The following is a 50,643-nucleotide window of genomic DNA, read 5'->3' as shown; positions in this document are numbered from 1 at the left end:
GGTATCGATCATTGCCAAGGCGATACCTTCATCTGCAATGATGGATCTGTCAGCGCCAGTAAGAGGTCGTGTCAGGCATATACCGGTCGTCTCAATGGTGCCGCAGGTCTTGCGGATTCAAATTCCGTGGAAATGACCCCCACTCCGTCTGGTGAATGCTCATGCAGAGCGGCCAAATATTGTGTCGGTCCGCGCGGCGGCCATTTCTGTATCACCGACAGTGGCAAGAAGAGTTACCTGCGTCGCGATTGAGAGACGGCGCTTCAGCTAATAGCTTCGCGTGGCTAAAAAGAGCGCCCCTAAACGTACCGGGAAGGGCAGAGCGGGTCATTCAGTGCTAAGTGGAATGTCCGACCTGAGAGAAAGGTGACGTTTTGTACCGGAGAGACGGGTAACACTTTTCGCTTTGCGGGAGGTGTTGATGCCGTGGAGAGAGACTTCGGTGATGGAGGAACGTCTGCGTTTTGTCGCCCGGCTCCTGGAGGGCGAAGGCATGAGTGCGGTGTGCCGAGACTTCGGCATATCGCGCAAGACCGGCTACAAGATCTTCAACCGCTACAAGGACGAAGGGCTTGAAGCCCTGACGGACCGGTCACGCCGGCCGGTGCGCTATGCCAACCAGTTGCCAGATCCTGTCGAAGCAATGATCGTGCGGCTCAAGAAGGAGAAGCCGCATTGGGGTGCACGCAAGATCCGGGAGCTTCTGGTGCGCAAGCTTGCGGGCGACGTGCGTCTTCCAGCCAGAAGCACGGTGCATGCGGTTCTGGATCGGCACGGCCTTGTGAGCCAGGCCCGCAAGAGGAACCGGGCGAACAAGGCCATGGGGACGACACTCTCGCAGGCGCTTGACCCGAACGACCTGTGGTGCGCCGACTTCAAGGGCGAATTCAAGCTGGGCAATGGCCGTTACTGCTACCCCCTGACGGTGACGGACCAAGCCTCGCGCTATCTGCTCGCCTGCGAGGCCTTCGAATCGACGCGGGAGCAGGCCGTGCTCGAAGCCTTCCGCCGGCTCTTTGCCGAGCATGGGCTGCCCAAGGCAATCCGCTCCGACAACGGCCTGCCCTTTGCTTCGCCAAACGGGCTCTACAATCTGTCGAAGCTGTCGGTCTTCTGGCTGAGGCTCGGCATTGCCATCGAGCGCATCAAGCCTGGGCATCCGCAGCAGAACGGCCGGCATGAGCGCATGCATCTGACACTCAAGAAGGAAGCGACCCGACCACCCGGACGGACGCTTCTTCAGCAACAGGTACGCTTCGATGAATTTGTCAGCGAATTCAATCGCGAGAGGCCACATGAGGCGATCGGCATGAAGGTGCCCGCCGATCTCTACAGCGCCTCTGCGCGGCCCTATCTCGGCCTGCCGGAGATCGACTATCCCTTCCATGACAGAGACGTGCTCGTCACCAACTGCGGACGGGTCTGCATCTATCGCAAGAAAATCAACATCTCGATCGTGCTCGCTGGACAGAAACTGGGACTGAAGGAGGTCGATGACGGTATTTGGCTCGTCAGCTTCATGCAGTATGATCTAGGATAGATCGACTTGGAACAGAGGACATTGCAAACCATCGACAACCCGTTCGGCACGAGGTTGTCACCTATGTCTTAGGAACGAAGTGTTACCTATGTCTCCGGGTCGGACAGAAAACAAATGGTGCCGCTTGCAGGACTCGAACCTGCGACCCCATCATTACGAATGATGTGCTCTACCACCTGAGCTAAAGCGGCATTCAAGGGGCGTTCGGTTCGGCCCCGCGATTTGCATGGCGCTGATACAGTCAATGCGATCAGATTTCAAGCGCTCAAATTGCCGATTGGCAAAAAATGCGGACGGCCTGTGAAAAGCCGGCCGCATTTGTGATGATCTCAGAGTGCCAGTCGGATGCGTGCCTGGCGGTATTCGGCCTCCAGCCTGTCGACGAGCGCTGCCACCGGTTCGACGGCCTTGACGGCGCCGATGCCCTGGCCGGAGCCCCAGATGTCCTTCCAGGCCTTGGCGCCGGTCGTTGCCGTTTCGAAATCCATTTTCGAGGGATCGGCCTCGGGCAGGTTGTCTGGGTCCATGCCGGCGGCGAGGATCGAGGGCTTCAGATAATTGCCGTGTATGCCGGTGAAAAAGTTGGAATAGACGATGTCGGCGGCGGCGCCTTCGACGATCGCCTGCTTATAGGCGTCCGCCGCGCGTGCCTCCTGAGTCGCGATGAAGGGCGAGCCGATATAGGCCATGTCAGCGCCCATCGCCTGCGCCGCGAGGATCGCACCGCCATTGGCGATGGCGCCGGCAAGCAGCAGCGGCCCGTCGAACCATTCGCGGATTTCCTGGACGAGTGCGAAGGGCGAGAGCTGGCCGGCATGGCCGCCGGCGCCGGTCGCCACCGCGATCAGCCCGTCCGCACCCTTGCGGATCGCCGAATTGGCATGGCGGTTGTTGATGATGTCATGCAGCACGACGCCGCCATAGGAATGCACGGCCGCATTGACCTCCGGCACCGCGCCAAGCGACGAGATGACGATCGGCACCTTGTATTTCACGCAGAGCATCAGATCGTGCTCCAGCCGCTTGTTCGACGTGTGGACGATCTGGTTGACCGCAAAAGGGGCGGATGGCCGCTCCGGATGGGCGGCGTCATGGGCGGCGAGATCCTCGGTGATCATCGCCAGCCATTCGTCGAGCTGGCTCTCCGGCCGCGCGTTCAACGCCGGAAACGCGCCGACGACACCGGCCTTGCATTGCGCCAGCGTCAGCGCCGGATGCGAGATGATGAAGAGGGGTGAGGCCACGACCGGCAGCCGCAGGCGCTCGGTCAGGATTGCAGGAAGAGCCATGAACATCATCCATCTTTGACGTTTACGAAAACGTCAAACAGATAACAGATGTCCGTTTGGAGGGAAAGATGCCGGGAGGCAGCGGGCAATAACGGGTGAACGCTTCCCCTCTACTGCCTACCGTCACCCCATTTGTGTCGTCTTTGCCATTTATCCCCGCCGGAGTGTCCGCGGGTGATTTGCAGAGACTTGCACATTGCCAAGCGGGGCGTTACCGATTCTGGTTAGCCAATGGTAAAGAGAATGGTCGTCTTGCCAGTAGAGTATGCGGGCGTATCGCGAGTGAGAGTAAAGGACCGGATGTGAGCGGACTAGAAGCGGCTATCAGAAACGCCTTGGAGCGATCCGATCGCGCCAATCCGGAAACTCGGGCCCGTGTCTATCAGTCGGCGCGACAGGCGCTGGAAGCCGGGCTTCGCAAGCAGGATGTTACTGACATCAACGTCATTTCGGCTCAGCGCCAGCGCCTGGAGGAGACGATCCGGGCGATCGAGAGCGAGGAGCGCGCCCACCCGCCGCAAACGCCGGCGCCGATCGAGCCGGAAGCACCCCACATCCCCTCAGTGACGTCGCCGCAGCATGCCCAGCAACAGCCGATGCAGCAGGAGCCTGCGATGAGCGTGCGTGGCGACACGCGCGATCATCATCCGGTTGCCGCGCCGGCCCCCGTTGCCGCTGAACCCCGCGCGCCCGAAGGCGATTTTGGTGACATGGGTGCCGGCCCCGCCGATCATCTCGGCGCCGACAGCGATGCGCGGCAGGCAGCACCCGCGCCTGCGACGACACGGTCGATGAATTTCAAGCCGGAGCGCGCAGCCGTTCGCCGCAAGCCGCGCAAGTTCTTCTCGCGCCTGCTGGTCTTCTGCATCCTGCTCGCCTGCCTCGGCGTCGGCGCCTGGTGGGTCAAGACCTCGGGCGTCTTCATGACGGCGGCGCAGCGCGATACCAGCGTCCGCAATCCGCCGGCACATGTCGATTCCCAGGATTTCGACGGCAGCAGCAATGACGAGGACGCGTCCAGCGACGATGACAATAGCGGCCCCGTCAATCCGGGCCTGGCGGTGATCGATCCGCAGAACAGCTTCTCCGAGGAGTGGATCGAGATCCTGAAGCCGACCGACGCGGCGAAAGTCGTCAGCGGCGCGCAGGCCAAGGCTGAGAACGTCTCGGAAAATGAAGGCCCGGCAGTGCGGCTGACCTCCGCGAGCAATGGCTCGGACGGTGATGTCACCGTCGAGGTGCCGGCCAGCGTGTTGCAGCAATTGGCTGGCAAGTCGTCGACCGTCGCGCTGACGCTGCAATCGACCTCCGACACGCCGACGCAGATCACCGTCGAATGCGACTTCGGCTCGCTCGGCAATTGCGGACGTCATCGCTTCAACGTCACCCGGCAGAAGACCGATGCCCTGTTCCAGGTTCGTTACGACCGGTCGCTGGCACCCACGGCATCAGGCCATCTGATCATCAACAGCGATCTCGACGGCAAGGCGCGCGGCGTCAACGTCTACGCAATCCGAGTCCTTCCGGGACAATAAGTGCCGCGATCCTCTATTTGAGGACCTGCGCGCCAGAGCCGAGGATCTTGCCGTCGATCTCGCCGATCGCCTTTGCGTCCTTGCCGTCATAGTCGAGCGTCAGCAGGATATGACGGATGAGGTTGAGGCGGGCACGGCGCTTGTCGTTGGCGCGGATGACCGTCCAGGGCGCGTAATCTGTATGCGTGTCCTTCAGCATGCGGTCGCGCTTTTCGCTGTAGTCTTTCCATTTCGTCAGGGCGGCGATGTCCATGGAGGAAAGCTTCCAGACCGCGCGCGGGTCGTGGCGCCGGTCGTGAAAGCGCTTGAGCTGCATTTCCCGGCCGATATCGAGATAGAATTTGAAGAACAGGATGCCGTCCTGAACGATCAGCCTCTCCATCCGCGGTGCCTGCTTCAGGAACTGCTCGTATTGCTTCGGCGTGCAGAAGCCCATAACCGGCTCTACCCCGGCACGGTTGTACCAGGAGCGGTCGAAGAGGACGAACTCGCCCGCCGTCGGGAACTGGGCGACATAGCGTTGGAAATACCATTGGCCCGCCTCGCGGTCGGTCGGTTTGGTCAGCGCCACGACGCGCGCAAGGCGAGGGTTCATATGCGCCGAGGTCGCCGCGATCGAGCCACCCTTGCCGGCAGCGTCGCGCCCCTCGAACAGCGCCATCACCCGCTTGCCGGTCGACTGTAGCCAGAATTGCACCTTGATGAGCTCTATCTGCAGCTTCTCAAGCTCTTCCAGATACTCTTCGTCCTTCAGCTTCTTCTTGTAGGGATAGCCGTCGGAGCCAAGCGCCTCGTCTTCGATCCAGGCTGGCAGGACGGGGTCGTCGACGTCGAAGATGCGCATCTTGCCGTGGACGTCCAATTCCACCGCGCGGCTTTCCACTTCCTCTGCCATGCGTTCCGCTCCTCCGCAATTGACATCGCCTGAGCCGTACTTGCCGGCACGGCAAAAAACCTCATGGCCAAGGTGGGGCATTTATCCAGCCTTTTCAAGCCTTTTGCCGATGGCCTCCTTCGCCGGCTACATTTATTATCGTAAGCTGCCGGCTTCTGTGGATAGAGCCGTAAACTTCTGTCATGAATCCCCGCTAAGACGCAGAGTCTTGGTTTCCATGATGGCAGGCAAAGGGACGGGTGCACTTGCAAGACGAATGGTCATTCCTCAGAAAGCTGGCGGCGCGGCTGCGGCAGGAGGCCGCCATCCTGATTTTGGCGACGCTGATCGCCAGTCTGGCACTCATCGAGGGCATCAACACCGCCGTCGTCTTTTGGATCTGGATGATTGCCGTGATCGTGGCGCTGACCCGCGCGCCGCTGATCGAGAAGATTGAACCGCAATCGCCTGCCGGGCCGGCGCCGACCGATCCGGATGCCCTGCTGAGCATGGTCTCCGCCGGTCTTTCCGCGCTCGACATGCCGGTGCTGATCGTCGACCGCGAGGCCTCCGTCGTGGCGCAGAATTCCGCCGCCGATAAGGCGTTCGGCGCCTTTCCGCTCAACGCCCATATCTCCGCCAAGCTGCGCTCCCCCGGCGTGCTCGACATGGTGCGCGAGACGATCGCTACCAATGCGCCGAACCAGATCGAACATTCCGAGCGGCTGCCGTCCGAACGCGTCTATATCGTCCGCATCGCCCCAATCGACCTGCCGGAGACCGAGATCGAGCCGGGCACGTTCTTCGTGTTGTCCTTCCGCGATATTTCGGAGCTTCGCCATATTGACCGCATGCGCTCTGACTTCGTCGCCAATGCCAGCCACGAGCTGCGCACGCCGCTCGCTTCGCTTCGCGGTTTCATCGAGACCATCCAGGGTCCGGCCAAGGCGGATCTGAAGGCGCAGCAGCGCTTCCTCGGCATCATGTTCGACCAGACGACGCGTATGAGCCGGCTGGTCGACGATCTCCTGTCTTTGTCGCGGCTGGAGCTGAAATCCCATATCGCGCCGGACCAGAAGGTTGATCTCGTGCCCTTGCTCGGCCATGTCCGCGATGCGCTGCTGCCGCTCGCCGGCGATCTCGACGTCACCATCAACCTGCATCTGCCGCCCGGCAAGGTGGAGGTGCTGGGCGATCGCGACGAGCTGGTGCAGGTCTTCGAAAACTTGATCGAGAACGCCTGCAAATACGGTCAGGAAGGCAAGATGGTCGAGGTCTCGCTCTTGAACGAGCCGGGCCAGGCCGTCGAGGTCATCGTCTCCGACAGGGGGCCGGGCATTCCGGCCGAACATGTGCCGCGCCTGACCGAGCGCTTCTATCGCGTCAATGTCGAGGACAGCCGCTCGAAAAAAGGCACCGGTCTCGGGCTTGCCATCGTCAAGCACATTCTGACCCGCCACCGCGCGCGGCTGATCGTCAAGTCCGAAGTCGGAAAAGGAACGGACTTTACGGTCCGCTTCTGAAAGCCTCTGTGAACCGACAATTTTGACCGCAGTATAACCCATAAATTTCAAGGGATTATACTGTCATAATTGTTTCACTCGCCTGACATAAAAGGGCGGTGCTTTGACAGCTAAAAAAGAGATGCTGAAACAGGCGGACGTTCCGTTCGCCGTCGCGCTCTTCAAAGTCCGTCAGGGAGGATTCACCATGAATGCGTTGAAATCGTCTATCGCAGCGTTGGTTGCTTCGGTCACCTTCGCCGGGGCCGCCATGGCCCGCGATCAGATTCAGATTTCCGGTTCTTCCACGATGTTCCCCTATGCCAAGATCGTTGCCGAGACCTTCGGCGAGACCTTTACGAACTACAAGACGCCCGTCGTCGAATCCGGCGGTTCCGGCGCCGGCCTGAAGGAGTTCTGCAAGGGCGTCGGTCCCGACTCCATCGACATTGCCAATTCCTCGCGCCCGATCAAGGGCAGCGAGGTCGACGCCTGCAAGGCGGCTGGCGTCGCCGATATCCAGCAGGTCAAGATCGGTTACGACGGTATCGTCTTCGCTTACGATAAGAGCAATCCCGACATCAGATTCGTGCCGACCGACCTCTACAAGGCGCTCGCCGCCGAAGTCGTCGTCAACGGCAAGCTGGTTGCCAATCCCTACAAGAAGTGGTCCGAGATCAATCCGGCCCTGCCGGATTTCGAGATCGCCGCATATATTCCGGGCGAGAAGCACGGCACACGCGAGGTCTTTGAAGAAAAGGTGCTCGCCGCCGGCTGTAAGGACTCCGGGGCGCTCGATGTCATCAAGGCGGCGGTGCCGGATGCCGGCAAGCAGGCTGAAAAATGCATCGCGGTGCGCAAGGATGGCGTCGCGGTCGATATCGATGGCGACTATCCTGAGACGCTCGCCCGCATCAATGCCAACAATCATGGCGTCGGCGTCTTCGGCCTCTATTTCTATCAGAATAATGCCGACAAGCTGAAGGTCGCGACCGTTGGTGGCATCGTGCCGTCGGGTCAGACCATTGCCGACGGCACCTATCCAGTGTCGCGGCCGCTGTTCTTCTACGTCAAGAAGGCGCATCTCGGCGTCATTCCAGGCCTGAAGGAATATGTCGACTTCTTCACCAGCGATCAGATGATCGGACCGGACAGCCCCTTGGCCGAATATGGCCTGGTGCCGGCGCCGGATGCCGAGCGCGACCAGATCCGCAAGGACGTCGCGAACGGGAAGATCATGTGATCGCATAAGGGACTGCCCGCCGGCGCGGTCACTCGCGCCGGCGTTTGTCGGGAAATAGGCCGGGAAATGGGCCAGGGAATGGGAATGAGTGTGTCACTGCTGCTGTCATGCCTGTCGATCATCGGCGCCTCCGCCTTCGTGCTGGGGCGGACGAGAGCGGCTGCGCTGTCGGGCGGCAGGTCCTCGGTCCTGCATTCGCGGCTCGGTTATCACGGTGCTTATGTCGCCATATGGGCGGTCTTGCCGGCGCTGGCGCTGATCTGCGCCTGGCTCGTCATCAGCCCGCAGGTGATCGACGACGTCGTGGTCAAATCCTTTCCCGAGGAAGTGAAAACCTTGCCGGAAGCCGAACTTAACCTCAGCTACGGTGTGGTGCGCAGCATCGCCCACGGCATGCGTCTGCTCGACAATCAGGAACTTGCCGCCGTCGCCGCCGGCGCAGTCGATCTCCAACTGATGCTGGCGCAGAAGGGCGTGCCGCTCGCGGTCCGGCCGACCGGCTACATGGTCGACGCCGCCAACAAATATAACGGCATGCGCCATGTGAGCCGTGTCGTCATGTCGGCCGCGGCCATCATCCTCTCTGTTCTGTGCGCCATTCATGGACTGCGCGCCATCGCGCCACGTTTTCGCGCCCGCAATCGGGTGGAGCAGGTCGTTCTCGGTGGCCTGATCGTCGCCTCGTCGATTGCCGTGCTGACGACGCTCGGCATCGCCGCCTCGATGCTGTCGGAGGCTGCCCGTTTCTTCAACATGGTGCCTGCCGCCGAATTCTTCTTCGGCACCGTCTGGGATCCGCGCTTTACCGGCGCCGGCGCGCAAACGTCTGGCACCTTTGGCCTTATCCCGCTATTGGCCGGCACGCTCTATATCAGCTTTGTCGCCATGCTTGTCGCGGTTCCCGTCGGGCTGTTCGCCGCCATCTACATGGCCGAATATGCCTCGGCCCGCGTGCGCTCCCTCGCCAAGCCGATGCTCGAAGTGCTGGCCGGCATTCCGACCATCGTCTACGGCTTCTTCGCGCTTGTGACCGTCGGGCCTTTTCTGCGTGACATCTCCGCTGATATAAACGGCCTGCTGACGGGCAATTATGCGAGCTTCATCGAGGCGCAGAGCGTCCTGACCGCCGGCTTCGTCATGGGCGTCATGCTGATCCCCTACGTCTCCTCGCTCTCCGACGACATCATCATGGCGGTGCCGCGCTCGCTGCGCGACGGCTCGCTCGGCCTTGGCGCGACGCGATCGGAAACGGTCAAGCGCGTCCTCTTGCCGGCAGCCCTTCCGGGCATTGTCGGTGCGCTGCTGATGACGGCTTCCCGGGCGCTCGGCGAGACGATGATCGTCGTGCTGGCCGCCGGCGTCGCCGCCCGCATGCAGTTCGATCCCTTCGAGCCGATGACGACGGTCACCGTGAAGATCGTCAACCAGTTGACCGGCGATCTCGAATTCACCTCGCCGCAGACATTGGTCGCCTTTGCGCTTGGCATCACGCTCTTCTGCTTGACGCTCTGCCTTAACGTCTACGCGCTCTACATCGTCCGTCGCTATAGGGAGCAATACGAATGAGCGATCTCGTATGCTCCGCAAAGCCGCCGATCCCGCGCGGGCTGACGCCCGGCGCACCGGCGCGGCGCGATATCGGCATCAAGCGCCGTTACGCCGCCGAGCGCCGGTTCCGCGCCTATGGCATCGCCGCCGTCACCTTCGGCCTTGTCTTCCTCATCGCTCTGGTCTCGTCGGTGGTGCGTCATGGCTATACCGCCTTCGTGCAGACCTCGATCACCCTGCCGATCGAGTTTGTCGAGAAGGTAATCGATCCCACTGGCAAGCGTGCCAGCGATCCGAAGGTGCTGATCGCGGCCAATTATCCTGTTCTCGTCCGCGATGCCCTGGTAAAGGCGCTGGGCATCGATCCCGCCGATCGCGCGCTTGTGCGTGAGGCGACGGCGATGGTCTCGGACAGTGCGCGAAGCATGCTGCGCGACAAGGTCATGGCCGACCCCTCCATCATCGGGAAAACGGTGAAGATCACGCTGCTTGCAGACGCCAATATCGATTCCGCCAACAAGGGGCAGATCGATCTGACGGCGAATGAGGCGGACCGCAAGGTCTCCGACCGACAGCTCGGCTGGATGAGGCAGCTTGCCGCCAGCGGCGCGCTCCACAAGGCGTTCAACAGCGGCCTGTTCCTGTCGGGCAATTCCAGCCGTCCGGAAGCCGCAGGCCTCGGCGTCGCGCTGATCGGTTCGCTTTATCTGATGCTGACCGTGCTGGTTCTGGCATTACCGGTCGGCGTCGCCGCCTCGATCTATCTCGAGGAATTCGCGCCGAAGAACCGGTTGACGGACCTGATCGAAGTCAACATCAACAATCTCGCCGCCGTGCCGTCGATCGTCTACGGCCTGCTTGGCCTCTCCGTCTTCATCAATGTCATGGGCCTGCCGCGCTCGGCCTCGCTGGTCGGCGGGCTGGTGCTCAGCCTGATGACGCTGCCGATGATCATCATCGCCACGCGCTCGGCGCTGCGGGCGGTGCCGCCGTCGATCCGAAGCGCTGCGCTTGGTCTTGGCGCCTCGCGGATGCAGGTGGTGTTCCACCATGTCCTGCCGCTCGCCATGCCGGGCATCCTGACCGGCACGATCCTCGGGCTGGCGCATGCGCTCGGCGAGACCGCGCCGCTGCTGTTGATCGGCATGGTCGCCTTCGTCGCCAATTATCCGACGTCGCCGCTCGATCCCGCGACCGCCCTGCCGGTGCAGATCTACATGTGGGCGAGCGAAGCCGAGCGTGCCTTTGTCGAGCGAACCTCCGGGGCCATTATCGTCCTGCTCTTCTTCCTTGTTGCGATGAACATCGGGGCCATCCTGCTGCGCCGTCGCTTCGAGCGGCGTTGGTAGAGGGAGAAGACGGAATGAACATGATGACGGAAGCCGCAGGCGAGAAGGCACTGGCCAGGAAGATGACGACGATCCCCTACAAGATGATCGGCCAGGACGTCTCGGTCTATTATGGTGACAAGCGCGCCCTGTTCGGTGTGGACCTGAACATCCGTGTCAATACGGTCACGGCGTTGATCGGTCCTTCAGGCTGTGGCAAGTCCACCTTTCTGCGCTGCCTCAACCGCATGAACGATACGATCGACACCTGCCGCGTCACCGGCAAGATCACGCTCGACGATAAGGATGTCTATGACAGCGCTATCGATGTCGTGGAGCTGCGTGCCCGCGTCGGCATGGTGTTCCAGAAGCCTAATCCCTTCCCGAAATCGATCTACGAGAACGTCGCCTATGGCCCGCGTATTCACGGGCTGCATCGCTCCAAGGCCGATCTCGACCATATTGTCGAAACCAGCCTACAGAAGGCCGGTCTCTGGGGCGAGGTGAAGGACCGGCTGCTGGAAGCCGGCACCAGCCTGTCGGGCGGCCAGCAGCAGCGCCTCTGCATCGCCCGCGCCGTTGCCGTCAGCCCGGAAGTCATTCTCATGGACGAGCCGTGCTCGGCGCTCGATCCCATCGCCACGGCCAAGGTCGAGGAACTGATTCATGAGCTGCGGGAAAACTTCACGATCGTCATCGTGACGCATTCCATGCAGCAGGCCGCCCGCGTTTCGCAACGCACCGCAATGTTTCATCTCGGCCATTTGGTCGAGGAGAACGATACCGATAAGATGTTCACCAATCCCGACGATTTCCGCACGCAGGATTACATCATGGGCCGTTTTGGTTGATGATATCCCGCGCGCGGCTCCCTTCACACGTTTCACCCTGAGGATAGAAAAATGGTCTCCACTCACATTCTCTCTGCCTATGACGAAGACCTGAAGTTCCTGACGCGCCGCATTGCTGAAATGGGCGGTCTGGCGGAGCAGATGGTCGGCGACAGCGTCCGTGCACTGGTGCACGGCGATGCCGCCCTTGCACAGAAGGTCATCTCCGACGACGTCGTTCTCGACCACGCCGAACGCGAAGTCGGCGACAAGGCGATCGTCACCATCGCGCGTCGCCAGCCGATGGCCGCCGACCTGCGCGAAATCATGGGTTCCATTCGCATCGCCGCCGATCTGGAGCGCGTTGGCGACCTCGGCAAGAACACTGCCAAGCGCGTCATCGCCGTGCAGGGCCACGGCGTTCCGCGCCGCCTGGCGCGCGGCATCGAGCATCTTTCCGAACTGGCGCTCAGCCAGCTCAAGGAAGTGCTCGACGTCTATACCACTCGTTCGCCCGACAAGGCCGTCTCGATCCGTGAGCGCGACGAGGAAATCGACGCGATGTACACCTCGCTCTTCCGCGAGATGCTGACCTACATGATGGAAGATCCGCGCAACATCACCACCTGCACGCATCTTCTCTTTTGCGCCAAGAACATCGAGCGCATCGGCGACCATGCCACCAACATCGCCGAGACGATCTATTACATGGCGACCGGTAGCCAGCCCGAAGGCGAGCGCCCGAAAGACGATACCGCCAACACAGTCGGTGCGGTGACGGAATAACGAAGACGCCAGGAAAAGGAGACCAGAGACGCATGGTTCCGAGAGTTGCTGTTGTAGAAGACGAAGAAGCGCTCAGCGTTCTGCTGCGCTATAATCTCGAGGCCGAAGGCTTCGAGGTCGACACCATTCTGAGAGGCGATGAAGCAGAGCTTCGCCTCCAGGAGCGCATTCCGGATCTTCTGATCCTCGATTGGATGCTCCCCGGCGTGTCCGGCATCGAACTCTGCCGCCGGCTGCGCATGCGGCCGGAGACCGAACGCCTGCCGATCATCATGCTCACCGCCCGCGGCGAGGAAAGCGAGCGCGTGCGCGGCCTTTCCACCGGTGCGGACGATTATGTCGTCAAGCCATTCTCGACGCCGGAGCTGATGGCTCGCGTCAAGGCGATGCTGCGCCGTGCCCGTCCGGAGGTTCTCTCCACCGTACTGCGCTGTGGCGACATCGAGCTGGACCGCGAGACCCATCGCGTTCACCGCAAGAGCCGTGAAGTGCGGTTGGGACCGACGGAATTCCGCCTGCTGGAATTCCTGATGGCTTCGCCGAGCCGCGTCTTCTCGCGGTCGCAGCTCCTCGACGGTGTCTGGGGACATGACATCTATGTCGACGAACGCACCGTCGACGTCCATGTCGGACGTCTGCGCAAGGCGCTGAACTTCTCCAATATGCAGGATGTCATCCGCACCGTTCGCGGCGCGGGTTATTCCATGGAAGCCTGATCGGAAAACCGGTCAGTCACCCAATATAGCGGCGGAAACAGAAAACGGGCCTTTCGGCCCGTTTCTTTTATCTCAGCTATGGGGACTCAGCCGCGCGGTTGAGCCGCCGGCCGGCGCCGTTCATGCACCGGCTGGTAGGCCAGGCGCTGATGGTAGCCGCAATAGGGCGATGCATCCGGGCTGTCATTGCCGCAGAAGTGGAAGTCATCCTTCAGCGGATCGCCGACCGGCCATTTGCAGGTGCGCTCGGTGAGTTCCGTCAGGCCGAGGCGACGCGAAATCGGAACGACCACATTGGCGGCCGGACGATATTCGATCTCGTTGACCGTATCGATCTCGACTTCTTCCTTGAGCATCGTCGCGCCCTGCTGACGGGTAACCGTGCGGGTTGCAACGCGCGAGGCGTAGTTCGGTGCGCGCGGCGCCGAAGTGTTGCGCTTCTGTGCTCGGGCGGCCGTCGCCGTGCCGCCGGCCTTCGCTCGGCCCGGCAGGCTCAAGCGATGCACCTTGCCGATGACGGCATTACGACTGACACCACCGAGCTGCGCCGCGATCTGGCTCGCGCTCAAACCCTCGGACCACAGCTTTTTCAGCTTCTCGACGCGTTCGTCTGTCCAATTCATGCCCTGTCTCCGCTGTCGCGTTTCCGATGGCAGAATCCTTCACCATTGCCTCGCATTAGGGCGAGGCGCGAAACGCTTAAAAATTGTGGTGACTAGTTCCGCCGCATGCAGTCTAGTAATTGAGGTTTAACCTAGTGTGAGGCTGACTCCGTGACAAGAGTCGCATGATTCCTGGGGAATCGATTTCGGGGTTTTCCCCAACTTGCTTGTCCAAGCGTGGCATTTTTGCAATATTAGCAGTTGAAGACATACCTCTCGTCGCGAGGCGCTCTGCCGCGCCTGCTAAATCGCCTGTTTTGTTGACATTGCGGTGCAAAACATCAATAGTGCCTCAGCCGCCGCAAGGCGGCATTTTTGATTTTTCCGGGCCCGTTTCACTTGAAGGAAACGATTGGCCCTAAAGGTTGTGATCGAGGAGATACGGGCCATGGCTGAAACCGCGCCGCTTTACGACACCTATATGCGTGCCCCGCTGCGGTTTGAGCGAGGAGAGGGCGTATGGCTGTTCACGGAGACAGGCGAGCGCTATCTCGATTTCGCCGCCGGTGTTGCAGTGAATTCGCTTGGCCATGCACATCCCCATCTGGTCGCGGAACTGAAGGCGCAGGCCGACAAGGTCTGGCACCTGTCGAACCTCTATGAGGTGCCGGGCCAGGAGAAGCTGTCGAAGCGCCTGACGGAAGCCACCTTTGCCGACAAGGTGTTCTTCACCAATTCCGGCGCTGAGGCACTGGAATGTGCGATCAAGACGGCGCGGCGCTACCAGTTCTCCAAGGGCCATCCCGAGAAGTTCCATATCATCACCTTTGAAGGCGCCTTCCACGGCCGCACGATCGCGACGATCGCCGCCGGCGGCCAGGAAAAGTATCTCGAAGGTTTCGGCCCGAAGGCGCCGGGCTTCGACCAGGTACCCTTCGGCGATCTCGATGTCGTGCGCGCCGCCGTTACCGATGCGACGGCCGGGATTCTCATCGAGCCCGTGCAGGGCGAGGGCGGCATTCGGCCTGCGACCAACGAGTTCCTGCGCGGCCTGCGCCAGATCTGCGACGAGCACGGCCTTCTTCTGATCCTTGACGAGGTCCAGTGCGGCGTCGGCCGTACCGGCAAGCTCTTTGCTCATGAATGGTCCGGCGTCACGCCCGACATCATGGCCGTGGCCAAGGGTATCGGCGGCGGCTTCCCGCTTGGCGCGTGCCTTGCGACGGCGGAAGCCGCTTCGGGCATGAAGGCCGGTACGCATGGCTCGACCTATGGCGGCAATCCGCTCGCCATGGCAGTCGGCAATGCCGTGCTCGATATCGTGCTGGCAGACGGCTTCCTCGATCATGTGCGCGACATCGCCCTGGTCTTCCGCCAGGGCCTTGCTTCGCTTCAGGATCGTTTCCCCGATATCATCGAGGATATTCGCGGCGAGGGCCTGATGCTCGGCATCAAGGCCGCCATTCCGCAGGCGGAGCTGTTGCAGGCGATCCGCGCCGAGTATCTTCTGGGCGTGCCGGCTGGCGACAACGTCATCCGTCTGCTGCCGCCGCTGGTGGTGACCGCCGAGGAAGCGCGCGAAGGTATTGCCCGCATCGAACGCGCCGCCGAAAGCGTGCGTGCGGCTCGCATCAAGAAGTCGGCTTGAATTCAGCGCCCGCTGTCAGGGCGGATTACTGCGCCGCGCGTCCGAAAGGACGCGCAAAGGACGCAGTAACACTTAGAATGGCGCATAACCCCTTAAATCGGGTCCGATTTAAGGGGTTATGCGCGCCCCACGCGGGCGTTATTGTTTTCTAGAGTACAGGTAGGAACATGGCTTCTCCGAAACACTTTCTCGATCTCTCGGCTGTTGCTGCTGCCGATCTGCGCAGCATCATCGACGACGCCATCGTGCGCAAGCGGGCGCTGAAGGCGGGTACGGCCGACAAGCCGCTTGCCGGCAAGATGCTGGCGATGATCTTCGAGAAGCCCTCCACCCGAACCCGCGTCTCCTTCGATGTCGGCATGCGCCAGCTCGGCGGCGAGACGCTGTTCCTGTCGGGCACCGAGATGCAGCTCGGCCGCGCCGAGACGATCGGCGATACGGCGAAAGTGCTGTCGCGCTATGTCGACGCCATCATGATCCGCACGACGGAGCATTCGCGCCTGCTGGAGCTCGCCGAACACGCGACCGTGCCGGTCATCAATGCGCTGACCGACGACACGCACCCTTGCCAGATCATGGCCGACATCATGACCTTCGAGGAGCATCGCGGCCCGATCAAGGGCAAGACGATTGCTTGGACCGGCGACGGCAACAATGTGCTGCATTCGCTGATCGAAGGGGCCGCACGCTTCGACTACCGCATGAACATGGCCGTACCCCTTGGTTCCGAGCCAAAGGATCACTATTTGAACTGGGCCCGTAATCAGGGCGCCGAAATCATGCTCTCGCATGATGCCGACCGTGCGGTCGCTGGCGTTGATTGCGTGGTAACCGATACCTGGGTTTCCATGAATCAGGAACACCGGGCCCGCGGTCACAACGTCTTTCAGCCCTATCAGGTCAATCAGGCTTTGATGGCACAGGCCGGCAAGGACGCCTTGTTCATGCATTGCCTGCCCGCCCATCGCGGGGAGGAAGTGACGGACGAAGTGATCGATGGTCCGCAATCCGTTGTTTTCGATGAGGCGGAAAACCGCCTTCATGCGCAAAAGTCGATTCTTGCTTGGTGCCTGGGCGCGATCTGAGGATATAGAACCGCGCGTTTGATGCCGCGGGCGCAGTAGGAGTAAAGCAATGGCGGAAAGTGCAGCCTCGCTGGGTCAATTCGATTTTGCCGGCGACGATCATGTCGTTCCCTTCCAGGTCGAAGGTCTTGATGTGCGCGGCCGCGCCGTGCAGCTCGGACCTCTGCTGGACACAATTCTCGCCCGGCACAATTATCCGGCCCCCGTTGCCCGGCTGTTGGCCGAAGCCGTGGTGCTGACCGTGTTGCTCGGCACCTCGCTGAAGTTCGAGGGCAAGTTCACCGTGCAGACCAAGGGCGACGGACCGGTCGATCTTCTGGTCGCCGATTTCGCGACGCCGGAAAATGTCCGCGCCTATGCCCGCTTCGATGAAGAGGCGCTGGCAAAGGCCGTGGCCGCCGGCGAGACCGAGCCGGAACAGTTGCTCGGCAAGGGCGTGCTCGCCTTCACCATCGATCAGGGTCGCTACAGCCAGCCCTATCAGGGTATCGTGGCGCTCGACGGTGCCTCGCTCGAAGAGATCGCGGGGACCTATTTCCGCCAGTCGGAGCAGATCCCGACCCGCGTTCGTCTGGGCGCTGCCGAACTGTTCGACCGCGACGAGGCCGGCAAGCCGCGCCATCGCTGGCGGGCGGGCGGGTTGATCGCACAGTTCCTGCCGGAAGCACTGGAGCGCATGCGCCAGCCGGATCTCCATGGCGGCGATGGCGATAGCAACCCGCGTCATCATGTCGAGGACGACGCCTGGGAGGAAGCCCGGTCACTGGTCGAGACGATCGATGCCGACGAGCTGACCGATCCGCAGGTCGGAACGGAACGTTTGCTGTTCCGTCTCTTCCACGAGCGTGGCGTGCGCGTCTATGAGCCGAAGGCAGTCTTCGACCGTTGCACCTGTTCGCGCGACAAGCTGAAGGGCGTATTGCAGGGCTTTTCCGCCGAGGAAATCGAGGTGAGCCAGGAGAATGGTGAAATCGCCGTCACCTGCGAGTTCTGCTCGACCACCTACCGCTTCGAAGTCTCCGAGGTAAGGGACGCCTGATCGGGCTCAGTTCAGCGTCCGCAGCAGATTGGGCGTATCGAGAGAAAAGGCGGGGATCTTGACGTGAAAGAGCTCCCCGTCGTCCGTCTCCATCTGATAATGGCCGAACATCATGCCCGATGGCGTATCGAGCGGGCAGCCTGACGAATATTCGTAGGTGTCGCCGGGGCCAAGCCGCGGCTGCTCGCCGACGACGCCAGGCCCGGTCACCTCGTCCACCAGCCCGTTCTGATCGGTGATGTGCCAATAGCGCGTCACCAGCCGGACATTGAGGGTGGAATGGTTGGAAATGATAATGCGATAACCCCAGACATAGCGGTCGTCATCCGGGTCGGATTGCTCCTCCAGATAAAAAGGTTCGACGACGACTTCGATATCCCGTGTTAGAGCGCGATACATGCCTGACACCTTGGTCATTACTCCGAAACGTCGTGCGTTCCAATAAACGCACACCGGACGCTCCAGCATTTTAAGTCTAGGGCATCTGCTCCGCTTTCCATGATCCCACGAAAGCGGGACATCTAGCGGTATCCTATACACAACCTGCCCCGTCAAGGAACGGATTGGTGAAAACCCCTATAGCGGGTAAATCATACGGCTTTTCAGGGACTAAGGCTAGTTCCAAGGGGCAATCGCCTTGGCTGAAGCTATCCGGCGCGCCTGTTGTCAAGGCGAGCCGTCCCGCCCGAACAAGATCCGGGCGGGTTTGCATGACAAAACTCAGGCCGAAACCTGCGCCAGCGCGCGGGCGAAATCCTCGACCAGATCGTCGCCATCCTCGATGCCGGCGGAGAAGCGCACGGTGCCCGGCGAAATGCCGAGTTCGGCGCGAGCCTCGTCGGTGAGGTTCTTGTGCGTGGTGGTGGCCGGATGGGTGATCAGGCTCTTCGAGTCGCCGAGATTGTTGGAAATCCTGACGATCTCCAGCGCGTTCTGCAGCTTGAAGGCCGCTTCCTTGCCGCCCTTCAGCTCGAAGGCCACCAGCGTCGAGCCGCCGGTCATCTGCTTTGCGATGATGTCGGCCTGCGGGTGGTCCTTGCGGCCGGGATAGATCACCTTGGCGACCTTGCCCTGCTCGGCGAGGAAATCGGCGATCTTGGCGGCGTTCGCCGTCTGCTGCGCGACCCGCAGCGGCAGCGTCTCGATGCCCTTCAACAACGTCCAGGCGGTAAACGGCGACATGGCCGGGCCGGTGTGACGGAAATAATCCTGCAGGTTCTCGTCGATCCACTGTTTGTCGGAGAGAATGACGCCACCGAGCGAGCGGCCCTGGCCGTCGATATGCTTAGTGGCGGAATAGACGACGATATGGGCGCCGAGTTCGAGAGGCTTCTGGAAGAGCGGCGTCGCGAAGACGTTGTCGACCACGACCTTGGCGCCGATCTGGTTGGCGAGCTTGGCAACGGCGGCGATATCCACCACTTCCAGCGTCGGATTGGTCGGGCTTTCCAGGAAGAAGACCTTGGTTGTCGGCCGGATGGCCTTTTCCCAGTTCTCGACGAAGCGGCCGTCGACCAGCGTGCATTCGATGCCGTATTTCGGCGCCAGCGTCTCGACGACCCAGCGGCAGGAGCCGAAGAGCGCGCGGGCGGCAACGATGTGATCGCCGGCCGTCAGCTGGCAAAGGATTGCGGCGGTGACGGCGGCCATGCCCGAGGCCGTGGCGCGAGCATCTTCCGCGCCTTCCAGCGCGCACATGCGCTTTTCGAACATGTCATTGGTCGGGCTGCCGTAACGGGCATAGATGAACCCGTCGGTCTCGCCCTTGAAGCGCGCCTCGGCGGCTTCCGATGTGTCGTAGACGAAGCCCTGGGTCAGATAGATCGCTTCGGATGTTTCGCCGAATTGCGAGCGGAGCGTTCCGCTGTGAACGAGTTGGGTTGCGGGGCGCCAAGTCTTGCTCATGCCATCACCACTTTCAAAACAAAAAAACCGGCCGCAATTGCAGACCGGTTTTCAACCCGGTCTTTTTAGCCACTTATTTAACGTGGCTGCAAGCCGACCGGCCAAATCACCACGGGATAAGTTGCAATACTGCTGTTGACCGCTTGCGTCAATTCCCTGAGTTTGGTTTTGTCTGCGGCAAATTATGGGAAAGGCAGAATGGCTCGCAACACTGGAATTTTGGCCGATCGCGCCATTGCCACGCTCTTCGAAGCGGGGCGGCTGACGAGCGAACGGGAACTGGACGACGATCAGATCCAGCCGGCGAGCCTTGACCTTCGCCTCGGCGCGCATGCTTTCCGCGTCCGCGCCAGCTTCATGCCAGGCCCGTCGCATCTCGTCGCCGACAAGCTCGATCGGCTGAAGCTGCATGTGATCGACCTTTCCGAAGGTGCCGTGCTGGAAACCGGCTGCGTCTACATCGTGCCCTTGATGGAGCGCCTCGACCTGCCGGCCGACATGTCGGCCTCGGCCAATCCGAAAAGCTCGACCGGTCGCCTGGACATCTTCACCCGCGTCATCACCGACCGGGCGCAGGAGTTCGACAAGATCCCGGCCGGCTATTCCGGTCCGCTCTATCTGGAGATCAGCCCGCGCACCTTCCCGATCGTCGTTCGCCGCGGCTCGCGCCTGTCGCAGATCCGTTTTCGTGTTGGCCAGGCACTGCTGAACGAGCCGGAACTGATGGCGCTGCATGCCAACGAAACGCTGGTCGCGAGTAAGCAGCCGAACGTCAATGGCGGCGGCATCGCGCTGTCGATCGATCTTGCCGGCGACAAGGAGGGCCTGATCGGCTATCGCGGCAAGCACCACACCGCCGTCGTCGATGTCGACAAGAAGGCGCAGCACGATATCTACGATTTCTGGGAGCCGCTCTATAGCCGTGGCCGCACCGAGCTGATCCTCGATCCGGACGAGTTCTATATCCTCGTTTCGCGCGAAGCCGTGCACGTACCGCCGCACTATGCTGCCGAGATGACGCCTTTCGATCCCTTGGTCGGTGAATTCCGCGTCCACTATGCCGGCTTCTTCGACCCAGGCTTCGGCCATGCCCCCGCCGGCGGCCGAGGCAGCCGCGCCGTGCTGGAGGTGCGCAGTCATGAAGTGCCCTTTATCCTCGAAGACGGCCAGATCGTCGGCCGCCTGGTCTATGAACACATGCTGGAGCAACCCACGAGCCTCTACGGCTCCGGCCTCGGCTCGAACTATCAGGCGCAAGGCCTAAAGCTGTCGAAGCATTTCCGGCTTTGATCACTCAGCTTCCGGCCTTGACAGAGGCCGGCAACTGTTGGACATCTCCGGATATCAGGCGGGTGTAGCTCAATGGTAGAGCAGCAGCTTCCCAAGCTGAATACGAGGGTTCGATTCCCTTCACCCGCTCCACTTTTCCTTCGCTCCATGCTCATGCCAGGCAGGGAACGTCCGATTTCAACTCCTTGAGCAGAGCCGCGCGCGTCAGTATCGGACATTGCCGCAATAAAACCTTTGTTTGTTCAGGCTGCTGACAGACAAGCATGACAGAAAGTCGTCCCTAACCGGAACGGACCAGATGCTTAGCTTTGCGTCATTTTACAGACTGAAGGCGATCTTCACGCGCGGCGTGCTGCGGATTTCCCGCCGTACGAAGGTGCCGCGCGGCACGACGATCATCTGGAAGGATGGCCGCGTCAGTATCGGCGCGAGGGCCTTTATCCGCAGAGGTGTCGTCATCGATGCGCAGCGTGGCAGCATCGAGATCGGGGATCACGTCTCCCTCAACGACTATGCGATTTTGCTCGGACGCGGCGGCATCACCATCGGCAATGATGTGCGGATCGCCGCCCATGCCATGGTCGTGTCGTTTGATCACAATTTCGATGATGTCACGCAGCCGATCCGCATGCAGGGTGTGACCAAGAAGCCTGTCGTTATCGAGGACGATGTCTGGATCGGCGCCGGAGCGAAGATTCTCGGCGGCTCCCATATCGCCAAGGGCTGCGTCATCGGCGCCAATGCCGTCGTCAAGGGAAAGACCGTGCCCTACGGCATCTATGTCGGCGCCCCCGCGAAACTGGTCAGGCGGCGAGGGGACCAGGGCGACGTCAGGCCTGCAAAACTCGAACTGCTTCCGCCCCCAAAACGGATAGCAGGTCGTTAGGCAACGCTGCCTTTGCGCTCGATCATGTTGCCATGCCGGACCGGGAGTTTCCGGTTCGTGGCTCGGCGCGATATTCCCCCTTCGGCATGACTCTGTTACACCGATCCTGAAATCAGGAAGCTGACCACCTGACAGGAGGCTTAGTCATCGTCATGCGCGTTTGTCTTTCGTCGTTGATATCCGTGGCGAGATCCTTGACAGGCGCAGTGTTGATGGCTGCCTCCTGCGCTATGCCTGTCGTCGCGCAGCAGGCGCCGCCGTCCGGCCTGCCGGTTCTCTTCGATGCGCGCGAACGGCTGCCGAAGCCGGATCTTTCCACTCTGGTCAGGCTACGCTTCCTGACCTCCGTCGACTTCCCGCCCTTCAATTTCGCCGATCAGAACGGCAAGCTCTCAGGCTTCCATGTCGATCTCGCCCGCGAAATCTGCGACGAGCTCGGCATATCGGACAAGTGCCAGATCCAGGCGCTGCCCTTCGAGGAATTGCAGGGCGCGCTTTCGGCGTCGCAGGGGGATGCGGTGATCGCGGGCGTCGCGGTGACGCCGGAGCTACGCAAGAGTTTCGCCTTCTCGCGCCCCTTCCTGATGTTGCCCGCTCGCTTCGTGCGCAATCTCAAGGCGCCGATTGATGGTCGGACGGCGGCAGCCCTTGCCGGCCATTCGGTAGGGGTGGTCAAGGGCACAACGCATGAGGCGATGCTGGCAGCCTTCTTCCCGGCGATCAAGCTGGTGCCATTCGACGACAAGGACGCGCTTCTGGCGGCCGTGAAGGACGGTAAGGTCGATGCCGGCTTTGCCGACGGATTGCAGCTTTCTTTTTGGGTGTCGTCGCCGTCGGCGGAAAAGTGCTGCGCCTTGTTCGACGGCCCCTACCTCTCGCAGCAGTTCCTCGGCGAAGGCATGACCATCATGCTACGCGAGCAGGATGCCGATCTGACGGCCGCGATCAACCATGCCCTGGCGACCCTGTCGCGCAACGGCCGGCTGCAGGAAATCTATCTGCGCTATTTTCCTTACGGATTGTATTGAGCGGGCTTTTCAGCCCTTGCGGTAACGGGCAATGGCGCTGCGCTCGATGGCGGCGCAGGTCAGCTTGCCGAGATCGAGGCGGTCGCGCAGCAGGCTCAGCAGGCGCAGCTCCTCGGCCTTGACCGACAAGTCGGCGGAAGCGACCTCGACGGCAAGTGCATAGGCGGTGTCGTAGAGCCGTGGTGGCAGGGTGTCGCGCACGGTTTCCAGCACGATGTCGAGCCCTTCGCTGCCGGCCAGAAGCCTGGCGCAGTCGCGCGAAACATCGATCAGCTTTTCGTCATCGAAGCCCTTGAAGACCGGCAGGGCATGGATGAGTTCACCGATCCGGGTCATTTCGCGGTCGTTCATCGTCCGGTCGACAGCGGATGCCATGACCATGACGTAGATCAGGGCCTCTTGGGCGGAAAGCGGCTTATTCATAACGAAACAAAATCCTTTGAAACTGGCGGCAGACTAGAAAGTCATGTCTCTCATGACAAGAGCCGGTGGCGGAAGCGTGGCGTCAGATCGGATTAAGCGGATCTTCCTTGGCCGGAGCCGGCGCGAGCGTCGATTTCCGGCCCTTGCGCGGGTCGTCGCCATAGATGCCGCGCTTCTGTTGCTTCGCCTGTTCCGCAGCGGCCTCCAGCGGCGATCCGGCCTCCGGCTCGGCCCAACCGAAACGGACGAGCCATTCGCTAAGGTCGATGCGAACATAACGGCAGTGTCCCGTCATCGTGCCCTGCCAGGTCGCGCTCGGCAGGTCGCAATCGATGATCCGGCCGCGCAGATACATGCGGAACGCGGTACGTGCTGCTGTCCCGCACGGCCAGCTCTTGCCATCAGACCCGGCGCACATCCGGCCGATATCGGTCGGTATGATGCCGGAAAGCTGCACGCTCCTGTTGCCGACGGTCAGCATGCCGGCGCGGTCGGAAGACGGCCGCACCAGCTCCACGGGCTCCGTCCCCCCAGCTTGCTTCTGGTCGTCGCTTGGCGTCTGGCTGTCGCCGGGCGACGCCTGCTGAGTGGATGGCGTCATGGGCACGGTCCGGCGGGCTGCAGCCGCCGCTGCCCTGTCGGCCTGGTCGGCGGGTGCGGGGAACGGTGCCGCCTGCTCCGGTTCAGCCTTCTTTATCTCGGGCGCTTCGGTCTTAGTCCCGTCGGCATCGGTCGTATTCTTTGGGGCAGGCTGAGCCTCTGGTGCGGTTGCCGGCGCCGTTTCCGACTGTGTTAGCTGGGCGGGCGATGTGCCTTGCAACTCCATCGCTGGCTTCGCCGTGGACGATTTGTCTTGATCGGCCGGCACTATGACCGCGTCTTTAGCGGTATCTTCGGCTGCCACGACCGGCGCCACGGCAGGCGCGGATGTCAAGGTTGCGGCGGGCGGCTCGCTCTTCGTGGCGGCCGGGACCGTTGTCTGCGCCGTGGCGCTATCTGCCATGACAGTCGCTGCCGCAATGACGGTGCCGGCTGTTATCGGCAACGTCTTTTTGGGTGCTGTATCGGTAAGCGTCTGCGCCGGCGCGACATCGGCTTGCGCTACCTCGATCGGCGCAGCCGCTGTGGCCGAGTGGTTTTCAGCTTCGGCCTTGCTCGCTGCGCGACCCGGCAGATGGAAACCATGTTCGTTCACCTGCACCGCAACCAAAGTCAGCCATGAACCGACCACGACACCTGCCACACCTGCAAGCCAAACATTACGACGCATAGCGGGAAAACTTTCCTATTGGCTGGCCCAGATGATCCGGGCGATCCATTCCACATCCGCAAGATCGAAGCTGCGATTGGGATGTTCTGGGTTGAGCGACAGCAGTTCGATCGACTTTGCGCTCTGCCGCAGCAGCACCTTGGCCATGACTTCGCCCTCGCGGGTCTTGACCACCACGCGGTCGCTGCGTCGGATCTGCGCGCCCGGCTCGACGATCAGCACGTCGCCGTCGCGATAGAGCGGCAGCATGCTTTCGCCCTGAACCTCGAGCGCATAGACGCCGCCCTTCTGTCCTGGTGCTGCGGGAAACTCCACCATGTCCCAGCCCTGGCCGGCCGGAAAGCCGCCATCGTCGAAAAAGCCGCCTGAGCCGGCTTGCGCGAAACCAAGCAGCGGAATGGAGCTTGCGGGTGGTGAAGAGGCATGATCCGCATTGCCATCGCCTCTCTCCACTGGACGCAGGATGCCGAGAAACTGCTCCATACTGGCCCCGGTCGCGCCCAACACCTTGGCGATCGATTCCGTCGATGGCCAGCGCAGACGTCCGTCCTGGCCCAGCCGCTTCGACTTGTTGAAGGAGGTGGGATCGAGGCCGGCGCGCCGGGCAAGGCCCGATGGCGTCAAGGCATAGCGTTCGGCAAGTTTGTCGATCGCGCTCCATATCTGCTCATGTGACAGCATCGCCGCTCAGCACCCGGAAGCCGGATATCCGGCGTTTGACCTTTAAGGAAAGGTTAACCGAGGCTTTTTTGCGAGTAAAGGGCGGGGTAGGAATAAGGTCCTTTAATCCCCTTGCTTTCGCTCCTGGTTCCCAAGGCGTCAGGTTTTCTGCGGCAGCGCCTTGTTGTCGGGTTCCTCGTTCTGGAACTCCTTGGCCATGCCCATGAAGCCGCGCATGAATTTCTGCATGATGCCGAGCGTGCGGTCGACATCAGCGTCGCTGGGCAGGGTCGATCCACCGCCGGCGCTCGCGGTCTTTTCCAGCTTGGTGACGCGGTCGGATAGGCGGTCGAGTTCGTCGTCATAGGCGGCGCGTTCGTCTGCGGCCATACGGCAGACGAGATTGCCGCTTTGATCCTGGCAGATCGACATCGCGCCCGTCTGCTTGTCGAGGCGGATGAAATGATCGCCGCTGCGCTCGAGTTGGAAGCGTGTTGCGTCCGGCTCGGCCGCCTGGCTTGGTACGCTAAGAAGAAGAGTGGCGGGCAGGAGCAGGGCTGCGAGGCCCGTTACGATTTCCTTCGTCATGTCATCCTCCGGATTTTCTGCGTTAAAACCCTAAATCCACCACGGAAACCGTGGACATCGGCGTCGGTTTTCGTGCAAAGCCCTATCAGGACATGTTTACACGGGGATGATGACCGCTATGCCAGTGGTTTACAAGATCGTGCCGGATACGCTCTGGCAGCAAGCCAGACAAACCGGCGTTTTTCATGGCGCATCGATCGACCTGACCGACGGTTTCATCCATTTGTCGACGGCGAAGCAATCGAAAGAGACGGCGGCGCGATACTTTGCCGGCCAGCAAGGCCTGCTGCTGGTAGCGATCGACGGCGATGCGCTCGGCGACAGGCTGGTATTCGAACCTTCGCGCGGCGGCGCTCTCTTCCCGCATCTTTATGCGCCGCTGCCGCTTTCGGCCGTGCTCTGGGCAAAGCCGCTGCCGCTTGGCCCCGATGGCGCACATGTCTTTCCGGAGATCTCAGAATGATCGGCTCTTTTCGAGACCTTGGCCGGCGTGGCCTCTTCCTTCTCGATCCGGAAACGGCGCATGGCATGTCGATTGCCGCTCTGAAGTCTGGCCTGGTGCCTACATGCCGGGTGAGCAACGATCCCCGCTTGCGTCAGACCGTGGCCGGGCTGGATTTTGCCAATCCGCTCGGCATGGCCGCCGGTTATGACAAGAATGCCGAAGTACCCGAGGCGCTTTTGAAGCTCGGCTTCGGCTTTACCGAGATCGGCACGGTGACCCCGAAGCCGCAACCCGGCAATCCGCGTCCGCGCATCTTCCGCCTGGTCGAGGATGAAGGCGTCATCAACCGCCTCGGCTTCAACAATGAAGGCCACGAAGCCGCACTCCGGCGCCTCCAGCCGATCCGCGGGAATGGCATTATCGGCGTCAATATCGGCGCCAACAAGGATAGCGCCGACCGTATCGCCGATTATGTCGCCGGCATCCGCCGCTTCTATTCCGTGGCGCGCTATTTCACCGCGAATATCTCCTCGCCCAACACGCCGGGCCTGCGCGACCTGCAGGCACGCGAAAGCCTGTCGGCACTGCTTTCGGCCGTGCTTGCCGCGCGCGACGACGAAGCCGCCAAGGCTGGCAAGAAGATCCCGGTCTTCCTGAAGATCGCACCGGACCTGACCGAAGAGGGCATGGACGACATCGCGGCCGAAGTTTTGGCGCATGCGCTCGACGGGCTGATCGTTTCCAACACCACGCTTTCGCGCGACGGGTTGAAGGATCAGGTGCAGGCGAAGGAAGCCGGCGGCCTCTCCGGCAAGCCGGTGTTCGAAAGGTCAACGGTCGTGCTTGCCAAGATGCGCCGCCGCGTTGGTGCCGCCCTGTCGATCATCGGCGTCGGTGGCGTTTCCTCGGCGGAGACCGCGCTGGAGAAGATCAGGGCGGGCGCCGATCTGGTGCAGCTCTATTCCTGCATGGTCTATGAGGGGCCGGGCCTGCCGGGTCGCGTCGTTGCCGGCCTGTCGAAACTGCTCGACCGCGAGCGCGTCGCCTCGATCCGCGAGTTGCGTGACAGCAGGCTCGATTACTGGGCGGACCGGAAGGTCTGATCGACCCGCTTTTTCAGACCAATGATCAGGAGAAGGCCACGGAACAGCAGGAAGGCGTTGATCGCCATCCACAGGCCGTGATTGCCCAGCGTCGGCACGAGGATAGCAAGGGTAATCAGATAGCCGGCAAAGGATAGCAGCATGCGGTTGCGCATCGCGCTCGACCAGGTGGCACCGATGTACACGCCGTCCATCAGGAAGGCGAGCGCACCCGTCAGCCCAGATATGGCGGCCCAGGGCAGGTAGGCTCCGGCGGCAGCGCGCACGTCTTCGGACGTGGTCAGCAGGCGGATCAGCGCCGGGCCGGCCGCAAAGAAGAACAGGGCGGCGGCAAGGGCCAGTCCGAAGGACCAGAGACCGGTCAGCTTCAGCCCGCGCTCGAAGGCGGGGCGATAGTTGGCACCGATCGAGCGCCCGGTGATCTGCTCTGCGGCATTCGCGAGCCCGTCAAGATAATAGGCGGACAGCAACAGGAAGTTCATCACCACCGCATTGGCGGCAAGCGTCACCGCGCCAAAGCTGTTGCCGATGCGGGTCATCAGCGTGAAGGCGCCGAGCAGCACGAAGGTGCGGATAAGGATATCGCGGTTGAGCGCGAAGAGCTGTTTGAGCTTGGCCGGCGACAGTAGCTCGGCGCGGCTGGGCCGTGGCTCGCCCGAGAAGCTTTTGAGTACGATGGCAAGGCCAGTAAGCGTGCCGGCCGCCTCGCCGATCAGCGTGCCCCAGGCAACGCCTGCTACACCCCAGCTAAGCCAGAGGCCGAGCACCAGGGCGAGGACGATGTTGACGCCGTTGATCACCGTCTGCAGCAGCAGGCCGATGCGGCCCTGGCCGCGCCCGAGCACGAAACCGAGAATGGCGTAGTTGGCGAGTGCCATCGGGCCGGCCAGCATGCGGATCGAGAAATAGGTGCGTGTCGCCTCGGCAACGCCGCCCTCCGGCCCCATCAGCTTGATACCGAGCCAGAGCAGGACGGGCGACAACAGGACGATCAGGATGCCGCATGCAAGCGCCGAGAGCAGCGCCCGCCAGAAAATCGCCTGCTGCTCGTGCCGGTCGTAGCGGCCATAGGCCTGCGCCGTGAGGCCGGTGGTCGAAGCACGCAGGAAGTTGAAGCTCGAGAAGATAAGATCGAAGAGCATGGCGCCGATCGCCAGGCCCGCCAACGCGTCCGGCTGGCCGAGTTGCCCGACGACAGCGGTGCCGACAATGCCGAGCAATGGTGTCGTGATGAAGCCGAGCGTCATCGGAAGGGCGATGGACAGCACCAGCCGGTGCGTCACGTCAAAGGGCAGGACTTTGCCGCCGCGTGCTTGTTGATCCATCTCCGGTCGGCCTCTCCTCAGTTCGAGGAGAGCACCATGGACCAATAAGGCCTGCCGCCGGAAGAGGGGGTATAGGCGAGAGCGACGCCAAGACCATCATATTTGCCGAGCATGTTGTGCAAATGCTTCGGAGAGTTGATCCAGGCGGTTACTGCGGCGTCTACACTCTTCTGTCCCTCGGCGATATTCTCGGCGGCCGGCAGCTTAACGCCGCTTGATTTGACGCGCGTGCCGAAATTATCGCCGATGCCGATCAGATGCTCCATCTTGCCGGCATCCGCCATGCGCCTGGCCTGGTAAATCGCTGCCGAGCTGGCGGCGGTATCGATCTGCAACGGCGGTAGTCCGTTCTTGGCGCGCAGGGCATTGACGAGCGGCAGCGCGGAGGCGGTCTGGTCGCTGGCCGGTATGTTGGAGAGATGGCTCGGCGCCGTCGCGCAGCTCGTGACGATGGCGGCGAGCGCAAGGCCGGTGAGACGCAGTGCATGGCGCCGCGCGAAAGACGTGTTTGGGGAGATCATATCAACGACGGTAATTGAAGAGGCGCAGGAGGATGAAGAGTGGAATGACGAGCGTGGCGCCAAGCACCAGGTAATCGCCGAACTCGCCGAGCGCTGCAAAGCCGCTGTGCCAGAGATCCAGCAGGAAGCGGCGGACGCCATAAAGGAAGTCGAGCGGACGCCAACCGAAAAACTTCATCGTGAAGCCGACGATCAGCGACACGATGATAAGCTTCACCAGCGTGCGGCCGGGCGAGTCGCCGAGGAACTTGTTCATCTGATCGGACATGCTGACGTCTCCATAATGCCTGTAGAGCGGTCCTGAGATAGGGCTGCGACCCGTGACTCGCAAGCTCTTTTGCCGCAGCGCTCACCTGAAACAGGTGCCTGCCTGAAATAGGACTTGAGTTTTTTTGTGGCCACGTCCAAAGGCGGAGGTCAAACAGGACCCTGATCATGCTGCCGAGCCAGCTTTCCTCCGGCGACGTCATTGCCGACCGTCGCGCCGACTATGCGAAGATGCTTGCCGAAAGCGGCGAACCGGCCAGCGCTGCCGAGCTGATGGAACAGGCGCTGGAGCTGGCGCCGTCCTGGGCCGCCGGCTGGTTCAATCTCGCGATCTATCGCGAAAAGGCGGGCAATGTTGAGGGCGCCGTCGCGGCGCTGAACGAGGTTTTGACGCTCGATGAAGGCGATGTCTTCGGCGCGCGGCTGAAGCTTGCCGTTCTGGGCGCTGCCGAGTTGCCCGAACAACCGCCGAGCCGCTATGTCGAGCGGCTGTTTGACGATTATGCCGACCGGTTCGAGACATCGCTGGTCGAGAAGCTTGGCTACACGGTACCGCAAAAGCTCGCGGCGCTGATCGCCGACACAGCCGACATCCCGGCGCGCTTCTATCTTGCTGTCGATCTCGGTTGCGGTACTGGCCTCTTCGGCCCGGAAATCCGCGCGCGGGTCGATCGGCTGGAGGGGTTCGATCTGTCGAAGGGCATGCTTACCAAGGCAGCGGAAAAGGGCGTCTACGACCATCTCGGTCAGGCTGACCTGTCGCTGGCGCCATCCCTGTCCGGCGTGTTCGATAACGGGCTTGTGCCGGCCCGCGCGGACCTAATCACCGCCGCCGACGTGCTGATGTATCTCGGCAATCTCCAGGGCGTCATGGCGATCGTCGCGGAGCTGGCCGCTCCCGAAGCCGTTTTTGCTTTTTCAGTCGAGGATGCGCAGGAGGCGGAAGGCTATCTCTTGCGGGATTCGCTGCGTTTCGCCCATTCGGAAGCCTATGTCAGGGCGCTTCTGGCCGACCATGGCTTTGTCGTCCACAATCTGGCCCGCAGCGTCATTCGCATGGATGGCGGAAAACCGGTGCATGGCATTCTGTTCGTTACGCGGAAAACCGCCTGACGGATCGAATCTTGCAAAATTTAAATAGGTCAGCATTCCTTACATATTCCGCTTGATTGTCGTTTCCGTTTTTTGGCAGAATCCCGAAAACAAAGGGAAAGTATCATGGCGAGCCTGAAGAGCGCTTTTGGCGTCTGGAACACCTCCGCTACGCGGCATTCGCTGGTCGAGGATATCCAGGGGATATTGTCCGGCAGCCTGATATCGTCGCTCGGGCTATTTTGCCTGTCGAGCGCCGGCCTCTTGACGGGCAGCACGGCGGGCATCGCCTTTCTGCTGCATTACGCGATCGGCGTGAATTTCGGCGTGGCCTTCTTCGTCGTCAACCTGCCGTTCTTCTATCTGTCCTGGAAGCAGCTTGGCCGCGCCTTCACCATCAAGACCTTCATCGCCATCGCGCTGACCTCGCTGCTGACGAACCTGCAGCCGCAACTGTTCGAAATCGCCCATATCAACGCCTTCTGGTCGGCGCTGCTTGGCGGCGTCCTGCTCGGCTTCGGGCTGCTCGCACTCTATCGCCACCGCGCCAGCCTGGGCGGCGTCGGCATATTGGGCATCTATCTTCAGGAACGTTTCGGGATACGTGCCGGACTTGTCCAGCTTGCGGTCGACATGTGCGTGCTCGCAGTCGCCTTTACGGTGACCACGCCGTTCGTGGTCATCTGCTCGGTGCTGGGCGCAGTCGCGCTCAATCTCTTCGTCGCGATCAACCATCGGTCGGATCGCTACATCGCCTTTTAGGGCGGCGTCGGCTTATTGTTTGCGGGTTGTGTCGGAGTCCGCGATGGCGGCTTCGTGATACCAGCTATCGAAATCGACCACGGCGACGCGCGGGCCAATGTCCGGATTAAGGTTCACATGGCTACGCTGACCAGCGGGAATGGTCCGGGCCTTGATGGGAAACTGAAAAATCTTTGCCGTTTCATGCAGTGGACTGATGGCCATTACGATGTCTCTCCCTTTTGATGCTCAAGCGGGTGCGCTTCAAGAGACAGCTTATATATAGCAGAGTTGGAGCCCATTTTTCAGGTGTTTGCATAAAAAAAATGCAAAAGGTTGAAATTATAGGCAATTTTGATGTTTTGAGCCGTTAAATCACGGCGTTTGGATGATGAATTGCTGCGCTGCTTCGAATCTGGTGCGCTGCGACAAGTTGTCAGTGATTTGCCCGCAAATAGCTCAGGATTTTGAGAAAATCAGACGCATAGCAGTCGAAAGTCGGCCCGATATGACTCGGAACTGCACGTTTTTCTCGAATTGAGCGCCGCGCCAGCAGAATCTGGCATGTCACATGCATGGTGTTGGTCAGCCGTTTGTAGTGAAAGTTTTTGGGCGGGCGCGCCTTCTAATTTTTCTGCTTCGCCTGATTAACTCTATGAGGTGCGTAATGACTAAATTTAAGCTCGAGTATATCTGGCTCGACGGGTACACCCCAGTACCGAACCTGCGTGGCAAGACGCAGATCAAGGAATTCAACGATTTCCCGACGCTCGAGCAGCTCCCGCTCTGGGGCTTCGACGGTTCGTCGACGCTGCAGGCCGAAGGCCGCAGCTCGGATTGCGTGCTGAAGCCTGTTGCCATTTACCCGGACCCGGCCCGCACCAACGGCGCACTCGTCATGTGCGAAGTCATGATGCCGGATGGCGTTACGCCGCATCCGTCCAACAGCCGCGCGACCATCCTTGACGATGAAGACGCATGGTTCGGCTTCGAGCAGGAATACTTCTTCTACAAGGACGGCCGTCCGCTCGGCTTCCCGGAAGCTGGTTACCCGGCTCCGCAGGGTCCGTACTACACCGGCGTCGGCTACAGCAATGTTGGTGACGTTGCCCGCGAAATCGTCGAAGAGCATCTTGACCTTTGCCTCGAAGCCGGCATCAACCACGAAGGCATCAACGCCGAAGTGGCCAAGGGCCAGTGGGAATTCCAGATTTTCGGCAAGGGCTCCAAGCGCGCCGCCGACCAGATCTGGATGGCTCGCTACCTGCTGCAGCGCCTGACGGAAAAGTACGGCATCGACATCGAGTTCCATTGCAAGCCGCTCGGCGACACCGACTGGAACGGCTCGGGCATGCACTGCAACTTCTCGACCAAGTTCATGCGCGAAGTTGGCGGCAAGGCCTATTTCGAAGCGTTGATGGCTCAGTTCGACAAGAACCTCGACGCTCACATCGCTGTCTACGGCCCGGACAACGACAAGCGTCTGACCGGCAAGCACGAAACGGCTCCGTGGAACAAGTTCAGCTACGGCGTTGCCGACCGCGGTGCTTCGATCCGCGTTCCGCATTCCTTCGTCAAGAACGACTACAAGGGCTACCTCGAAGATCGTCGTCCGAACTCGCAGGGCGACCCCTACCAGATCGCTTCGCAGGTTCTGAAGACCATCTCGGAAGTCCCGACGGAAGGCTTCGCTTCGGCTGCAGCCTAAGTGTTTTCAGTCGCCGGCTTATCCGGATAGCTAAAAAAGGCGCGGGATTTCGGTCCCGCGCCTTTTTAATTTAGGGCTCGCTCTGAGGCCATCAATGGCGACTATCGCCCAGACTCTCGTCTGCTTCCTGCCACCGACCCCAAACCCCGTCATCCTCGGGCTTGACCCGAGGATCCCGCCCAAGTTGCGGGCTATACGAGAGGTTTCCGGGTGCAGCGTTCAAAAGATGCACTCTCGCCAACGTTCTCCGGCTACATTTTTGCCGTGCTGACGCGCCTGTGCCTGGATCCTCGGGTCAAGCCCGAGGATGACGGAGTTCAGGAGGACGCGGAGACACACAACGAGCCGAGAGCTTGCCGGAAAGAAGGCCTTCAGGCCGCCTTGCTTGCCGCATCGATCGGATGCTGCGAGCGGAAACCTACGGCGAGCCGGTTCCAGACGTTGATCGTGCCGATCGCCACGGTGATCTTGACGATTTCCTCCTCGCTGAAATGCTGCTTCAGCACCTCGAAATCCGCATCCGGCGCGCCGGTTTCGGCAATCTTCGTCACCGCATCAACCCAGCCGAGCAGGGCGCGTTCGCGGGCGTCATAAACCGGCGATTCTCGCCAGACGCACATCAGGTTGATCCATTGCTCGCTCAGACCGTCGTGGCGGGATTCCTTGACATGCATGTCGACGCAATAGGCGCAGCCATTGATCTGCGAGGCGCGCAGCTTGATCAGGTGGATGAAGCGGCGTTCCAGGCCCGAGATCTGGACATAGTTCTCGAGGGCGGCAACGGCCTTGTAGGCTTCGGGCGATGCTTTTGCGAAATTGAAACGAGCTTGCATGGTTCTCTCCTTGGGTTTTCGATCTATCGGTTGGTTCTGCGTTCATTGAGGGCAAGGAAGGCGCAGCCTCTTGCCGCGATGGAGCCGTCGTCGCTTTCGGCGAGGTCGGCCAAAATGTCGGCGATGGCGGTTTTCGCCAGTTCGGCGCGGTAGACCCTTTCGGCGGCCAGCATCGCCGCGCTGATGCCGCAGGGTTTCGTGAAATATTTGCCCGGCAGCGGGTTCGGCCCGCGCTGGCGGATCTCGGCACAGCGAAAGGCGGGCGCCGGCCCTTCGACCGCCAGCACGATATCGAGCAGGCTGATGTCCTTCGGCAGTCGTGCCAGCCGGTAGCCGCCTTTGGGGCCGGGCACGGTGTCGAGAATGCCGGCACCGGAAAGCGCCTGCAGATGCTTCAGGAGATAGCTCACCGACACACCATGAAACTCGGCAATCGCCGCCGCCGAAAGCACACCGCCTTCGGACAGTCCGGCCAGCACTGCAACGCTGTGTATTGCTTGCTCTACGCCCTCGCCGAGTTTCATTGGTTTGTCCTTTTTGTATCGTGGATATTTTTTATCCGCGATTATGTGAGGAGTCAATACCTCTTCTTTTTCGTGGATTTCTCGCTACTTTCGCAACGTGGACCAGATCGATTCCGAGAGCCATCTTGCCTTGCCTGCCCCTTTTATCCGCTGGTTCGCGGAAAAGGGCTGGCAGCCGCGCGCGCATCAGTTGGAATTGCTGGCGCGCGCCGAGGCCGGCGAAAGCACCTTGCTGATTGCGCCGACGGGAGCCGGCAAGACGCTGGCCGGCTTCTTGCCGTCGCTCACCGACCTGACACGCCGGGGCAAAATCCCGCCGGGCTCCGCTTTCACCGGCATCCACACGCTCTACATCTCGCCGCTGAAGGCGCTCGCCGTCGATATCGAGCGCAACCTGATGAAGCCGGTTACCGAGATGGGCCTGCCGGTCTCCGTCGAAAACCGGACCGGCGATACGCCGAGCGGTAAGCGCCAGCGCCAGAAGCTCAATCCGCCCGATATCCTGCTGACGACGCCGGAGCAGGTGGCGCTGCTGCTCGCCAATCGTGAGGCTGAGCGCTTCTTTAAGGATCTGAAATACATCGTCCTCGACGAGCTGCATTCGCTGGTGACGTCGAAGCGTGGCCACATGCTCTCCCTTGGCCTTGCCCGCATCCGCGAGCTGGCACCACGCGTGCAGACCATCGGCCTTTCCGCCACGGTCGCAGAGCCGATGGATCTGCAGAAATGGCTGGTGGCGCAGGAGGAGGGGGCGGAGCGGCATGCCGGGCTGGTGATGGTCGAGGGTGGCGCCAAGCCTGATATTTCGATCCTTGCGACGGACGAACGCATCCCCTGGTCCGGCCATTCCGCCAAATACGCCATTCCCGATATCTATCGTGAGCTGAAGGAGCATCGGACCACGCTTCTCTTCGTCAACACGCGCTCGCAGGCGGAAATGCTGTTTCAGGAGCTATGGTCGGCCAATGACGACAATCTGCCGATCGCGCTGCATCACGGTTCGCTCGATGTCGGCCAGCGCCGCAAGGTCGAGGCCGCCATGGCCGCCAACAGGCTGCGCGCCGTCGTCGCCACTTCGACACTCGATCTCGGTATCGACTGGGGCGATGTCGATCTCGTCATCCATGTCGGCGCACCGAAAGGGGCGAGCCGCCTTGCCCAGCGCATCGGCCGCGCCAATCACCGCATGGACGAGCCGTCAAAGGCGATCCTCGTGCCCGCCAATCGTTTCGAAGTTATGGAATGCCAGGCGGCGCTCGACGCCAATTATGTCGGGGCGCAGGATACGCCGCCGGTTGGCGCCGGTGCGCTTGATGTCCTTGCCCAGCATATTCTCGGCATGGCCTGCGCCGAACCCTTCGACATGCTGGAACTCTATGATGAGGTCCGCAGCGCTTCGCCCTATGCCGATCTTTCCTGGGAAACCTTCGAGCGCATCGTCGATTTCGTCGCCACCGGCGGCTATGCGCTCAGAACCTATGAGCGCTATGCCCGCATCCGCAAGACGCCGGAGGGTCGCTGGCGGGTCTCCAATCCACAGGTGGCGCAGCAATACCGACTGAACCTCGGCACCATCGTCGAAGAGGCAATGCTGAATATCCGCATGGTGAAGCGCAATGCGTTGGGCTCGCTCGGTCGAGGCGGGGCCTCGCTCGGCAAGGTCGAGGAGTATTTTCTCGAACAGCTTTCGCCCGGCGATACGTTTCTGTTCTCCGGCAAGGTGCTGCGCTTCGAGGGTATCCGTGAGAATGAGTGTCTAGCCTCGCAGGCCTTCTCCATGGACCCGAAAATCCCGTCCTATGCCGGCGGCAAGTTTCCGCTATCGACCTATCTTGCCGATCAGGTGCGCTCGATGATCGCCGATCCGGATCGATGGCGTCGTCTGCCGGATCAGGTGCGCGACTGGCTGGAAATCCAGAAGGACAAGTCGATGCTGCCGAAGCGCGACGAGTTGCTGATCGAGACCTTTCCGCGCGGCAGCCGGGCCTACATGGTTGCCTATCCCTTCGAAGGACGTTTGGCACACCAGACACTCGGCATGCTGTTGACGCGACGGCTGGAGCGGGCAGGGGCAAAGCCGATGGGCTTTGTCGCCACCGATTATTCGCTTGGTATCTGGGGGCTGGAGGACCTGGGCGTGATGATCGCCAACGGCCATCTCAGCCTTTCCGATCTCTTCGACGAGGATATGCTCGGCGACGATCTCGAGGCCTGGCTCGATGAATCCTTCCTGCTGAAACGTACCTTCCGCAATTGCGCCGTGATTGCCGGCTTGATCGAGCGTCGTCATCCCGGCAAGGAAAAGACCGGCCGGCAGGTGACGGTATCCGCCGACCTGATCTATGACGTGTTGCGCAGCCATGAGCCCGACCACATTCTGATGCAGGCGACACGGCAGGATGCGGCGACGGGACTTTTGGATATCGGCCGTCTTGGGGATATGCTGAAGCGAATCAAGGGCCACATCACCCATCGGGCGCTGGATCACATCTCGCCGCTTGCTGTGCCGGTGATGCTGGAAATCGGCAAGGTGCCGGTGCCGGGCGAGGCCCACGATGTCCTGCTGGCCGAAGCGGCGGATGATCTGATCCGCGAGGCCATGGAATAAGCGTGATCCCAAAAAGCGCGAAGCGGTTTTGGGATGGGATCATGCGAAACGAATAAACGAATGATGAAGGTAGACTAAGGTGATGAACCGGCTGGCGCTAGCGCGAGAGATGAATGGCCTGACGCCTGCATCGGGCGTAGAGACCATCGTTCATGGCGTTGCCGCCGTCTGCGACCCGCTCGGCGCGCTCTATCTGCCGGATGCCGGGATTCTTGTCGTCTCCGATCTTCATCTGGAAAAGGGTGCTGCCTTCGCGCGGCGCGGCATGCTGCTGCCGCCTTACGATACGCTGGCGACGCTGACCGTGCTTGCCGCCGTCATCTCCCGCTACGACCCGAAGCTCGTCGTCTCGCTCGGTGACAATTTTCATGATCGCGTCGGCTCCGAGCATCTGCCGGAGGAATTCCGCAGCCTGATCGTCACCATGGCGCGCGGCCGCGAATGGATCTGGATCAACGGCAACCACGATCCGGATGGCACGGTCGATTTGCCCGGCCAATCCGTCGATGAGATGCATTATGGCGGGCTGACCTTCCGTCACGAGCCGAAGCTGGGACGGCAAGCCGGCGAGATCGCCGGCCATCTGCATCCCTCCGCCACCGTCCGTCGTCGCGAGAAATCCATCCGCAGGCCGTGCTTTGCCACCGACGGCGCCCGCCTGCTGATGCCCGCTTTCGGCGTCATGACCGGTGGGCTGGACCTGCGCCACAAGGCCATGACCGGACTGTTCGACCGGGAGAACCTCATTGCCCATCTGCTCGGCCGCGACCGGATCTATTCGGTTCGCTTCGGCAATCTCTCGGCCTAGGCCGTTTTCACGGGCTCATAGCGCAGGATCACTGCGCCGGTTTTCAAAGGCCGGGAGTCAATGAGCTTCATCGGCCGCTGTTCCCCTGCCGGCTTGAAATGCGGTTTGCCGGCTCCGAGAACGACGGGGACGAGACAGATGCGGATTTCGTCGACTAATCCCGCCTTCAGCAGCACATCGGTCACCTCGGCGCTGCCGAAGACGAACATGATCTTGCCGGGTTCTTCCTTCAGCTTCTTCACTTCCGCGGCGATGTCGGAAACGACGCGGGTATTGTTCCACTCCGCCTTGTCCATCGTCCGCGAAGCGGCGATTTTGGCGATGCCGTTCATATAGGCGGCGATATCGGGCGTTTCCGTCGCGGTCTGCCAATAGGCGGCCATGCCCTCATAGGTCTTGCGGCCGAAGATCAGGAGATCGCCTTCGCGGCCGAGATCGGTCGCATAGCGCTCCAGCTCGTCTCCCCAGGCGAGCATGTGGAAATCCAGATCCCAGGGTTTCGTTCCCTCGAAATATCCGTCGAGCGTCATCAGGTTCCAGACAACAAGCTTTCTCATCGGTTTCCTCCTTGATGATAACCACATCATAATCAAAACTGGTTGCTAAAAGCAAGCAGTTGAAAGCTAGATCGACTGATGGCAAAATGCAAGCAGTTTTTTGGAGATCTCTATGGACGCACCTCATCGTTCCGGCTGCCCGATCAATCTGACGCTCGAAATCCTCGGCGACCGCTGGAGCCTGATCATCATCCGCGACATCATGTTCGGCAATCGCCGCCACTTTCGCGAGCTTTTGCAGAATTCGCAGGAGGGCATCGCCTCCAACATCCTCGCCGATCGGCTAAAGCGGCTGGTGGAGCGTGGGCTCCTGACCCGCGACGACGACCCGACCCACAAGCAGAAAGCCATCTACAGCCTCACGGAGATGGCGATCGAGCTCGTGCCGCTTTTTGCCCATATGGGCGCCTGGGGCCGCAAGCACCTGCCAGTCTCCGAAGAGCTGTCGATCCGTGCCGAGTTGCTGGAGGATGGCGGGCCGGCGCTCTGGGAGGACTTTATGGAGGAGCTGAGGGCAAGGCACCTGGGCAAGGTGCTGCCGCCGGGCACGCCGTCGGTGCTTGGACGACTGACGGAAGCTTATCTGGAGGTGGTGGCCCGGAAGAAGAGTGCCTGATCAGCGCTTCCTGAACACAAAACTCGCCGTCCATCCCGTGATCACCGCCAGCAACACTGAAAACATGCCATAGGCAATCGGTTGTCCGTGCGCGGCGTCGGTGATGGTCTGCTCGATGCCGGTCTTGATGACGCGCAGCGGCAGGGCTTTCTCGCCGATGAACTTGCCACTCTTGAAGAGATAGGCGCGCACGGTATGCACGCCGTTCGGCACGTTGGCCGGGAGCCTCAGCGTTGCCTTGAACAGGCTGGAACTGACGAAGCGTACGCCGGCTGGATCGCTTTCGTAGAGGCCGCCGGACTGCTGCAGCCGCCGGAAGGCCTGGCGAAATTCCGGCACATCGGCACCGCTGCCGACGAAACCGACCGGGATGAGCGGAATGTGATCTGTGCCGATGCCGCGGTCGTTCAGTTCGAGCGGCGCGGTGATGTTGTCGACGGCCCGCGTGCTCGATAGCGAATAGGCCTGCGGCACATGCTCGAAGGTCATCGAGCGGGTGTTGATCCAGATGCCGAAGACCCGCTCCTTCTTGCGCACGGTGGCATTTTCGCGGGGTCCCTCCAGCACGACGACGATGTCGTATTGGCCGATCGCCAGAAGCAGCTGGTCGGTATTGGACAGCGCGCCGAAGATCGTCAGATCCGCGCCGGTGAAATCGGAGGTGATGGCGATTTCGCTGGTCGAAGTGCCGATCTCCATCGTCTCGCGCACCGTGGACGAGGTCGTCGGCTGATCGAGCAGCACCTGTGCCTTGGCGCTGAAGGGCGCAAGCAGGAGGCTGGCGGCAAGGATCAGGCTGTAACGTCTCATCGGCCCGATCCTTCGAGCACGACCGAATAGATATCGGCAGGTGTGACCACCAGCGCGATCAACAGGCGCAGGCCGACGGCAAGTACCAGCAGGCCGAGCAGGGCGCGCAGCTGCTCGCCGCGCAGCTTCTGGCCAACGCGCACGCCATATTGTGCGCCGATGACGCCGGCCACCATCAGCAGGAAGGCGAGCACGATATCGACGGAATAGTTGGTCGCCGCCTGGACGATGGTGGTGTAGGCGGTGACGAAGATGATCTGGAACAGCGAGGTGCCGACCACGACATTGGTCGGGATGCGCAAGAGGTAGATCATCGCCGGCACCATGATGAAGCCGCCGCCGACACCCATGACCGAGGTCAGGATGCCGATGCCGAAGCCGAGGGCGATCACCGGGATGACGCTCAGATAGATCTTCGATTTCTTGAAGCGCATCTTTAGCGGCAGCCGGTGCACCCAGCTATGATGCCCCGGTCTGCGGGGTGCCGCCGGCTCGTTGCGGGCGGCGCGGCGCATCGCGTTCAGGCTTTCCCACAGCATCAAGCCGCCGATCGTGCCGAGGAACACGACGTAGAGCAGCGAAATGAAGAGATCGAGCTGGCCGATGCGCCGGAGCAGCGAGAAGATCCAGATGCCGACCGTAGCGCCGGAAAGACCGCCGATCAGAAGCACCGATCCGAGCTTCATATCCAGCGTTCCGCGCCTGAAATGGGTAATGGCGCCGGAGATCGACGAGGCGACGACCTGGTTGGCGCCGGTGGCGACGGCGACGACAGGGGGGATGTTGTAGAAGATCAGAAGCGGCGTGATCAGAAAGCCGCCGCCGACGCCGAACATGCCGGAGAGAAACCCAACGGCTGCGCCCATGCCGAGAATAATGAAGATATTCACGGACAGTTCTGCGATCGGCAGATAGATCGTCACGGTCTGATCCCAGTTGCAGACATCCGAGCGCAAACGAGCGGACGCCTATGGACAATTCCCCATTAAACAGGGGAGCCTAATCTGAAATGATTGCCAGAGCCTTAGGAAAAGCGCTGACATCTCTCAGCTTTTGCAGTCTTCATCCCAACTTAGCGTGGCTTTTTTCGCGATCATGTGACGGTTTTCTTCACGATGCAAAGCCGGCCTAAAGCCGCTATAGGCCTTTTTGTCGTCACAGGCGTGTTGCTAGAATTGGCCGAACACGCACAAGTTTAACACATGAGGGATTCGGTTGCGAAAACTTGCTATTTCGATCTTGGTTGCTGGCATAAGCGTCGCATCGATCGCCGTCGCGCAAGCGGATCGGTCTGTCATGATCGCCAAGCAATATGGGGTCGCAACCGGCCTTGCCGCCAATTGCCCGAACCTGACCCTCAACGAGAGCAAGGTGGATGCATTCCTGGATGCCGAGGGAATTCACAGGGTCGACCGCGTCGAGGGAAGCCCGTTTTATGAGACGGTCAGCGAGGCAATCAAATCCGCCGATGACATGATCAGGCAGTCGGCTGCGGGTAAGAAAAACGACAGCAAGGGCAAGCAGGTTTTCGCCTGCAAGACCCTGCTCGAGGTCGTTCATCGCAATGACAGCGTGCTCAAGGGCTTCCTAGATCCGAAATGAAGCGCGCGACGCTCAGTTGTTGCGTGCCAGCAGTTCCTTGACGAGCTTGTCGGTCACCTTTCCGTCCTGCGGCAGGCCGACTGATTTCTGGAAGCTCTTCAGCGCGGCGACCGTCTTCTCGCCCATGGAACCATCCGGAGCGCCGGCATCGAAGCCGTTGTTGTTGAGGATCGCCTGGATATTGCGGATCGCCTTCTTCATGTCGACCGAGGCGGTGTTGACGCCCTTGCCGGTCGTCCACTCATCGGGGATGTTGGTGCCGTTGGCCCCGGCGTCCAGCGGCTGTACCTTCCAGAGGTCGACCTTGGCGCGGGCGCCTTCAAGCGCGTCCGGCTTCATGGCGTTCGCCACTTCATCACGCTTCTGCGCTGCGTCCTTGTCACCACCCTTGGCGGCGATCGCGAACCATTTGTAGGATTCCTGCAGGTCCTGCTTCACGCCGTTGCCGCGTGCATAGAGGATAGCCAGATTGAACTGACTGTCGGAGACGCCGAGATTGGCGGCCTTGATGAACCAGTTTGCCGCCGTCGGATAATCCTGTGGGCCGGCCGTACCGGAAGCATCGAGGACGGCGAGGTTGTGCATGGCGCTGGCATTGCCCTGATTGGCGGCCTGCTCGTAATAGCTCTTGGCCTTGGCCAGATCGCGGTCGAGGCCGTTGCCCTTCTCGTACATGCTGGCAAGCCGGTATTGCGCCGGCGCATAACCCTTGTCGGCGGCAAGCTGATACCAGCTCGCGGCTTGCTTGAGGTCGGCAGTCACGCCCCGGCCATCCGTGTAGCGCGCGCCGATCTCGAACAGGGCGACGGGATCGCCCGACTTGGCAGCGGCAACGAGCGTCGGCGGCTGCATGCCGTCGGGCACAGTGATCGCGGCGGATGCGGGAGTTGTGGTGGCTGCGGCATCCGTGGGCGCAAAGGCCGTGGTCTGCTGGACGGGTGCTGTGCTGCCGGCCGGCATCAATGCCTCGCTGGTCTGGTTGCCGTCAAGCGGAGCCGCCGTGGTCAGGTGATCGCTGGTGGGCGCGACAGCTGGGGAGGGCTGTGCCGTTCCCGCAGTGCTGTCGGTTGAGGCTTGCGTCGCCGGTGCTTGGCTGGCCGGTGCACTCGCTGTCGCCTGAGCGTTCGATGTTGGCGTTTGGGCGGCGTCGGTCGCCGAGGTGTGTACGGAGATCTCGGTCGGCGCCTTCTGGCCGCGCGTCAGCGTGTTGACCAGCGGGAAGGCCATGATGGCGAGCAGGGCTGCGCCGACGGCAAGCAGGATCGGCCGGCGAAAGCGCGAGAATGCACCGCGCTTCTTGTCGTCGCTCTTGGCTGCGGGAGCCGAGCGCTGCGTCTGGTCCACTTCCATCGCGGCGGCCTGCGCGGCGCGACGGGCGGCGGCGATATAGTCGGCGCGTTCGTTTTCGCTCGGCTGCTTGGCATTGCCGCTGCGCGCGGCATTCTGGCTGGCGCGTACACGCTCCAGGATCTTCTTGATATCGGGAGCGCCCGAGCCCGGCTCGATGAGTTCGTTTGCCTCTTCGGCCGGCATCATGTCGATCGGATCGATCGACGGCGCCGGCTCGATCACGGGCCGGTCGGGCGTGAAGATCGGTTCGGCTTTCTCAGGCGTGAAAAAGCGTTTGCCGAGGCTGGCGAGCAGGCCCGGTTTCACGCCGTCTTTCTTCGCCGCAGCCTTGATCTCCGCCTTGGTGGCGGCGTCGATGGCTTGGGCGACGGCGACTTCCCCTGAGGGCTGGGGCTCCGCCGGAGCGATGGTGCGGATGATCGGGCCAGCCTGCTGCGGCGCAGCCAAAGGCGGCTTGATCGGCGGGGCCTCGGCCTCGGCAAAGACGTCGCTCTCGAAACTGGCGGCGGGCATGGCAGCCGCCGGCCGGCGGTGTTCCATATGGTCGAGGCGATCGGCAATCTGGAGCAGCGTGTCGTGCAGTGCCTCAAAGGTGCGGTGCGTGCGCTCGTCGCTGCTGCGGCTGAGGTCTTCGAGGTGACGAAGGTCCTCGGCTAGCGCCGTCATTGCCGACATGTCGGAGGCATGTGCACCATTGCCGAAGTTGCCTTCGCGTGAATAGGCCTCGACGACCGCTTCCGCCGCGTGGCGGGCCGCCTCGATTACATATTCGTCGTTGGTCGTCATGTACTCTTCGATGGCGCTCATGCGGCGGTCGAAATCGACGGGCATGTGGTCGGCGCCGGGGCGCGGCTCGCTCATCAGCAATGTCGAGAGGTGGGCGATCTGCTCTTCGAGATGGCGCAGCGCCAGCGTGTCGGTCGGCGGCGCGGCGGTGCTGACCTCCAGGCGCGCGGCGATATCGGAGAGGCGGCCCTCCAGCCGGCGAACAGCACCGTCATCGAGGCCAGCCACTGACTGCACCGGATGGGACTCCATTTCGTCGATGCGCCGCGCCAGGTAGTCCAGCCGCTCGGCCAGCACATGGTCGACGGAACCATGGTCGAGCGCATCGATCTTGCGCGAGATGTCGGCGAGGTAGTTGATCAGTTCCGGCTGCGGCACGGCTCTCTGCGAGCGCTCCATCAGCTGGGACAGCTGGTCCAGGCGTTCTTCCAGCCGGGCGACGGTCTTGCTGTTGCCGAGGTCGTCGATACGCATGGCCAGTGCTTCGAGGCGGTTGGAGAGATCGTCCGACGGCTGCTGGCGCGTGGTATCGCGGCTCATCGTGTCGATCTGGTCGGCGATGCCGCTGATGCGGCCTTCGAGCCGCTGCATGGCCTGATCCTGCGGCTTCATCATGCCGCCGAGGCTTTCCATGGCGGTGGCAATCGTCAGCAGCTTGTTTTCCAGCGCTCGCACGGTGGGGCTGTCGCTCATGCTGCCCAGATGCTGCTTGATATCGTCAAGGCGATAGGCAAGCGACACCACTTCGTCCTGCAGGCCGGCGGTATCGATCGCCTGAACCTGGCGCTCGACATGGTGCAGGGACTCTTCGCGGGCAAGCCCGTCCATCAGCGAGCGCAGTTCGTCGAACTCCGCCTTCAGGCCGGTGGTTTCCGGCTTGCCGGGGTGCACTGCGAGCTGGCTGATGCTGTCGGCAAGCCGCGCCATGTCCTCGCGAACGTCGGCGGCAAAATGCTTGTCCTCGGTATTGTCACGGATGTCGCGGATCTCGGCGCGCAGCGCGCTGACCTCGCGGGTAACGCTTTCGGCGATATCGCGCTTCAGGTCCTGGCGCAGGTTGACCAGCGCCTGGGCGATATCGACTGAGCTTTCGGCGGTAGGCCGCAGTGCCGAAGGCAGCGGCGGGCGGGGAGCGTGATGGTCTGCGACGCGTCGGCCAAGCGGCTGCTCGGCCACGGCACTATCCTCACGGCGAGGATGCATGCGCTCGCGGCTGGCCTCCAGCATGCGCTGCCGCTGACGGATTTCTGCAAGGGAGTCGGAACGCAGCTCGGTTTCGGCGCGCTCGGTGCGGAGAGGACGTTCATAGGGACGGCTTGCATAGGCTTCGCGTTCGGTACGCGGCGCCCGCTCCGGTAGGGGGGTGCGTTCCGGCATGACCCGGCGTTCCGGCACTGCACCATAGCCGCCCGCAACACGCTGGCGCGTATCCTGCGCGGCAGCCGTGCCCATCAGGCCCTCGATGCGTGCTTCCAGCCCTTCGATGGTGCGACTCAGCGCATCCAGCGACGTCCAGTCGCCCGTGCCGGTAGGATTTGATCGCGATCCGCTCATCTTTTGCTCGCCTCGACCCCGCTCTGGGCCTTCTTGCTGTGCGGGAGGGCGACTTGGCTTTCTCAGCGCAAGACCGCATCCCACCGTTCGGAAAGGGATGATTTAGTAGACTTTCCTCAGACCGAGCCGCGAAACGGCGCTTCCCCGAACCATATTGATGAAGGAAGCGCGAAGCATCGCTGCTCATCCCGCACAATCTATGAAACGTGGTAAACAACCCGTTAAGTTTTGCCGAAATCTTAACCTTTTATTTCGGTCTTGTTATTGAATATGTTCATGTTCTTATAAATGTGACGGGTACGATACCGGCTGGATCCTGCCTTTGTTCCCGATAGTCCGAAATCGATTGCGACTTCCTCGCCCACCAAAAAAACCGCAGCGCCAGTCAAATTTGACGTTTACGCAAACGTCAATATTTTGTAAGACTACCTCAAAGGCCGGAATACGAGGTCCGGCACCGAATTGGAGGAATTCGAAAAATGCCAGTCTACAAGGCCCCAGTGACCGACACGCTCTTCGTCCTGAACGACGTACTTGGGCTGGAACGCTACAACAATCTGCCGGGCTTTGCCGAGGCCAGCCCCGACATGATCGAGGCGATCGTCGGTGAGGCGGCCAAGCTGGCGGAAGAGGTGCTCTTTCCGCTCAATTATTCCGGTGATCAGGAAGGCTGCGTGCGCCACGACGACGCCACGGTCTCGACGCCGAAGGGTTTCAAGCAAGGGTATCAGGCCTATTGCGAAGGCGGCTGGATCGGCCTTGCCGTGCCGGAAGAGTTCGGCGGGCAGGGACTTCCCTACACGCTGCATGCCGCCGTCGGCGAATATACCTCCGCCGCCAACATGTCGCTGATGATGTATCCCGGCCTGACGCAGGGCGCGATCGCCGCGATCCTCGTGCATGGTTCCGACGAGCAGAAGCGCACCTACCTGCCGAAGATGGTCGAGGGCACTTGGTCCGGCACCATGAACCTCACCGAGCCGCATTGCGGCACCGATCTCGGCCTGCTGCGCACCAAGGCGGCGCCTCAAGGCGACGGCAGCTACAAGATTTCCGGGCAGAAGATCTTCATCTCCGCCGGCGAACACGACATGACCGACAATATCGTGCATCTGGTGCTTGCCCGCATCGAGGGCGCGCCGGAAGGCACCAAGGGCATCTCGTTGTTCATCGTGCCGAAATTCATGGTGAAGGAAGATGGTTCGCTCGGCGCCCGCAACCCGGTTTCCTGCGGCGCCATCGAGCATAAGATGGGCATTCATGGCAACGCCACCTGCGTCATGAACTATGACGAGGCGACCGGCTTCCTCATCGGCGCCGAGAACAGGGGCCTCAACGCCATGTTCGTGATGATGAACGAAGCCCGCCTTGGCGTCGGCCTGCAGGGGCTTTCGATTGCGGAAATCGCTTATCAGAACGCCGCAGCCTATGCTCGCGACCGCATCCAAGGCCGTTCGCTCTCCGGCCCGAAGGCGCCGGACAAGAAGGCCGATCCGATCATTGTCCATCCCGATATCCGCCGCACGCTGATGACCATCCGCGCCTTCAACGAGGCCGGCCGTGCCTTCCTGCTCTGGACGGCGCTGAAGTCTGACATTGCTCATCGCTCGCAGGACGAGAAGGAGCGGCAGGCGGCTGACGATATTCTTGGTCTGGCAACGCCGATCCTCAAGGGCGTCCTGACCGACAAGGGCTTCGATCATGCCGTCATGGCGCAGCAGGTCTTCGGCGGCCACGGCTATATTGAAGAGCATGGCATGAGCCAGTATGTTCGCGATGCCCGCATCACCATGATCTATGAGGGCGCCAACGGCATCCAGGCGCTCGATCTGGTCGGCCGCAAGCTGGCATTGAATGGCGGTCGTGCCGTCATGGCCCTGTTCAAGGAAATCGGCGATTTCTGCGAGGAGAACCGAAACGACGAGCAACTGGGTTTCTTCACCAAGCACCTGAAGAAGGGCTTGAACGATGCCCAGGCCGCGACCATGTGGTTCATGCAGAATGCCATGGCCAAGCCCGACAATGCCGGTGCCGGCTCGACCGACTACATGCACCTCTTCGGCCTCGTCGTCCTCGGCTATATGTGGGCAAAGATGGCAAAGGCGGCGCAGGACGGTCTTGCGAACGGCGACACCGCGCGCGAGGATTATCTGACGAACAAGCTTGTTACGGCGCGGTTCTACATGGAGCGCATCATGCCGGAAACGGCACTGCGCAAGGTCCGCATCGAGGCCGGTGCCGACACGATGATGGAACTGGCGGCGGAAGCGTTTTGAACAGAACGGCGCTTGCCGCCGCAGGGAGATGAGAGATGACTGAGGTTTTCATTTACGACCATGTTCGCACGCCGCGCGGGCGTGGCAAGAAGGATGGATCGCTGCACGAAGTACCGTCCGTCCGTCTGGCCGCCAAGACGCTGGAGGCGATCCGCGATCGCAACGGACTGGACACCGGAACGGTGGACGACATCATCATGGGCTGCGTCGATCCGGTTCTGGACGCCGGCGCCGTCATCCCGAAGGCAGCTGCTTTCGAGGCGGGATATTCGACCACCGCGCCCGGCATGCAGATCTCGCGCTTCTGCGCTTCCGGCCTCGATGCCGTGAATTTCGGCGCGGCCAAGATCGCGCAGGGAGCCGACGATATCGTCATCGCCGGCGGCGTCGAGAGCATGTCGCGCGTTGGCCTCGGCATGTCCGGCGGTGCCTGGTTCATGGACCCCTCTGTCAATTTCCCGGCCTATTTCATGCCGCAGGGCGTCTCTGCCGATCTGATCGCCACCAAATACGGCTTCTCGCGCGACGATGTCGACGCCTATGCCGTCGAGAGCCAGAAGCGGGCGGCCAACGCTTGGGAGAAGGGCTATTTCAAGAATTCCGTCGTGCCGGTGAAGGATATTAACGGCCTGACGATCCTCGACAGGGATGAGCATATGCGCCCCGGTACGGACATGCAGGCGCTAGCCTCGCTCAACCCGTCCTTCCAGATGCCCGGCGAGATGGGCGGCTTCGAAGCCGTCGGCATCCAGGCGCATCCGGAAATCGAACGCATCAACTATGTGCATCATGCCGGCAATTCCTCAGGGATCGTCGATGGCGCGGCGGCTGTATTGCTCGGCTCAAAGGCGGGCGGTGAGAGCATGGGCCTGAAGCCGCGTGGCCGCATCAAGGCCTTTGCCAATATCGGCTCCGACCCGGCGCTGATGCTGACAGGCCCGGTCGATGTCACCGAGAAGCTGTTGAAGCGTACCGGCATGTCGCTGGCCGATATCGATCTGTTCGAGCTCAACGAAGCCTTCGCCGCTGTCGTGCTGCGCTACATGCAGGCTTTCGAGATTTCGCATGAAAAGATCAACGTCAACGGCGGCGCCATCGCCATGGGCCATCCGTTGGGCGCCACCGGCGCGATGATCCTCGGCACCGTGCTCGACGAGCTGGAACGCCGCGATCTGAACGTGGCGCTGGTCACGCTCTGCATCGGCGCCGGCATGGGCACGGCCACGATCGTCGAACGCGTCTGAGGGAGGGGAAAGCAATGGCCTACACAAATTTCACCATCGAGACCGACGCAGACGGCATCGCGCTCGTTACCTGGGACATGCCCGGAAAATCCATGAACGTCTTCACCTCCGAGGTGATGGACGAACTGAACGCCATCATCGACGCGACCGTTGCCGATGCGGCGGTCAAGGGCGTGGTCTTCACCTCGGGCAAGTCCTCCTTCTCCGGCGGCGCTGATCTCTCGATGATCAAGTCGATGTTCTCCTTCTATCAGGATGAGAAGGCGAAAGAGCCGGCCGGCGCCGCGCAGAAACTCTTCGATCTTGTGGGGCGCATGACCGGCCTCTTCCGCAAGCTCGAAACCTGCGGCAAGCCGTGGGTTTCCGCCATTAACGGCACTTGCATGGGTGGTGCCTTCGAGCTGTCGCTGGCCTGCCACGGCCGCGTTGCGTCCAGCGCGAAAAGCGTCAAGATCGCTCTGCCGGAAGTCAAGGTCGGCATTTTCCCCGGCGCTGGCGGCACGCAACGTGTGTCGCGATTGACCGATGCGCAATCGGCCTTGCAGATGATGACGACAGGCCAGTCGCTGACGGCGGTGCGCGCCAAGGCAATGAACCTGGTTCATCAGGTGGTCGAGCCGGATCAGTTGATCCCGGCCGCCAAGCAGATGATCAAGGACGGGCTGAAGCCGGTCGCACCCTGGGACGAAAAGGGCTTCAAGGCCCCCGGCGGCGGTATCTGGACGCCGGCCTCGGCCCAGCTCTGGCCGGCTGCTCCGGCCATCCTGCGCCGAGAGACATCGGGCAATTATCCGGCGGCGCTCGCCATCCTAAAATGTGTCTATGAAGGCCTCCAGGTGCCTTTCGACACCGGCCTGAAGATCGAGCAACGCTATTTCACCCAGGTGCTGCAGACCACTGAAGCCTATTCGATGATCCGCTCGCTGTTCATCTCCATGCAGGAACTCGGCAAGGGTGCTCGCCGCCCGGCCGGACAGCCGAAGACGGTGCTGAAGAAAGTCGGCGTCGTCGGTGCCGGCTTCATGGGTGCTTCCATCGCCTATGTCACGGCCGCGGCCGGCTTGTCCGTGACGCTGATCGACCGCGATCTGGAAGCTGCCGGCAAGGGCAAGAGCGTCGGCGAAGGTCTGGTGAAGGATGCTGTCGGTAAGGGAAGACTGACGCAGGAAGATGGCGCGGCGCTACTCTCCCGCATCACGCCGTCTGCCACCTATCCCGATCTCAGCGATGCCGATCTCGTCATCGAAGCGGTCTTCGAGGATCGCGAAGTCAAAAAAGCGGTCATCGAGGCGGTCGAAGCCGTGCTGCCGGAAGGCGCCATCTTTGCCTCCAACACCTCGACGCTGCCGATCTCTGGCCTTGCGAAGAACTCCAAGCGTCCGGCCGATTTTATCGGCGTCCATTTCTTCTCTCCGGTCGAGAAGATGATGTTGACCGAAGTCATCCTCGGCAAGGAAACGGGCGACCGCGCCCTTGCCGTGGCGCTGGATTACGTCGCCGCGATCAAGAAGACGCCGATCGTCGTCAACGACACTCGTGGCTTTTTCGTCAATCGCTGCGTCTTCCGCTATATCCATGAAGCCTATGACATGCTGATCGAAGGCGTGCCCGCGACCATGATCGAAAACGCCGCCAAGATGGCCGGCATGCCGGTTGGCCCCCTGGCACTCAACGACGAAGTCGCTATCGACCTATCGCTGAAGATCCTCAAGGCGACCGTCGCCGACCTCGGCGAGAAAGCAGTCGATCCGCGCCACATGCAACTGATCAGCCGTCTCGTGGAAGGTGAGGGCCGTCTGGGCCGCAAGAACTCCAAGGGCTTCTATGACTACCCGCCGAAGCCGGCTAAGAAATCGCTGTGGCTGGGCCTGAAGGACCTCTATCCGCAGAAGAAGGCGGACGAGATCGATGTCGCCGTCCTGAAGCAGCGCTTCCTCGCCACCATCGCGCTCGAAGCCGCCCGCACCATGGAAGAGGGCATCGTCACCGATCCGCGCGAAGCCGATGTCGGCTCCATCCTCGGCTTCGGCTTCGCCCCCTATACCGGCGGCGCGCTCTCCTACATCGACGGCATGGGCGTCAAAGCCTTCGTGAGCCTTTGCGAAACGCTGGCCAAGACCTACGGCCCGCACTTCGCGCCGACGGCGCTGCTCAAGGATATGGCAGCCAAGGGCGAGACGTTTTACGGACGATTTGATCCGTACGGCGTGAAAGCTGCAGCCTGAGGATCGACTTCTCTAGAGCATAAAAATGGGCCG

The 50,643-nt window shown here is 61.6% G+C and carries 47 protein-coding genes, 2 tRNA genes and 1 riboswitch; of the genes, 29 read left to right on the top strand and 20 right to left on the bottom strand.

Annotated features, from left to right (window positions below):
* Nucleotides 1–3: 3 nt before the first annotated feature.
* A complete protein-coding gene (locus RRH01S_RS35320) occupies nt 4–252 on the top strand; it encodes a YdcA family protein (RefSeq protein ID WP_502579483.1) in 249 nt (82 codons plus the stop codon).
* Between the two features lie 169 nt (nt 253–421).
* Entirely contained in the window at nt 422–1,540 is a 1,119-nt protein-coding gene (locus tag RRH01S_RS22785; protein WP_441295935.1) for an IS481 family transposase, read from the top strand.
* Nucleotides 1,541–1,655: 115 nt separating this feature from the next.
* On the opposite strand, the gene RRH01S_RS22780 is transcribed toward RRH01S_RS22785, so the two are convergent.
* Together RRH01S_RS22780 and RRH01S_RS22775 are read right to left on the bottom strand one after the other, a co-directional pair.
* Nucleotides 1,656–1,731, bottom strand: a tRNA-Thr gene (locus RRH01S_RS22780).
* A 138-nt stretch (nt 1,732–1,869) separates the two neighbouring features.
* A complete protein-coding gene (locus tag RRH01S_RS22775; protein WP_034520192.1) occupies nt 1,870–2,829 on the bottom strand; it encodes an NAD(P)H-dependent flavin oxidoreductase in 960 nt (319 codons plus the stop codon).
* Between the two features lie 302 nt (nt 2,830–3,131).
* Here RRH01S_RS22775 and RRH01S_RS22770 point away from each other — a divergent pair, with 302 nt between their 5' ends.
* Nucleotides 3,132–4,364, top strand: coding sequence for a RodZ family helix-turn-helix domain-containing protein (locus RRH01S_RS22770; RefSeq protein WP_034520193.1), 1,233 nt, complete (start codon nt 3,132–3,134; stop codon nt 4,362–4,364).
* Nucleotides 4,365–4,377: 13 nt separating this feature from the next.
* Here RRH01S_RS22770 and ppk2 read toward each other — a convergent pair whose 3' ends face one another.
* Complete coding sequence (gene ppk2, locus RRH01S_RS22765; RefSeq protein ID WP_012650909.1) at nt 4,378–5,259, bottom strand: polyphosphate kinase 2; 882 nt, start codon at nt 5,257–5,259, stop codon at nt 4,378–4,380.
* 245 nt (nt 5,260–5,504) lie between these two features.
* Between ppk2 and phoR the strand changes: the two genes are divergently transcribed.
* The 7 genes from phoR (at nt 5,505) to phoB (ending at nt 13,191) form a co-directional block, all read left to right on the top strand.
* Nucleotides 5,505–6,761, top strand: coding sequence for a phosphate regulon sensor histidine kinase PhoR (gene phoR, locus RRH01S_RS22760; RefSeq protein WP_174005626.1), 1,257 nt, complete (start codon nt 5,505–5,507; stop codon nt 6,759–6,761).
* Between the two features lie 187 nt (nt 6,762–6,948).
* Nucleotides 6,949–7,983 (top strand): PstS family phosphate ABC transporter substrate-binding protein, encoded by a 1,035-nt coding sequence (locus RRH01S_RS22755; RefSeq protein ID WP_034520509.1) that lies wholly within the window; start codon nt 6,949–6,951, stop codon nt 7,981–7,983.
* A gap of 84 nt (nt 7,984–8,067) precedes the next feature.
* Nucleotides 8,068–9,549, top strand: a complete 1,482-nt coding sequence (gene pstC / locus RRH01S_RS22750; protein ID WP_034520194.1) for a phosphate ABC transporter permease subunit PstC — start codon at nt 8,068–8,070, stop codon at nt 9,547–9,549.
* Nucleotides 9,546–10,880: a phosphate ABC transporter permease PstA gene (gene pstA, locus RRH01S_RS22745; protein ID WP_034520195.1), complete on the top strand. Its 1,335-nt coding sequence runs from the start codon at nt 9,546–9,548 to the stop codon at nt 10,878–10,880. The genes pstC and pstA overlap by 4 nt, the downstream gene beginning before the upstream one ends.
* Nucleotides 10,881–10,894: 14 nt before the next feature.
* Complete coding sequence (gene pstB, locus RRH01S_RS22740) at nt 10,895–11,710, top strand: phosphate ABC transporter ATP-binding protein PstB (RefSeq protein WP_012650914.1); 816 nt, start codon at nt 10,895–10,897, stop codon at nt 11,708–11,710.
* A gap of 51 nt (nt 11,711–11,761) precedes the next feature.
* The gene (gene phoU / locus RRH01S_RS22735; RefSeq protein ID WP_034520197.1) at nt 11,762–12,475 is read left to right on the top strand and encodes a phosphate signaling complex protein PhoU; all 714 of its coding nucleotides are present in this window, start codon (nt 11,762–11,764) and stop codon (nt 12,473–12,475) included.
* 32 nt (nt 12,476–12,507) lie between these two features.
* A complete protein-coding gene (gene phoB, locus RRH01S_RS22730; protein WP_007695571.1) occupies nt 12,508–13,191 on the top strand; it encodes a phosphate regulon transcriptional regulator PhoB in 684 nt (227 codons plus the stop codon).
* An 86-nt stretch (nt 13,192–13,277) separates the two neighbouring features.
* On the opposite strand, the gene RRH01S_RS22725 is transcribed toward phoB, so the two are convergent.
* Complete coding sequence (locus RRH01S_RS22725) at nt 13,278–13,814, bottom strand: GcrA family cell cycle regulator (protein ID WP_007695572.1); 537 nt, start codon at nt 13,812–13,814, stop codon at nt 13,278–13,280.
* Between the two features lie 427 nt (nt 13,815–14,241).
* Here RRH01S_RS22725 and RRH01S_RS22720 point away from each other — a divergent pair, with 427 nt between their 5' ends.
* The 3 genes from RRH01S_RS22720 (at nt 14,242) to RRH01S_RS22710 (ending at nt 17,565) form a co-directional block, all read left to right on the top strand.
* Nucleotides 14,242–15,441 carry an aspartate aminotransferase family protein gene (locus RRH01S_RS22720; RefSeq protein ID WP_034520198.1) on the top strand — a complete coding sequence of 400 codons (1,200 nt, stop codon included), beginning with the start codon at nt 14,242–14,244 and terminating at the stop codon, nt 15,439–15,441.
* Nucleotides 15,442–15,608: 167 nt separating this feature from the next.
* Nucleotides 15,609–16,526, top strand: coding sequence for an ornithine carbamoyltransferase (argF, locus tag RRH01S_RS22715; protein WP_007695576.1), 918 nt, complete (start codon nt 15,609–15,611; stop codon nt 16,524–16,526).
* A gap of 49 nt (nt 16,527–16,575) precedes the next feature.
* The gene (locus tag RRH01S_RS22710; protein WP_007695578.1) at nt 16,576–17,565 is read left to right on the top strand and encodes an Hsp33 family molecular chaperone; all 990 of its coding nucleotides are present in this window, start codon (nt 16,576–16,578) and stop codon (nt 17,563–17,565) included.
* 6 nt (nt 17,566–17,571) lie between these two features.
* On the opposite strand, the gene apaG is transcribed toward RRH01S_RS22710, so the two are convergent.
* Both apaG and RRH01S_RS22700 read right to left on the bottom strand, forming a co-directional pair.
* A complete protein-coding gene (gene apaG, locus RRH01S_RS22705; RefSeq protein WP_007695580.1) occupies nt 17,572–17,964 on the bottom strand; it encodes a Co2+/Mg2+ efflux facilitator ApaG/CorD in 393 nt (130 codons plus the stop codon).
* Nucleotides 17,965–18,285: 321 nt separating this feature from the next.
* Nucleotides 18,286–19,470 (bottom strand): O-succinylhomoserine sulfhydrylase, encoded by a 1,185-nt coding sequence (locus RRH01S_RS22700; RefSeq protein ID WP_034520199.1) that lies wholly within the window; start codon nt 19,468–19,470, stop codon nt 18,286–18,288.
* 44 nt (nt 19,471–19,514) lie between these two features.
* Nucleotides 19,515–19,593, bottom strand: a riboswitch (SAM riboswitch).
* A 75-nt stretch (nt 19,594–19,668) separates the two neighbouring features.
* On the opposite strand from RRH01S_RS22700, the gene RRH01S_RS22695 reads away from it, so the two are divergent.
* From RRH01S_RS22695 to RRH01S_RS22680, 4 genes are all read left to right on the top strand, one after another.
* Nucleotides 19,669–20,760 (top strand): 2'-deoxycytidine 5'-triphosphate deaminase, encoded by a 1,092-nt coding sequence (locus tag RRH01S_RS22695; protein ID WP_007695584.1) that lies wholly within the window; start codon nt 19,669–19,671, stop codon nt 20,758–20,760.
* A gap of 58 nt (nt 20,761–20,818) precedes the next feature.
* Nucleotides 20,819–20,892: transfer RNA gene (locus RRH01S_RS22690), tRNA-Gly, on the top strand.
* A 166-nt stretch (nt 20,893–21,058) separates the two neighbouring features.
* On the top strand, nt 21,059–21,646 hold the full coding sequence (locus RRH01S_RS22685; RefSeq protein WP_007695587.1) for an acyltransferase: 588 nt from the start codon (nt 21,059–21,061) through the stop codon (nt 21,644–21,646).
* A 212-nt stretch (nt 21,647–21,858) separates the two neighbouring features.
* Nucleotides 21,859–22,674 carry a transporter substrate-binding domain-containing protein gene (locus RRH01S_RS22680; protein WP_007695589.1) on the top strand — a complete coding sequence of 272 codons (816 nt, stop codon included), beginning with the start codon at nt 21,859–21,861 and terminating at the stop codon, nt 22,672–22,674.
* 9 nt (nt 22,675–22,683) lie between these two features.
* On the opposite strand, the gene RRH01S_RS22675 is transcribed toward RRH01S_RS22680, so the two are convergent.
* The 4 genes from RRH01S_RS22675 to RRH01S_RS22660 form a co-directional block, all read right to left on the bottom strand.
* Complete coding sequence (locus tag RRH01S_RS22675; protein ID WP_007695601.1) at nt 22,684–23,097, bottom strand: tellurite resistance TerB family protein; 414 nt, start codon at nt 23,095–23,097, stop codon at nt 22,684–22,686.
* Nucleotides 23,098–23,179: 82 nt separating this feature from the next.
* Nucleotides 23,180–24,367 (bottom strand): thermonuclease family protein, encoded by a 1,188-nt coding sequence (locus RRH01S_RS22670; RefSeq protein ID WP_007695602.1) that lies wholly within the window; start codon nt 24,365–24,367, stop codon nt 23,180–23,182.
* Nucleotides 24,368–24,382: 15 nt separating this feature from the next.
* Complete coding sequence (locus RRH01S_RS22665) at nt 24,383–25,048, bottom strand: S24 family peptidase (protein ID WP_007695604.1); 666 nt, start codon at nt 25,046–25,048, stop codon at nt 24,383–24,385.
* A gap of 138 nt (nt 25,049–25,186) precedes the next feature.
* Complete coding sequence (locus tag RRH01S_RS22660; RefSeq protein WP_012650918.1) at nt 25,187–25,615, bottom strand: hypothetical protein; 429 nt, start codon at nt 25,613–25,615, stop codon at nt 25,187–25,189.
* A 106-nt stretch (nt 25,616–25,721) separates the two neighbouring features.
* On the opposite strand from RRH01S_RS22660, the gene RRH01S_RS22655 reads away from it, so the two are divergent.
* The gene (locus tag RRH01S_RS22655; RefSeq protein WP_012650919.1) at nt 25,722–26,078 is read left to right on the top strand and encodes a DUF952 domain-containing protein; all 357 of its coding nucleotides are present in this window, start codon (nt 25,722–25,724) and stop codon (nt 26,076–26,078) included.
* Nucleotides 26,075–27,163, top strand: coding sequence for a quinone-dependent dihydroorotate dehydrogenase (locus RRH01S_RS22650; RefSeq protein ID WP_034520201.1), 1,089 nt, complete (start codon nt 26,075–26,077; stop codon nt 27,161–27,163). The genes RRH01S_RS22655 and RRH01S_RS22650 overlap by 4 nt, the downstream gene beginning before the upstream one ends.
* Here RRH01S_RS22650 and RRH01S_RS22645 read toward each other — a convergent pair.
* From RRH01S_RS22645 to RRH01S_RS22635, 3 genes are read right to left on the bottom strand one after another with little or no spacing between them, the layout of a single operon-like run.
* Nucleotides 27,139–28,488, bottom strand: coding sequence for an MATE family efflux transporter (locus RRH01S_RS22645; protein WP_034520203.1), 1,350 nt, complete (start codon nt 28,486–28,488; stop codon nt 27,139–27,141). The two genes, RRH01S_RS22650 and RRH01S_RS22645, sit on opposite strands and share 25 nt — an antisense overlap.
* Nucleotides 28,489–28,505: 17 nt before the next feature.
* Complete coding sequence (locus tag RRH01S_RS22640; protein WP_007695614.1) at nt 28,506–29,009, bottom strand: CAP domain-containing protein; 504 nt, start codon at nt 29,007–29,009, stop codon at nt 28,506–28,508.
* Nucleotide 29,010: 1 nt separating this feature from the next.
* Nucleotides 29,011–29,277, bottom strand: a complete 267-nt coding sequence (locus RRH01S_RS22635) for a DUF6460 domain-containing protein (RefSeq protein WP_007695617.1) — start codon at nt 29,275–29,277, stop codon at nt 29,011–29,013.
* 167 nt (nt 29,278–29,444) lie between these two features.
* Between RRH01S_RS22635 and RRH01S_RS22630 the strand changes: the two genes are divergently transcribed.
* Together RRH01S_RS22630 and RRH01S_RS22625 are read left to right on the top strand one after the other, a co-directional pair.
* The gene (locus tag RRH01S_RS22630) at nt 29,445–30,389 is read left to right on the top strand and encodes a class I SAM-dependent DNA methyltransferase (protein WP_007695619.1); all 945 of its coding nucleotides are present in this window, start codon (nt 29,445–29,447) and stop codon (nt 30,387–30,389) included.
* A 105-nt stretch (nt 30,390–30,494) separates the two neighbouring features.
* Nucleotides 30,495–31,130: a YitT family protein gene (locus RRH01S_RS22625; protein WP_007695620.1), complete on the top strand. Its 636-nt coding sequence runs from the start codon at nt 30,495–30,497 to the stop codon at nt 31,128–31,130.
* Nucleotides 31,131–31,142: 12 nt separating this feature from the next.
* On the opposite strand, the gene RRH01S_RS22620 is transcribed toward RRH01S_RS22625, so the two are convergent.
* Entirely contained in the window at nt 31,143–31,334 is a 192-nt protein-coding gene (locus RRH01S_RS22620) for a DUF2735 domain-containing protein (RefSeq protein WP_007695622.1), read from the bottom strand.
* Nucleotides 31,335–31,776: 442 nt separating this feature from the next.
* On the opposite strand from RRH01S_RS22620, the gene RRH01S_RS22615 reads away from it, so the two are divergent.
* A complete protein-coding gene (locus tag RRH01S_RS22615; RefSeq protein ID WP_007695624.1) occupies nt 31,777–32,817 on the top strand; it encodes a glutamine synthetase beta-grasp domain-containing protein in 1,041 nt (346 codons plus the stop codon).
* A 371-nt stretch (nt 32,818–33,188) separates the two neighbouring features.
* Here RRH01S_RS22615 and RRH01S_RS22610 read toward each other — a convergent pair whose 3' ends face one another.
* On the bottom strand, nt 33,189–33,650 hold the full coding sequence (locus RRH01S_RS22610; protein ID WP_012650924.1) for a carboxymuconolactone decarboxylase family protein: 462 nt from the start codon (nt 33,648–33,650) through the stop codon (nt 33,189–33,191).
* Between the two features lie 23 nt (nt 33,651–33,673).
* The gene (locus RRH01S_RS22605) at nt 33,674–34,174 is read right to left on the bottom strand and encodes an RrF2 family transcriptional regulator (protein ID WP_007695628.1); all 501 of its coding nucleotides are present in this window, start codon (nt 34,172–34,174) and stop codon (nt 33,674–33,676) included.
* Between the two features lie 97 nt (nt 34,175–34,271).
* Between RRH01S_RS22605 and RRH01S_RS22600 the strand changes: the two genes are divergently transcribed.
* Both RRH01S_RS22600 and pdeM read left to right on the top strand, forming a co-directional pair.
* Nucleotides 34,272–36,782, top strand: a complete 2,511-nt coding sequence (locus RRH01S_RS22600; RefSeq protein ID WP_012650926.1) for a ligase-associated DNA damage response DEXH box helicase — start codon at nt 34,272–34,274, stop codon at nt 36,780–36,782.
* Between the two features lie 82 nt (nt 36,783–36,864).
* Nucleotides 36,865–37,590, top strand: a complete 726-nt coding sequence (gene pdeM / locus RRH01S_RS22595; protein ID WP_007695632.1) for a ligase-associated DNA damage response endonuclease PdeM — start codon at nt 36,865–36,867, stop codon at nt 37,588–37,590.
* Here pdeM and RRH01S_RS22590 read toward each other — a convergent pair.
* Nucleotides 37,587–38,147, bottom strand: a complete 561-nt coding sequence (locus RRH01S_RS22590) for a dihydrofolate reductase family protein (RefSeq protein WP_034520205.1) — start codon at nt 38,145–38,147, stop codon at nt 37,587–37,589. The two genes, pdeM and RRH01S_RS22590, sit on opposite strands and share 4 nt — an antisense overlap.
* Nucleotides 38,148–38,259: 112 nt before the next feature.
* Between RRH01S_RS22590 and RRH01S_RS22585 the strand changes: the two genes are divergently transcribed.
* A complete protein-coding gene (locus tag RRH01S_RS22585) occupies nt 38,260–38,763 on the top strand; it encodes a winged helix-turn-helix transcriptional regulator (protein ID WP_007695637.1) in 504 nt (167 codons plus the stop codon).
* Here the strand turns inward: RRH01S_RS22585 and RRH01S_RS22580 are convergent, their stop codons facing one another.
* Nucleotides 38,764–39,573, bottom strand: a complete 810-nt coding sequence (locus RRH01S_RS22580; RefSeq protein ID WP_034520208.1) for a TIGR02186 family protein — start codon at nt 39,571–39,573, stop codon at nt 38,764–38,766. It lies immediately after the preceding gene.
* On the bottom strand, nt 39,570–40,496 hold the full coding sequence (locus tag RRH01S_RS22575; protein WP_012650930.1) for a sulfite exporter TauE/SafE family protein: 927 nt from the start codon (nt 40,494–40,496) through the stop codon (nt 39,570–39,572). The genes RRH01S_RS22580 and RRH01S_RS22575 overlap by 4 nt, the downstream gene beginning before the upstream one ends.
* Nucleotides 40,497–40,869: 373 nt before the next feature.
* Between RRH01S_RS22575 and RRH01S_RS22570 the strand changes: the two genes are divergently transcribed.
* Nucleotides 40,870–41,175: a hypothetical protein gene (locus tag RRH01S_RS22570; RefSeq protein WP_007695644.1), complete on the top strand. Its 306-nt coding sequence runs from the start codon at nt 40,870–40,872 to the stop codon at nt 41,173–41,175.
* A 12-nt stretch (nt 41,176–41,187) separates the two neighbouring features.
* On the opposite strand, the gene RRH01S_RS22565 is transcribed toward RRH01S_RS22570, so the two are convergent.
* Nucleotides 41,188–44,865, bottom strand: coding sequence for a peptidoglycan-binding protein (locus RRH01S_RS22565; protein WP_034520210.1), 3,678 nt, complete (start codon nt 44,863–44,865; stop codon nt 41,188–41,190).
* A gap of 479 nt (nt 44,866–45,344) precedes the next feature.
* On the opposite strand from RRH01S_RS22565, the gene RRH01S_RS22560 reads away from it, so the two are divergent.
* From RRH01S_RS22560 to RRH01S_RS22550, 3 genes are read left to right on the top strand one after another with little or no spacing between them, the layout of a single operon-like run.
* Nucleotides 45,345–47,141, top strand: coding sequence for an acyl-CoA dehydrogenase C-terminal domain-containing protein (locus tag RRH01S_RS22560; RefSeq protein ID WP_034520213.1), 1,797 nt, complete (start codon nt 45,345–45,347; stop codon nt 47,139–47,141).
* A 35-nt stretch (nt 47,142–47,176) separates the two neighbouring features.
* Nucleotides 47,177–48,385: an acetyl-CoA C-acetyltransferase gene (locus RRH01S_RS22555; protein ID WP_034520215.1), complete on the top strand. Its 1,209-nt coding sequence runs from the start codon at nt 47,177–47,179 to the stop codon at nt 48,383–48,385.
* 14 nt (nt 48,386–48,399) lie between these two features.
* Entirely contained in the window at nt 48,400–50,610 is a 2,211-nt protein-coding gene (locus RRH01S_RS22550; RefSeq protein WP_034520218.1) for an FAD-dependent oxidoreductase, read from the top strand.
* Nucleotides 50,611–50,643: the final 33 nt, after the last annotated feature.

This window comes from Rhizobium rhizogenes NBRC 13257 (assembly GCF_000696095.1).
GTDB classification, from domain to species: domain Bacteria; phylum Pseudomonadota; class Alphaproteobacteria; order Rhizobiales; family Rhizobiaceae; genus Rhizobium; species Rhizobium rhizogenes.
Note: the sequence above shows the minus strand (reverse complement) of the source record. Positions and strands in the feature narration are given on the sequence as shown.

Excerpts from the sequence above, each read along its gene's own strand:
- RRH01S_RS22785 (WP_441295935.1), top strand. The coding sequence starts at position 422 with ATGCCGTGGAGAGAGACTTCGGTGATGGAGGAACGTCTGCGTTTTGTC.
- RRH01S_RS22775 (WP_034520192.1), bottom strand. The coding sequence starts at position 2,829 with ATGGCTCTTCCTGCAATCCTGACCGAGCGCCTGCGGCTGCCGGTCGTG.
- ppk2 (WP_012650909.1), bottom strand. The coding sequence starts at position 5,259 with ATGGCAGAGGAAGTGGAAAGCCGCGCGGTGGAATTGGACGTCCACGGC.
- RRH01S_RS22755 (WP_034520509.1), top strand. The coding sequence starts at position 6,949 with ATGAATGCGTTGAAATCGTCTATCGCAGCGTTGGTTGCTTCGGTCACC.
- pstC (WP_034520194.1), top strand. The coding sequence starts at position 8,068 with ATGAGTGTGTCACTGCTGCTGTCATGCCTGTCGATCATCGGCGCCTCC.
- pstA (WP_034520195.1), top strand. The coding sequence starts at position 9,546 with ATGAGCGATCTCGTATGCTCCGCAAAGCCGCCGATCCCGCGCGGGCTG.
- pstB (WP_012650914.1), top strand. The coding sequence starts at position 10,895 with ATGAACATGATGACGGAAGCCGCAGGCGAGAAGGCACTGGCCAGGAAG.
- phoU (WP_034520197.1), top strand. The coding sequence starts at position 11,762 with ATGGTCTCCACTCACATTCTCTCTGCCTATGACGAAGACCTGAAGTTC.
- phoB (WP_007695571.1), top strand. The coding sequence starts at position 12,508 with ATGGTTCCGAGAGTTGCTGTTGTAGAAGACGAAGAAGCGCTCAGCGTT.
- RRH01S_RS22725 (WP_007695572.1), bottom strand. The coding sequence starts at position 13,814 with ATGAATTGGACAGACGAACGCGTCGAGAAGCTGAAAAAGCTGTGGTCC.
- RRH01S_RS22720 (WP_034520198.1), top strand. The coding sequence starts at position 14,242 with ATGGCTGAAACCGCGCCGCTTTACGACACCTATATGCGTGCCCCGCTG.
- argF (WP_007695576.1), top strand. The coding sequence starts at position 15,609 with ATGGCTTCTCCGAAACACTTTCTCGATCTCTCGGCTGTTGCTGCTGCC.
- RRH01S_RS22710 (WP_007695578.1), top strand. The coding sequence starts at position 16,576 with ATGGCGGAAAGTGCAGCCTCGCTGGGTCAATTCGATTTTGCCGGCGAC.
- apaG (WP_007695580.1), bottom strand. The coding sequence starts at position 17,964 with ATGTATCGCGCTCTAACACGGGATATCGAAGTCGTCGTCGAACCTTTT.
- RRH01S_RS22700 (WP_034520199.1), bottom strand. The coding sequence starts at position 19,470 with ATGAGCAAGACTTGGCGCCCCGCAACCCAACTCGTTCACAGCGGAACG.
- RRH01S_RS22695 (WP_007695584.1), top strand. The coding sequence starts at position 19,669 with ATGGCTCGCAACACTGGAATTTTGGCCGATCGCGCCATTGCCACGCTC.
- RRH01S_RS22685 (WP_007695587.1), top strand. The coding sequence starts at position 21,059 with ATGCTTAGCTTTGCGTCATTTTACAGACTGAAGGCGATCTTCACGCGC.
- RRH01S_RS22680 (WP_007695589.1), top strand. The coding sequence starts at position 21,859 with ATGGCTGCCTCCTGCGCTATGCCTGTCGTCGCGCAGCAGGCGCCGCCG.
- RRH01S_RS22675 (WP_007695601.1), bottom strand. The coding sequence starts at position 23,097 with ATGAATAAGCCGCTTTCCGCCCAAGAGGCCCTGATCTACGTCATGGTC.
- RRH01S_RS22670 (WP_007695602.1), bottom strand. The coding sequence starts at position 24,367 with ATGCGTCGTAATGTTTGGCTTGCAGGTGTGGCAGGTGTCGTGGTCGGT.
- RRH01S_RS22665 (WP_007695604.1), bottom strand. The coding sequence starts at position 25,048 with ATGCTGTCACATGAGCAGATATGGAGCGCGATCGACAAACTTGCCGAA.
- RRH01S_RS22660 (WP_012650918.1), bottom strand. The coding sequence starts at position 25,615 with ATGACGAAGGAAATCGTAACGGGCCTCGCAGCCCTGCTCCTGCCCGCC.
- RRH01S_RS22655 (WP_012650919.1), top strand. The coding sequence starts at position 25,722 with ATGATGACCGCTATGCCAGTGGTTTACAAGATCGTGCCGGATACGCTC.
- RRH01S_RS22650 (WP_034520201.1), top strand. The coding sequence starts at position 26,075 with ATGATCGGCTCTTTTCGAGACCTTGGCCGGCGTGGCCTCTTCCTTCTC.
- RRH01S_RS22645 (WP_034520203.1), bottom strand. The coding sequence starts at position 28,488 with ATGGATCAACAAGCACGCGGCGGCAAAGTCCTGCCCTTTGACGTGACG.
- RRH01S_RS22640 (WP_007695614.1), bottom strand. The coding sequence starts at position 29,009 with ATGATCTCCCCAAACACGTCTTTCGCGCGGCGCCATGCACTGCGTCTC.
- RRH01S_RS22635 (WP_007695617.1), bottom strand. The coding sequence starts at position 29,277 with ATGTCCGATCAGATGAACAAGTTCCTCGGCGACTCGCCCGGCCGCACG.
- RRH01S_RS22630 (WP_007695619.1), top strand. The coding sequence starts at position 29,445 with ATGCTGCCGAGCCAGCTTTCCTCCGGCGACGTCATTGCCGACCGTCGC.
- RRH01S_RS22625 (WP_007695620.1), top strand. The coding sequence starts at position 30,495 with ATGGCGAGCCTGAAGAGCGCTTTTGGCGTCTGGAACACCTCCGCTACG.
- RRH01S_RS22620 (WP_007695622.1), bottom strand. The coding sequence starts at position 31,334 with ATGGCCATCAGTCCACTGCATGAAACGGCAAAGATTTTTCAGTTTCCC.
- RRH01S_RS22615 (WP_007695624.1), top strand. The coding sequence starts at position 31,777 with ATGACTAAATTTAAGCTCGAGTATATCTGGCTCGACGGGTACACCCCA.
- RRH01S_RS22610 (WP_012650924.1), bottom strand. The coding sequence starts at position 33,650 with ATGCAAGCTCGTTTCAATTTCGCAAAAGCATCGCCCGAAGCCTACAAG.
- RRH01S_RS22605 (WP_007695628.1), bottom strand. The coding sequence starts at position 34,174 with ATGAAACTCGGCGAGGGCGTAGAGCAAGCAATACACAGCGTTGCAGTG.
- pdeM (WP_007695632.1), top strand. The coding sequence starts at position 36,865 with ATGAACCGGCTGGCGCTAGCGCGAGAGATGAATGGCCTGACGCCTGCA.
- RRH01S_RS22590 (WP_034520205.1), bottom strand. The coding sequence starts at position 38,147 with ATGAGAAAGCTTGTTGTCTGGAACCTGATGACGCTCGACGGATATTTC.
- RRH01S_RS22585 (WP_007695637.1), top strand. The coding sequence starts at position 38,260 with ATGGACGCACCTCATCGTTCCGGCTGCCCGATCAATCTGACGCTCGAA.
- RRH01S_RS22580 (WP_034520208.1), bottom strand. The coding sequence starts at position 39,573 with ATGAGACGTTACAGCCTGATCCTTGCCGCCAGCCTCCTGCTTGCGCCC.
- RRH01S_RS22570 (WP_007695644.1), top strand. The coding sequence starts at position 40,870 with ATGATCGCCAAGCAATATGGGGTCGCAACCGGCCTTGCCGCCAATTGC.
- RRH01S_RS22565 (WP_034520210.1), bottom strand. The coding sequence starts at position 44,865 with ATGAGCGGATCGCGATCAAATCCTACCGGCACGGGCGACTGGACGTCG.
- RRH01S_RS22560 (WP_034520213.1), top strand. The coding sequence starts at position 45,345 with ATGCCAGTCTACAAGGCCCCAGTGACCGACACGCTCTTCGTCCTGAAC.
- RRH01S_RS22555 (WP_034520215.1), top strand. The coding sequence starts at position 47,177 with ATGACTGAGGTTTTCATTTACGACCATGTTCGCACGCCGCGCGGGCGT.
- RRH01S_RS22550 (WP_034520218.1), top strand. The coding sequence starts at position 48,400 with ATGGCCTACACAAATTTCACCATCGAGACCGACGCAGACGGCATCGCG.